The 55459-nt window shown below is 70.7% G+C and carries 51 protein-coding genes and 1 other RNA gene (2 of these 52 cut by a window edge); 29 read left to right on the top strand and 23 right to left on the bottom strand.

The annotated features are described in order from the left end of the window. A protein-coding gene (mch, locus tag V5F49_RS10675; RefSeq protein ID WP_394115819.1) for a methenyltetrahydromethanopterin cyclohydrolase crosses the window boundary here: on the bottom strand, nucleotides 1–847 show its 5' portion. It extends 137 nt beyond the left edge of the window; the window shows 847 of its 984 coding nt (coding positions 1–847); the start codon lies at nucleotides 845–847; its stop codon lies off the left edge, out of view. A gap of 10 nt (nucleotides 848–857) precedes the next feature. Further along, nucleotides 858–1751, bottom strand: coding sequence for an NAD(P)-dependent methylenetetrahydromethanopterin dehydrogenase (locus V5F49_RS10670; protein ID WP_394115820.1), 894 nt, complete (start codon nucleotides 1749–1751; stop codon nucleotides 858–860). A gap of 354 nt (nucleotides 1752–2105) precedes the next feature. On the opposite strand from V5F49_RS10670, the gene V5F49_RS10665 reads away from it, so the two are divergent. From V5F49_RS10665 to V5F49_RS10615, 11 genes are all read left to right on the top strand, one after another. Continuing rightward, nucleotides 2106–3053 carry a DUF6662 family protein gene (locus V5F49_RS10665; RefSeq protein WP_394115821.1) on the top strand — a complete coding sequence of 316 codons (948 nt, stop codon included), beginning with the start codon at nucleotides 2106–2108 and terminating at the stop codon, nucleotides 3051–3053. Between the two features lie 162 nt (nucleotides 3054–3215). Then, nucleotides 3216–4247 (top strand): ABC transporter substrate-binding protein, encoded by a 1032-nt coding sequence (locus V5F49_RS10660; RefSeq protein ID WP_394115822.1) that lies wholly within the window; start codon nucleotides 3216–3218, stop codon nucleotides 4245–4247. After that, a complete protein-coding gene (locus V5F49_RS10655; protein WP_394115823.1) occupies nucleotides 4244–5005 on the top strand; it encodes an ABC transporter permease in 762 nt (253 codons plus the stop codon). The genes V5F49_RS10660 and V5F49_RS10655 overlap by 4 nt, the downstream gene beginning before the upstream one ends. Next, complete coding sequence (locus tag V5F49_RS10650; RefSeq protein WP_394115824.1) at nucleotides 4974–5717, top strand: ABC transporter ATP-binding protein; 744 nt, start codon at nucleotides 4974–4976, stop codon at nucleotides 5715–5717. Before V5F49_RS10655 ends, V5F49_RS10650 begins: the two co-directional genes overlap by 32 nt. A 265-nt stretch (nucleotides 5718–5982) precedes the next feature. Further along, nucleotides 5983–6921, top strand: coding sequence for a quinoprotein relay system zinc metallohydrolase 2 (locus V5F49_RS10645; protein WP_394115825.1), 939 nt, complete (start codon nucleotides 5983–5985; stop codon nucleotides 6919–6921). 336 nt (nucleotides 6922–7257) lie between these two features. Further along, nucleotides 7258–9066 carry a lanthanide-dependent methanol dehydrogenase XoxF5 gene (gene xoxF5 / locus V5F49_RS10640; RefSeq protein WP_394115826.1) on the top strand — a complete coding sequence of 603 codons (1809 nt, stop codon included), beginning with the start codon at nucleotides 7258–7260 and terminating at the stop codon, nucleotides 9064–9066. 229 nt (nucleotides 9067–9295) lie between these two features. After that, nucleotides 9296–9781: a c-type cytochrome, methanol metabolism-related gene (locus V5F49_RS10635; RefSeq protein WP_394115891.1), complete on the top strand. Its 486-nt coding sequence runs from the start codon at nucleotides 9296–9298 to the stop codon at nucleotides 9779–9781. Continuing rightward, the gene (locus V5F49_RS10630) at nucleotides 9753–10664 is read left to right on the top strand and encodes a substrate-binding domain-containing protein (protein WP_394115827.1); all 912 of its coding nucleotides are present in this window, start codon (nucleotides 9753–9755) and stop codon (nucleotides 10662–10664) included. The genes V5F49_RS10635 and V5F49_RS10630 overlap by 29 nt, the downstream gene beginning before the upstream one ends. A 107-nt stretch (nucleotides 10665–10771) precedes the next feature. Beyond that, nucleotides 10772–11359 carry a PQQ-dependent catabolism-associated CXXCW motif protein gene (locus V5F49_RS10625; protein ID WP_394115892.1) on the top strand — a complete coding sequence of 196 codons (588 nt, stop codon included), beginning with the start codon at nucleotides 10772–10774 and terminating at the stop codon, nucleotides 11357–11359. Nucleotides 11360–11437: 78 nt separating this feature from the next. Beyond that, entirely contained in the window at nucleotides 11438–12169 is a 732-nt protein-coding gene (locus V5F49_RS10620) for an SGNH/GDSL hydrolase family protein (RefSeq protein ID WP_394115828.1), read from the top strand. 166 nt (nucleotides 12170–12335) lie between these two features. Beyond that, nucleotides 12336–13208, top strand: coding sequence for a quinoprotein dehydrogenase-associated SoxYZ-like carrier (locus V5F49_RS10615; RefSeq protein WP_394115829.1), 873 nt, complete (start codon nucleotides 12336–12338; stop codon nucleotides 13206–13208). A gap of 15 nt (nucleotides 13209–13223) precedes the next feature. Here V5F49_RS10615 and V5F49_RS10610 read toward each other — a convergent pair whose 3' ends face one another. Both V5F49_RS10610 and V5F49_RS10605 read right to left on the bottom strand, forming a co-directional pair. Beyond that, on the bottom strand, nucleotides 13224–14570 hold the full coding sequence (locus tag V5F49_RS10610) for a sigma-54-dependent transcriptional regulator (protein ID WP_394115830.1): 1347 nt from the start codon (nucleotides 14568–14570) through the stop codon (nucleotides 13224–13226). Further along, nucleotides 14567–16423: a sensor histidine kinase gene (locus V5F49_RS10605; protein ID WP_394115831.1), complete on the bottom strand. Its 1857-nt coding sequence runs from the start codon at nucleotides 16421–16423 to the stop codon at nucleotides 14567–14569. Before V5F49_RS10605 ends, V5F49_RS10610 begins: the two co-directional genes overlap by 4 nt. Before the next feature lie 283 nt (nucleotides 16424–16706). On the opposite strand from V5F49_RS10605, the gene V5F49_RS10600 reads away from it, so the two are divergent. Together V5F49_RS10600 and chrA are read left to right on the top strand one after the other, a co-directional pair. Continuing rightward, nucleotides 16707–18059, top strand: coding sequence for a dicarboxylate/amino acid:cation symporter (locus V5F49_RS10600; protein WP_394115832.1), 1353 nt, complete (start codon nucleotides 16707–16709; stop codon nucleotides 18057–18059). A gap of 177 nt (nucleotides 18060–18236) precedes the next feature. Further along, nucleotides 18237–19481 (top strand): chromate efflux transporter, encoded by a 1245-nt coding sequence (gene chrA, locus V5F49_RS10595; RefSeq protein ID WP_394115833.1) that lies wholly within the window; start codon nucleotides 18237–18239, stop codon nucleotides 19479–19481. 6 nt (nucleotides 19482–19487) lie between these two features. On the opposite strand, the gene V5F49_RS10590 is transcribed toward chrA, so the two are convergent. Beyond that, the gene (locus tag V5F49_RS10590) at nucleotides 19488–19973 is read right to left on the bottom strand and encodes a Crp/Fnr family transcriptional regulator (protein WP_394115834.1); all 486 of its coding nucleotides are present in this window, start codon (nucleotides 19971–19973) and stop codon (nucleotides 19488–19490) included. A gap of 51 nt (nucleotides 19974–20024) precedes the next feature. Next, nucleotides 20025–20711 carry a response regulator transcription factor gene (locus tag V5F49_RS10585; RefSeq protein ID WP_394115835.1) on the bottom strand — a complete coding sequence of 229 codons (687 nt, stop codon included), beginning with the start codon at nucleotides 20709–20711 and terminating at the stop codon, nucleotides 20025–20027. A gap of 149 nt (nucleotides 20712–20860) precedes the next feature. Here V5F49_RS10585 and V5F49_RS10580 point away from each other — a divergent pair, with 149 nt between their 5' ends. From V5F49_RS10580 to V5F49_RS10565, 4 genes are all read left to right on the top strand, one after another. Next, nucleotides 20861–21376, top strand: coding sequence for a L,D-transpeptidase family protein (locus V5F49_RS10580; RefSeq protein WP_509210771.1), 516 nt, complete (start codon nucleotides 20861–20863; stop codon nucleotides 21374–21376). A gap of 103 nt (nucleotides 21377–21479) precedes the next feature. After that, nucleotides 21480–22292, top strand: a complete 813-nt coding sequence (locus V5F49_RS10575; protein ID WP_394115837.1) for a (Fe-S)-binding protein — start codon at nucleotides 21480–21482, stop codon at nucleotides 22290–22292. Next, nucleotides 22289–23758, top strand: a complete 1470-nt coding sequence (locus V5F49_RS10570; protein WP_394115838.1) for a LutB/LldF family L-lactate oxidation iron-sulfur protein — start codon at nucleotides 22289–22291, stop codon at nucleotides 23756–23758. The genes V5F49_RS10575 and V5F49_RS10570 overlap by 4 nt, the downstream gene beginning before the upstream one ends. Further along, on the top strand, nucleotides 23755–24435 hold the full coding sequence (locus V5F49_RS10565; protein ID WP_394115839.1) for a LutC/YkgG family protein: 681 nt from the start codon (nucleotides 23755–23757) through the stop codon (nucleotides 24433–24435). Before V5F49_RS10570 ends, V5F49_RS10565 begins: the two co-directional genes overlap by 4 nt. A gap of 45 nt (nucleotides 24436–24480) precedes the next feature. On the opposite strand, the gene V5F49_RS10560 is transcribed toward V5F49_RS10565, so the two are convergent. Beyond that, the gene (locus V5F49_RS10560) at nucleotides 24481–24792 is read right to left on the bottom strand and encodes a hypothetical protein (RefSeq protein WP_394115840.1); all 312 of its coding nucleotides are present in this window, start codon (nucleotides 24790–24792) and stop codon (nucleotides 24481–24483) included. A 257-nt stretch (nucleotides 24793–25049) separates the two neighbouring features. Here V5F49_RS10560 and V5F49_RS10555 point away from each other — a divergent pair, with 257 nt between their 5' ends. Next, a complete protein-coding gene (locus tag V5F49_RS10555) occupies nucleotides 25050–25745 on the top strand; it encodes a thioesterase domain-containing protein (RefSeq protein ID WP_394115841.1) in 696 nt (231 codons plus the stop codon). Between the two features lie 419 nt (nucleotides 25746–26164). Here the strand turns inward: V5F49_RS10555 and V5F49_RS10550 are convergent, their stop codons facing one another. From V5F49_RS10550 to ligA, 4 genes are all read right to left on the bottom strand, one after another. Continuing rightward, nucleotides 26165–26470 carry a branched-chain amino acid transport AzlD family protein gene (locus V5F49_RS10550; protein WP_394115842.1) on the bottom strand — a complete coding sequence of 102 codons (306 nt, stop codon included), beginning with the start codon at nucleotides 26468–26470 and terminating at the stop codon, nucleotides 26165–26167. Further along, nucleotides 26460–27170 (bottom strand): AzlC family ABC transporter permease, encoded by a 711-nt coding sequence (locus V5F49_RS10545; RefSeq protein WP_394115843.1) that lies wholly within the window; start codon nucleotides 27168–27170, stop codon nucleotides 26460–26462. Before V5F49_RS10545 ends, V5F49_RS10550 begins: the two co-directional genes overlap by 11 nt. Before the next feature lie 120 nt (nucleotides 27171–27290). Then, nucleotides 27291–27672: RNase P RNA component class A (rnpB, locus tag V5F49_RS10540), an RNA gene on the bottom strand. Between the two features lie 67 nt (nucleotides 27673–27739). Next, the gene (gene ligA, locus V5F49_RS10535; protein WP_394115844.1) at nucleotides 27740–29878 is read right to left on the bottom strand and encodes an NAD-dependent DNA ligase LigA; all 2139 of its coding nucleotides are present in this window, start codon (nucleotides 29876–29878) and stop codon (nucleotides 27740–27742) included. A 138-nt stretch (nucleotides 29879–30016) separates the two neighbouring features. On the opposite strand from ligA, the gene V5F49_RS10530 reads away from it, so the two are divergent. Further along, entirely contained in the window at nucleotides 30017–32023 is a 2007-nt protein-coding gene (locus V5F49_RS10530; protein ID WP_394115845.1) for a c-type cytochrome, read from the top strand. Nucleotides 32024–32132: 109 nt separating this feature from the next. Here V5F49_RS10530 and V5F49_RS10525 read toward each other — a convergent pair whose 3' ends face one another. Together V5F49_RS10525 and V5F49_RS10520 are read right to left on the bottom strand one after the other, a co-directional pair. Next, the gene (locus tag V5F49_RS10525; protein ID WP_394115846.1) at nucleotides 32133–32435 is read right to left on the bottom strand and encodes a hypothetical protein; all 303 of its coding nucleotides are present in this window, start codon (nucleotides 32433–32435) and stop codon (nucleotides 32133–32135) included. A 178-nt stretch (nucleotides 32436–32613) separates the two neighbouring features. After that, nucleotides 32614–33351: an arylesterase gene (locus tag V5F49_RS10520; RefSeq protein ID WP_394115847.1), complete on the bottom strand. Its 738-nt coding sequence runs from the start codon at nucleotides 33349–33351 to the stop codon at nucleotides 32614–32616. On the opposite strand from V5F49_RS10520, the gene V5F49_RS10515 reads away from it, so the two are divergent. From V5F49_RS10515 to V5F49_RS10480, 8 genes are all read left to right on the top strand, one after another. Continuing rightward, complete coding sequence (locus tag V5F49_RS10515; RefSeq protein ID WP_394115848.1) at nucleotides 33350–34075, top strand: ABC transporter ATP-binding protein; 726 nt, start codon at nucleotides 33350–33352, stop codon at nucleotides 34073–34075. The two genes, V5F49_RS10520 and V5F49_RS10515, sit on opposite strands and share 2 nt — an antisense overlap. After that, the gene (locus tag V5F49_RS10510) at nucleotides 34075–36651 is read left to right on the top strand and encodes an ABC transporter permease (RefSeq protein ID WP_394115849.1); all 2577 of its coding nucleotides are present in this window, start codon (nucleotides 34075–34077) and stop codon (nucleotides 36649–36651) included. The genes V5F49_RS10515 and V5F49_RS10510 overlap by 1 nt, the downstream gene beginning before the upstream one ends. Nucleotides 36652–36780: 129 nt before the next feature. Further along, complete coding sequence (locus V5F49_RS10505; protein WP_394115850.1) at nucleotides 36781–38124, top strand: DUF3422 family protein; 1344 nt, start codon at nucleotides 36781–36783, stop codon at nucleotides 38122–38124. Nucleotides 38125–38153: 29 nt separating this feature from the next. Continuing rightward, nucleotides 38154–38984 (top strand): alpha/beta hydrolase, encoded by an 831-nt coding sequence (locus tag V5F49_RS10500; protein WP_394115851.1) that lies wholly within the window; start codon nucleotides 38154–38156, stop codon nucleotides 38982–38984. Nucleotides 38985–39114: 130 nt separating this feature from the next. After that, a complete protein-coding gene (locus V5F49_RS10495) occupies nucleotides 39115–39756 on the top strand; it encodes an MBL fold metallo-hydrolase (protein WP_394115852.1) in 642 nt (213 codons plus the stop codon). Between the two features lie 17 nt (nucleotides 39757–39773). Further along, entirely contained in the window at nucleotides 39774–40484 is a 711-nt protein-coding gene (locus V5F49_RS10490; RefSeq protein WP_394115853.1) for a DUF1045 domain-containing protein, read from the top strand. Next, the gene (locus V5F49_RS10485) at nucleotides 40481–41095 is read left to right on the top strand and encodes an LbetaH domain-containing protein (protein ID WP_394115854.1); all 615 of its coding nucleotides are present in this window, start codon (nucleotides 40481–40483) and stop codon (nucleotides 41093–41095) included. Before V5F49_RS10490 ends, V5F49_RS10485 begins: the two co-directional genes overlap by 4 nt. An 81-nt stretch (nucleotides 41096–41176) precedes the next feature. Continuing rightward, the gene (locus V5F49_RS10480) at nucleotides 41177–42190 is read left to right on the top strand and encodes a KpsF/GutQ family sugar-phosphate isomerase (protein ID WP_394115893.1); all 1014 of its coding nucleotides are present in this window, start codon (nucleotides 41177–41179) and stop codon (nucleotides 42188–42190) included. Between the two features lie 12 nt (nucleotides 42191–42202). On the opposite strand, the gene V5F49_RS10475 is transcribed toward V5F49_RS10480, so the two are convergent. The 7 genes from V5F49_RS10475 to V5F49_RS10445 all read right to left on the bottom strand — a co-directional run bounded on the left by V5F49_RS10475 (nucleotide 42203) and on the right by V5F49_RS10445 (nucleotide 46768). Continuing rightward, complete coding sequence (locus tag V5F49_RS10475) at nucleotides 42203–43003, bottom strand: N-acetylmuramoyl-L-alanine amidase (protein WP_394115855.1); 801 nt, start codon at nucleotides 43001–43003, stop codon at nucleotides 42203–42205. Further along, nucleotides 43000–43734 carry a TerB family tellurite resistance protein gene (locus V5F49_RS10470; RefSeq protein ID WP_394115856.1) on the bottom strand — a complete coding sequence of 245 codons (735 nt, stop codon included), beginning with the start codon at nucleotides 43732–43734 and terminating at the stop codon, nucleotides 43000–43002. Before V5F49_RS10470 ends, V5F49_RS10475 begins: the two co-directional genes overlap by 4 nt. Before the next feature lie 54 nt (nucleotides 43735–43788). Then, on the bottom strand, nucleotides 43789–44622 hold the full coding sequence (locus tag V5F49_RS10465; RefSeq protein WP_394115857.1) for a GNAT family N-acetyltransferase: 834 nt from the start codon (nucleotides 44620–44622) through the stop codon (nucleotides 43789–43791). After that, the gene (locus tag V5F49_RS10460) at nucleotides 44619–44804 is read right to left on the bottom strand and encodes a hypothetical protein (protein ID WP_394115858.1); all 186 of its coding nucleotides are present in this window, start codon (nucleotides 44802–44804) and stop codon (nucleotides 44619–44621) included. The genes V5F49_RS10465 and V5F49_RS10460 overlap by 4 nt, the downstream gene beginning before the upstream one ends. Next, the gene (locus V5F49_RS10455; protein WP_394115859.1) at nucleotides 44801–45538 is read right to left on the bottom strand and encodes a pyrimidine 5'-nucleotidase; all 738 of its coding nucleotides are present in this window, start codon (nucleotides 45536–45538) and stop codon (nucleotides 44801–44803) included. The genes V5F49_RS10460 and V5F49_RS10455 overlap by 4 nt, the downstream gene beginning before the upstream one ends. Before the next feature lie 64 nt (nucleotides 45539–45602). Continuing rightward, nucleotides 45603–45962 carry a lysozyme inhibitor LprI family protein gene (locus V5F49_RS10450; RefSeq protein ID WP_394115860.1) on the bottom strand — a complete coding sequence of 120 codons (360 nt, stop codon included), beginning with the start codon at nucleotides 45960–45962 and terminating at the stop codon, nucleotides 45603–45605. A gap of 26 nt (nucleotides 45963–45988) precedes the next feature. After that, nucleotides 45989–46768: an MOSC domain-containing protein gene (locus V5F49_RS10445; RefSeq protein ID WP_394115861.1), complete on the bottom strand. Its 780-nt coding sequence runs from the start codon at nucleotides 46766–46768 to the stop codon at nucleotides 45989–45991. A gap of 296 nt (nucleotides 46769–47064) precedes the next feature. On the opposite strand from V5F49_RS10445, the gene clpB reads away from it, so the two are divergent. Continuing rightward, entirely contained in the window at nucleotides 47065–49710 is a 2646-nt protein-coding gene (gene clpB, locus V5F49_RS10440; protein ID WP_394115862.1) for an ATP-dependent chaperone ClpB, read from the top strand. Nucleotides 49711–50630: 920 nt separating this feature from the next. Next, nucleotides 50631–51482: a lysozyme inhibitor LprI family protein gene (locus V5F49_RS10435; RefSeq protein ID WP_394115863.1), complete on the top strand. Its 852-nt coding sequence runs from the start codon at nucleotides 50631–50633 to the stop codon at nucleotides 51480–51482. 350 nt (nucleotides 51483–51832) lie between these two features. On the opposite strand, the gene V5F49_RS10430 is transcribed toward V5F49_RS10435, so the two are convergent. The 3 genes from V5F49_RS10430 to V5F49_RS10420 all read right to left on the bottom strand — a co-directional run. Further along, the gene (locus tag V5F49_RS10430; protein ID WP_394115864.1) at nucleotides 51833–52762 is read right to left on the bottom strand and encodes a hypothetical protein; all 930 of its coding nucleotides are present in this window, start codon (nucleotides 52760–52762) and stop codon (nucleotides 51833–51835) included. A 106-nt stretch (nucleotides 52763–52868) separates the two neighbouring features. Then, nucleotides 52869–53786, bottom strand: a complete 918-nt coding sequence (locus V5F49_RS10425; RefSeq protein ID WP_394115865.1) for a hypothetical protein — start codon at nucleotides 53784–53786, stop codon at nucleotides 52869–52871. Nucleotides 53787–53957: 171 nt separating this feature from the next. Next, nucleotides 53958–55459: the 3' portion of a M23 family metallopeptidase gene (locus tag V5F49_RS10420; RefSeq protein WP_394115866.1), read on the bottom strand. It continues 478 nt past the right edge of the window; only the last 1502 of its 1980 coding nucleotides appear in the window; its start codon lies beyond the right edge, outside the window; it ends in the stop codon at nucleotides 53958–53960.

Genomic DNA, 55459 nt, shown 5'->3' with positions numbered 1-55459 from the left:
AGCCGCGGAACACTTCGGCGAACGGCCGGCCGTGGTCGCGCGAGGCGCCGGAGGGGAGCTGCGCGGCCAGCGCCTCGGCGGCCTCCGCCGGGCCATGGACGAACAGCTGCACGTCGCCGCCATAGAGGATGGCGTCGTTGGTGCGGCCCATGGCGGTGAGGAAATCCGGCGAGGGTGGCGGCAGGGGCGCGGAGCCGATGCCGTCGGCGATGTGCTCCAGCGGGAAGTGGAGGGCGTGGGCCTTGTGGAGCGCCACCTCCAGCACCCGCGCCACGATCTGGGCCGTGCCGGCGAGCGCGCTGGTGGGGGTGAGAATGAGCGTGATGTCGCGCGGGGCGACGGCGCAGCGCGCGGCGATCTCGTCCACCACCTCGGCGGGAGGGACGATGGCGGTTTCCAGCACCAGCGCGATGCGCGCGCCATGGTCGCGATAGCCCAGCTCGGCGAACAGCGGCTCCACCGCCGCCGTGGCCCGCCCGGGCCCGGAGCCGAGGGCGAAGAAATCGCCGGACGCCAGGCTCCAGCCGGCATACTGGCTGGCGAGGCAGGCGAGCACCGGATCGGTGGTGGAGACGCCGACCAGCGTCTCCCACGGCGAGAAGCGCCCGCCCGGCGTGAGCGTGACGCGTCCGAGCCCGCCGAGGCAGATCTCGGCGATGCGCCGGCCGGCCTCGATGCCGCCGCGCGCGGCGATGCCGGCGTCGACGATCAGGGCGTCGCGCGGGCCGCGGAACACCGAGAGGCGCAGCCGCTCGGCATCCTCGATCAGCGCATCCACCAGCGGCGCGACGCTCGCCGCGAGGCTGAGCCGGGTCTTTGGGATGGAAGCAGGGGCAGGGGCGCTCATGGCCGGCGCCTCACGCATCAAGCTCGCGGGCGAGCGCGAACACCGCCGGCAGATCGATGAACAGCGCCCGGTCGGTCTCGCACATGCGCTTCAGCAGGGTGTGCTGCACCGCGTATTTGAGATTGCCGATGGCCAGCGCGCCGATGCCGATGCCGTGGGGCAGCGCCGCCGCTGCGTCGAACGCCCCGATTCCGGCGATGCCGGCGGGGGGCACCGCGTTCACATCGGCGGCCACCTTCAGGCGCTTCGCGGCTTCCAGATGGGCGGCGCTCAGGATCTCCACCCCCGCCTTGCCGGTGGCGAGGATGACCTCCGCCTCGGGCACGAGCCGCGCCTTGTCGTCGTCGGTCACGGCGGCGGCGCAGTCCGCGTGGAGGCCGAAGCGGGCCTTCATGTCGGCGGCCTTCGCCTCCACCGCCGCGATCTCGCGATGGCTGACGAGGGTGACGTGCGCGCCCGCCTGGGCGGCGATGACGGCGGCGATGGAGCCCACCACGCCGGTGGCGCCGTAGATCTGCACGGCCGCGCCCTTCAGCCCCGCGGGACGGGACTTCACCAGCGCCTGCTCGACCTTGGCGATCATGGCGGCGGCGGTGGTGAAGGAGCCGGCGGGATCGGGAAAGATGGAGATCTCGAACGGCGGGAAGATCGCCGCGCGCGCCGCCTCCGCCATGTCGAGGGCAAGGCCGGCATCCTTGCCGCCGATGAACAGGCCGGTGCGCGGCGCCGCCTGCGGGGCGCGGGAGAACATCATGTCCTGGGTGAGGTCGCGCACCTCGTCGAGGGCGACGCGCGAATAGGGCGCGATGGCGCCGTAGCCTGCGTCCACGGCCATGTTCACGTCGAACGGGCTCACATGGGCGAGCGGGGTGATGATGTGGAGAATGGGGGCGGATTCCGCCATCGGCGCAGCTCCGTGCAGGGGGAAACATTAGCGGGTGGCTTCGCCCCGGAGGCCGGTGCGCCGCGGTTGTTTCCCCGCACGAAAATCACGCGTCATGTTCCATCAACCGCATGGCGGGCGCAAGAGCCGCATGGCCGCCACCGGCTGCGATTCGTCGCTGCGGCGCGGCAGGGCGGGCCGCGCCGTGCCAGGAATTTCACGGCGCGAATACGTAATCGTTGCTATCCGGACACAGGCTTGCACCTTCTGCACCGGTTACGCCACCTTGAATGGATAATAAGAATCCGCCCGATTGACGCTGCGAAGCCCTTCGGTACGCAATTGCGCACAAGAAGAACAGGGGAGCGGGGCGCCATGAACGGGCGGACATACGGGCGGGAGCGGAATTACCTTGCGTCACTGCTGCTGGGCGTGGCGCTGCTGCCCTGCGCCGCCGGCGCTGGCCTGGCCCATTCCGGCGATGACGACGACGACAAGCCGGGCGCCCACGGCGAGGCCGCGGAGGGCATCGAGACCGAGAACATCTTCGGCTTCACGCTGGGCACCGATACCGGCGAGAAGGGCGAGAAGGAGCTCACCTTCACGGTAGACGGCCGGCTCGGCAAGCTCGGCGGGCACTACGGCGCCTATTCGGGCGAGGCGGAGTTCGAATATTCCATCACCGACAACCTGAAGTTCGCAGTCGGCGGCGCGCTGGCGGGCTTCGACATCTCCGGCATTCCCGGCTTCGACAACACCCGCAGCAGCGGGCTCGCTGGCGCCTTCTTCGAGCTGAAATACCGCTTCCTCGATCACCGCACCTCGCCCATCGGCCTGTCGCTGAGCATCGAGCCGGAATGGTCACGGCTGGACGAGCTCACCGGCGAGCAGGGCACCGCCTACGGCATCGAGTTCCGCCTCGCCGCCGATGCGGAGATCGTGTCCAACTTCCTGTTCGCGGCGGTGAACCTCGTCTACCAGCCGGAATGGGAGCGGGAAAACGACAACGGCATCGGCTTGTGGTCGTCCGGGTCGGGGCTGGAGATTTCCGGCGCGCTCACGGCGCAGGTGGCGAAGGACATCTTCCTCGGCGGCGAGGCCCGCTACCTTGCGGCCTATGACGGCGCCACGCTGGGCGACCGGCAGGGCTGGGGCCTGTTCGTCGGCCCCACCCTCTACGCGCAGGTGACGCCGCAGTTCTACGTGAAGGCCGCGTGGTCGTTCCAGATCGCCGGCAGCGCCGACTTCCCGGTGGTCTCCTCGCTCGACCTCGTCAACTTCGAGCGCCAGCAGGGGCGCCTCCAGGTGGGCTTCCAGTTCTGAGCGCGTGTTCCGGGAGCGGCCCGCCCGCTCTTAGGAATCTCTCATAAAGTCGTTATTTTCCAGATCGTTATGGACAGGCCCGCAGGGCCTCGCCACAGTGGCGGGACGAAGGAGGGCGCACGGTCCTCCGCCCGCGCGGCGGGCCCCGACCGGGAGGCAGCGATGCTGACGCGCCGTCGCATGCTCGCACTCGCGGCGGGGCTGCTCGTCGCGCCGGGCGCCGCCCGTGCCACTCCCGCTCGTCCCGCGCAGGGAACCGCCGCCGAGGCTCCGCCGCTGCGGCTCGGCCTGCTGCAGTTCGGCTCCGGCGCGTGGGAGATCGCGGCCATGGAGGCGCTGGGGCTCGCCGCAGCCAGCGGCGTCACCCTCGCCACGACGCGCTTCGCCAGCAACGACGCGGGCCGCATCGCCTTCCAGGCCGGCGCGGTGGACGCCATGCTGGGCGATCTGCTCTGGGCCGCGCGGGTGAAGGCCGAGGGGCGAGACCTGCGCTACCTGCCCTTCTCCTCATCCGAGGGTGCGGTGATGGTGCCGGACGGCTCGCCGGTCCGCAGCGTCGCCGATCTCGCCGGCCGCCGTCTCGGCGTCGCGGGCGGCGCGCTCGACAAGAGCTGGCTGCTGCTGAAGGCCCACGCCCGTGCTTCCGGCCTCGACCTGGAGAGCGCCGCGCAGCCCGTCTTCGCCGCCCCGCCCCTGCTCGCCGCCGAGCTGGAGCAGGGCCGGCTCGATGCCGCGCTGCTCTACTGGACCTTCTGCGCGCGGCTGGAGCCCAAGGGCTTCCGCCGGCTGGTGAGCGTGGCCGATCTGGTGCGCGGGCTCGGCATCGCGCCCGCGCCGACGCTGGTGGGCTACATCTTCGACGGCGCCTTCGCCCGCGCCCATCCCCATGTGGTGGCGGGCTTCGCGACCGCCTCCCGGGCCACCAAGACCGCGCTCGCCTCCTCCGATGCGGCGCTGTCGGGTCCGGCATGGGCAGCGGCGCGACCGCAGATGCAGGCGCCGGACGAAGCCACCTTCGCCGCGCTCCGGCGCGGCTTCATCGCCGGCGTGCCGGACCTGCCCATCGCCGCCGAGCGCAAGGCTGCTGCGGCGCTCTACGAGGTGCTTGCGAAGCTCGGCGGGGCGCAGCTGGTCGGCCCGGCGCCCCGCCTGCCGGAGGGCCTCTATCTCGATCCCGAGCCCGCTGCGCGATGAGGGCCATTCTGCCCGCCGTTGCCGTCCGCGCCGGCTCGCTGCTGGCGCTTCTGGTGCTGTGGCAGGTGGTGGCGACGGCCGCGCCCAGCCGTGCCCTGCCGCCGCCGGAGGCGGTGCTGGCCTTCCTGGTGCGGGAGGCGGGCACCGGCGCGCTCGCCGCCAATCTTGCCGCCACGCTGGCGCGGGTCGTGGTGTCATTCGTCCTCGCCATGGCGGTGGGGGCGGTGATCGGGCTCGCGTTCGGGCGCCTGCGGCGGCTGGACCTCGCGTTCGACACCTGGCTGGTGCTGCTTTTGAACACGCCGGCCCTCGTCATCACCGTGCTCTGCTACATCTGGCTCGGCCTCACCGAGGCGGCGGCGGTGCTGGCGGTGGCGCTCAACAAGATGCCCACGGTGGCGGTGCTGGTGCGCGAGGGGGCCCGCGCGCTCTCCCCCGAGCTCGACGAGATGGGCCGCGCCTTCCGCCTGTCGTTCGTCGACCGGATGCGCCACCTGGTGCTGCCGCAGCTTCAGCCGCATCTTGCCGGGGCGGCGCGCTCCGGCCTGGCGCTGGTGTGGAAGATCGTGCTGGTGGTGGAGCTTTTGGGCCGGCCCAACGGCGTCGGCTATGCCATCTCGGTCTATTTCCAGCTGTTCGATGTGGCCGCCGTGCTGGGCTATGCGCTGGCCTTCATGGCGGTGATGCTGGCGGTGGAATATGGGGTGCTGCAACCCATGGAAGCTCATGCCCGACGCTGGCGCCTCGAAGCTCGTTGAAGCCCGCATCGCGGCCAAGACCTACCGGCGCCCCGGCGGGGAGGCGATGGAGGCCGTGCGCGACCTCACCCTCTCGCTTGCGGGCGGGGAATTCACCTGCCTCATCGGCCCCTCCGGCTGCGGCAAGACCACGACGCTGCGCATCCTCGCAGGCCTCGACCGGGATTTCGAGGGAACGGTGACGCCCGATCCGGCGCGCCTTCCCATCGGCATCGCCTTTCAGGAGCCGCGCCTGTTGCCGTGGCGCACGGTGGAGGAGAACATCCGCCTCGTGCTGCCGAGGGCGCGACGGGGGATGGACCTCGGGCCATTGATCGCCATGTTCGGGCTGGAGGCGCACCGCGCGCGCTATCCGGGAGAATTGTCCCTGGGGCTGGCGCGGCGGGTGTCGCTGGCGCGGGCGCTGGCGGTGGACCCGGACCTGCTGGTGCTGGACGAACCGTTCGTCTCGCTCGATGCTCCGGCGGCAGCCGAGCTGCGTCGCTGCGTGCTGGCGGCGGCCGGCCGGCGGGACATGGCGGTGCTGATGGTGACGCATGATCTGCGCGAGGCGCTGGCGCTGGCCGACCGGCTGGTCCTGCTGGCGCCGCGCCCCACCCGCGTGGTGGAGGAGGTTCGCCTCGCCGTTCCCCGTGCCGGCCGCACGCCCGGCTGGATCGAGGCGGAACGGGCGGCGCTTGTGGCGCGTGTTCCGACGCTGGCCGGGACCTGAGGAGGCGATGATGGGTCGCGCGTGTCGTCATCTTCAGCGGTCGTGCGGTCCACGGCAGCGATGGGAGCGGGACCGCGGTCCGGGGTCGTCCGCCGGCGCCTGTCCGCCGGGCGCGCCCGCGTCCCGTCCGCTCGGACAGGTCCCGCCGCGCCACGCGGCCGGTCCGGGCACTGCCGCTCGTGGCATGGGAAGTCGCGGTTCGATTCGCGCCCGCGCAGCCACGGCGGCGGTCCTGTGCGCGATCATCTGGGCGTCGCCCGGAGCCGTGCGGGCCGAAGCCGATCCGCCCGCGCCGGGCGCGACCGCCCCACCGGCTGCGCCCGTCCAGTCTCCGCCCGCCCGCGCGATCACGCCCCTGCCGGTGACCGAGGTGGCGCAGGGGGTGTTCGTGCATCGCGCGCCCTATGCGCTGGCGCTGCCGGCCAACCTGGGCTTCGTCGGCAATGCCGGCTTCGTGGTGGGGCGCGAGGCGGTGGCGGTGATCGACACCGGCGGCAGCCTCGAGGCCGGCGAGCGGCTGAAGGCCACCATCCGCCGCACCACGCCGCTGCCGGTGCGCTATGTGATCAACACCCACATGCATCCGGACCACGTGCTGGGCAATGCCGCCTTCGCCGGTCCCGGGGTGACCTTCATCGGCCACGCGAACCTGCCCGATGCCCTGCGCGCGCGGGCGGAGAGCTATCTCGATGCCACCCGCCGCCTCGTCGGCCCGGCCGCGGAGGGCACGCGCGTGGTGCTGCCCGACGAGACGGTGGCCACCAGCCGCCGCATCGACATCGGCGAGCGGGTGCTGCTGCTGGAGGCCTGGCCCACCGCCCACACCGCCACCGACCTCACGGTGCTGGACGAGGCCACCCGCACCTGGTTCCTGGGCGATCTGCTGTTCCTCGGCCACGTGCCTGCGCTCGACGGCAAGGCGCTGGGCTGGATCGCCCTCATCGAGGAGCTGAAGCGCCGCCCGGTGGCGCAGGTGGTGCCCGGCCACGGGCCGGCCGCCGTGCCCTGGCCGGTGGCGGCGGAGCCGACCGAGCGCTACCTGCGGCGCCTCGTTGCCGACGTGCGTGCCATGGTGCGCGAGGGCAGGCCCATCGGCGAGGCGGCGTCGACCGCCGGGCGCGGGGAAGAGGGGCGCTGGCAGCTGTTCGACGACTTCAACGCCCGCAACGCCACCTCCGCCTATCATGAGCTGGAGTGGGAATAGCAGCGCTGCGGCCACGTCCGCGTTTCCGCATTGCGGCGGCATGTTACTTCGCAGATGCAGTATAAACTCTGCGTTGTTCGGACCATTGGCGTATTGCTTCCGGCAAAAACATTGCTTACGTTCCTCTCAGCTTCGGCTTCAACAACTCCGTGCGGGGAACGCGGGGTTGGTTCGCAGGCCTGCGGGACGCGCTGTCTCCGCATGGCTTCAGGGCATTCACGCCGGTCGTGACACGCTGCCGAAGTAGATGGAGTCCCCCAAGGCGAAAACAACGCTCAGTGCGTTTCCCGATCCACGTCCGTGGAGGCGGGTCCGCATCCATCGGAGGAAGCCCGGATGAAACGTTTTCTGGTTTGGACCGCCGCGGCGGCGGCCACCGCCTTTTTCGTCGCGCCAGCCGGCGCCAATGACAGTGTGATGAAGCTGACCCAGGACCCCAACCAGTGGGTCCTGCAGACCGGCGACTACGCCAACACGCGCTATTCCAAGCTCAAGCAGATCACCACCGACAACGTGGGCAAGCTGCAGGTTGCCTGGACCTTCTCCACCGGCGTGCTGCGTGGCCACGAAGGCTCGCCGCTGGTGGTGGGCGACGTGATGTACGTCCACACGCCGTTCCCCAACATCGTCTACGCCCTCGACCTGAAGAACGAGGGCCGCATCATCTGGAAGTACGAGCCCAAGCAGGACCCGAACGTCATTCCGGTGATGTGCTGCGACACCGTCAATCGCGGCCTCGCCTATGCCGACGGCAAGGTGTTCCTGCACCAGGCCGACACCAAGGTGGTGGCGCTCGACGCGCAGAACGGCAAGGTGCTGTGGTCGCAGGTCAACGGCGATCCCAAGCGCGGCGAGACCAACACCGCCACCGTCATCCCGGTGAAGGACAAGCTGCTGGTGGGCATTTCCGGCGGCGAGTTCGGCGTGCGCTGCCACATGACCGCCTATGACATGGCCACCGGCAAGCAGGTCTGGCGCGCCTATTCCATGGGCCCGGACAACGAGATCCTGCTCGATCCGGAGAAGACCACGGACCTCGGCAGGCCGGTGGGCAAGGATTCGTCCCTGAAGACCTGGCAGGGCGACCAGTGGAAGACCGGCGGCGGCTGCACCTGGGGCTGGTATTCCTACGATCCGAAGCTGGATCTCGTGTATTACGGCTCCGGCAATCCCTCCACCTGGAACCCGAAGCAGCGCCCGGGCGACAACAAGTGGTCCATGACCATCTTCGCCCGCAACCCGGACACCGGCATGGCGAAGTGGGTCTACCAGATGACCCCCCACGACGAGTGGGACTATGACGGCATCAACGAGATGATCCTCGTCGACCAGCAGATCGGCGGCCAGGAACGCCCGCTGCTGGTCCACTTCGACCGCAACGGCTTCGGCTACACGCTGGATCGCAAGACCGGCGAGCTGCTGGTGGCGGAGAAGTACGACCCGGCGGTGAACTGGGCCACCAAGGTGGACATGGACCGCAACAGCCCCACCTTCGGGCGTCCGCTGGTGGTCCCGCGCTACTCGACCGAGAAGCAGGGCGAGGACGTGAACACCACCGGCATCTGCCCGGCGGCGCTCGGCACCAAGGACCAGCAGCCGGCGGCGTTCTCGCCGGATACGGGCCTGTTCTACGTGCCCACCAACCACGTGTGCATGGATTATGAGCCGTTCCGCGTGAGCTACACCCCCGGCCAGCCCTATGTGGGCGCCACGCTGTCCATGTTCCCGGCGCCGAACAGCCACGGCGGCATGGGCAACTTCATCGCGTGGGATGCCCGCCAGGGCAAGATCGTCTGGTCCAACAAGGAGCAGTTCTCCGTGTGGTCCGGCGCGCTCGCCACCGCCGGCGGCGTGGTCTTCTACGGCACGCTGGAAGGCTACCTGAAGGCCGTGGACGCCAAGACGGGCAAGGAACTCTACAAGTTCAAGACCCCGTCCGGCATCATCGGCAACGTCATGACCTACACCCACCAGGGCAAGCAGTATGTGGCGGTGCTCTCGGGTGTGGGCGGCTGGGCCGGCATCGGCCTCGCGGCGGGCCTCACCGACCCCAACGCCGGCCTCGGCGCGGTGGGCGGCTATGCGGCCCTGAGCAACTACACGGCCCTCGGCGGCCAGCTCACGGTCTTCACCGTCCCGCAATGATGCGGACGGGCTGACCGGCGGCCCACGGGCCGCGGACATCGGGAGCCGGCACGCGCGCACCGCGGTGCCCCGTGCCGGCTCCGCCATCGACAGGCGCTCCACAGGACGTCCGCCGGCGCGAGCCGGAACGACGGCGCGCGCCTCCCTTGTCCCGACGTCTTGGAGAGATCGTGTGGTTTCATCTGTTCATCTGACGCGCGCCGGCGCCCTTGTCCTCGCCGCGCTCTCGCTGCATCTCGCGGGCGCCGCCCGCGCCGCCGAGCCCGAGAAGCCGGGCGATGCCAAGGCGGTGAAGGAAGAGGACGGCAAGTATTTCGACGCCTCCGGCGCGCCCACCTACAATATTCGCCCTGATGGCACCGTGGATTGGTTCACCTATTCCGGCTACCGCCGCTACCACGCCGAATGCCACGTGTGCCACGGGCCGGACGGCTTGGGCTCCACCTATGCCCCGGCGCTGATCGAATCGCTGCAGACCATGAACTACGACCATTTCAACGAGGTGGTGGTGGGCGGCCGGCAGAACGTGGGCGGCGGCAACGAGAAGGTCATGCCCTCGTTCGGCCTGAACAAGAACGTGATGTGCTACCTCGACGACATCTACGTCTACCTACGCGCGCGCTCCGACGGGGCGCTCGGGCGTGTGCGCCCCGCCAAGCGGGACGACAAGACCCCGGGAGCGGCCAATGCGGAAAAGACCTGCCTCGGCGAATAGCGAACGGTTCGCGCCCCTCGTCGCCACGCTGGCGACGGGGGGGCTTGCGGCGATCCTGCTGCTGAGCCCGTCCGGCGGCGCGCGCGGCCAGCAGATCCCGGACCAGGTGTCGGCGGATGCGCTCAGGGTGTGCGCCGATCCGGCCAACATGCCCTATTCCAACGCCGCCGGTCAGGGCTTCGAGAACAGGATTGCCGCCATCGTCGCCGACGAGCTGAAGGTGCCGGTGCGCTACACCTTCCAGCCGCAGGGACCCGGTTTTGTCCGCAACACGCTCGGCGGACGGCTGTGCGACGTCATCATCGGATATGCCGCCGGGGCCGACCCGGTGCTGCATACCAATCCCTATTACCAGTCGGTCTACGTGCTGGTGGTGCGCAAGGGCGGACCGCTCGACGGCGTGGACCGCCTGTCCGATCCGCGCCTGAAGGAGGCCCGCCTCGGCGTGGTGGCGGCGACCCCGCCGGCCGATCATCTGCTGGAGCTGGGGCTGCTGCCGAAGTCGCGCACCTATTCGCTGCTGGTGGACCGGCGCTTCGATTCCCCCGCCGAGGAGATGCTCGACGACGTCGCCGCCGGCCGCATCGACGGCGCGCTGATGTGGGGGCCGACCGCCGGCACGTTCGCGGCGCAGGCCGCCGCGCCGCTATCGGTGGTGCCGCTGCTGCATGAGGCCGAGCGCCCGGCCCTCGCCTATCGCATCACCATGGGCGTGCGGCAGACCGACCACGCGTGGAAGCAGCGGCTCAACGCCATCCTGCGCAAGCGCGCCGCCGACATCGAAGGCGTGCTGCTGGCCTATCACGTGCCGCTGCTGGACGAGGACGGCGCGCTCATCGCTCCGGCGCCGGACGGTGCCGTGGCGGGGAGGCCGGGACAGTGACCCCGCCCGCCGCCGGCTCGTCCGCCCCGCGCCCGCCGCGGGATGCGCCCCAGGGGCGCCAGCGTCGCGCGGGCGTGCATGGAGCGGGGAGCCGGCCGGCACAGGCGATGGTGATCCTTGCCCTGCTCGCGCTCCCGGCGGGGCCGACACGCGCCGCCGAGGCGCCGCCCGAGCCCGACGGCTACCGCATGGATGCCTACCGCGCGCCGACCCCGGAAACCCTCGCCGGCGCCCGCGTGCTCGACACGGCGCAGGCGGCCGAGCTGTGGCGCGCCAAGGGCGCCGCCTTCGTGGACGTGCTGCCCCGTCCGCCCCGTCCGGCCGCGCTGCCGGAGGGCACCGTCTGGCGCGATGCCCCTCACGCCAGCATCCCGGGCGCCCTGTGGCTGCCCAACACCGGCTTCGGCGCGCTCACGCCGGAGGCCGAGGCCTATTTCCGCGCCGGTCTCGCGCAGGCGACCGGGGGCGACCGGACCGCCCCGCTGGTGCTGTTCTGCCAGCGGCAGTGCTGGATGTCGTGGAATGCCGCCCGCCGCGCGCTGGCGGATGGCTATCGCGCCGTCGCCTGGTACCCCGACGGTGTGGACGGCTGGGCGCTGGCGGGCCTGCCCGTCGAGCCGGCGGAACCGATGGCGCCGCCCGTGCCGGCCCTCGATGCGGCAGGCGGGCGCATGCCGCGCCCGGCCGAACGATGAGACAGTTCCCGCCTCGCGCCCCGATCCGGCTTGCGGAGCGCGCGTGCGTGCGCCGGCCGGGGAGCGACGGAAGGGGACATGGCGGGGCAACACCTGGGGCGTGCGTGTGCGGGGCGGGCACCGGCGCGCCTTCTGCTGGCGCTGGCGCTGCTCGTCGCCGCCATCTCACCCGCCCGCGCGGCGGCGGCCTGCCGGGCGGACCAGATTCCCGTTCCCCCCGGCGGCACCGTCACCTTCGAGGGCGACAGCCTGACGTACGGCTTCGACCGTACCGAGACCCACGGCCTGCCGCCCATCAACGCCTATCCCATGTCGCGCAGCCGTCTGCCGTTTCCAGAGGAGGTGGGCCGGCTGCTGGGGGGCGGGGTGGCGGTGGTGAACCACGGCTATCCCGGCGACCGCAGCGCGGAGGGGCTGGCGCGCTGGCGCGATGCGCCCACCACAGCGCTCACCGTCATCCTGTTCGGCACCAACGATTTCGGCAATTACGGGCGGCTGCCCGAGGGCCCGCTCGATCCGGCTGCGTTCCGGAAGGGGCTGGATGCGCTGGTGGACCGCCGCCTTGCGCAGGGCGGGCGGGTGCTGCTTCTGACACCGCCGCCCCTCGGCAATGCCGAGGCCGACATGCGGCTGGAAACCTATCGCGCCGTGGTGCGGCAGGTGGCGCAGGCGCGCGGCCTGCCGCTTCTCGATACCGGCGCGGCGATGCGGGGCGTCGATCCGGCCTGGACCGACCGCCTGCACCTGTCGCAGCCGGCGAACGCCGCAATTGCCGCCGCGGTCGTGCAGCTGATCTGCCTCGCCCGCTGACGCGCCGGCGGCCACGCTGGCCGCAAACGGCGCACAGTCGTAAAATGCAGGAAAAGGCCGCCCCCGCGCGGCACGGCGCGGTCGAATCCGCCCCGTCCCCGCGCGTCCGGACGAGCCATACGGCCGCCGCGCCGCCCCGCGCCCGGCCCCGGGATGGAGATGCGCCATGATCCTTTGCTCCACCCTTTGCTCCGCGCCCCACCGCCGGGCGCCCGCCGCAGCCAAGCGGCACGCTCCCGGCCTGTCCGCGCTGGTGCTTGCGCTCGCGCTCGCCTGCGGCGCTGGGCCGGCGCTGGCGCAGGCCAACGCGCCGGAGAAGGAAGGCACGTGGATTTCCATCCGGCCCGATCTCTTCCCCTCCGCCGAGGTGGGCGACGCCGACGGCATCGTGACGCTGGAGGCGCCGGGGCGGGCGGAGGATGCGGCGCTGGTGCCGCTCACCATCGCCCTCGCGCTGCCGCCGGGCGATCCGCGGACATTGAAGGCGGTGACGCTGGTGGTGGACGAGAACCCCGCGCCCATGGCCGGCCGCTTCAGCTTCGGCGCTGACGTGCGGGATTTCTCGCTCTCGCTCAGGGTGCGGGTGAATTCCTATTCCTTCGTGCGCGCCGTGGTGGAGACCAGCGACGGCACCCTGCACATGGCGAAGAGCTTCGTGAAGGCGGCGGGGGGCTGCTCCGCCCCCGCCACCAAGGACACGGCGGATTCCATCGCCCGGCTCGGCGAGATGCGGTTCCGCGTGTTTCCCGCCAGCGCGTCGGGCGGACGGACCGAGGCGCAGGTGCAGATCCGCCATCCCAACTTCTCGGGGCTCCAGCTCGATCCGACGACGCGCGGCTATACCCCGGCCTGGTTCGTGCGGGCGGTGGAGGTGCGGCAGGGCGAGCGGCTCATCTTCGCCATGGAGGGCGGCATCTCCATCAGCGAGGACCCCACCTTCCGCTTCAGCTTCACCCCCTCCGCCGAGCCGGTGACGGTGAAGGCCGAGGACACCGAGGGCAAGCTGTTCGCCCGCACCTTTCCCGGCAACGCGGGCTGAGGGGGCGTCGCCGGCTCACGCGCGCTGGCGGCCGGAGCGGTAGGCCGCCTGGTCGATGCCGTGGCGGCGCAGCTTGTCGTAGAAGGTCTTGCGCGGGATGCCGAGGGCCGCGACGGTGGCCTGCACGTCCCCCTGGTTGGCCTCCAGCGCGGCGCGGATCTCGCCGGCCTCGAAGCGGTCCACCCGCTCGGGCAGGGTCTCGCCGCCGGCCTCGTCCGCGGCGGGCGCCGGGGTCGGCTCCATCAGGCCGAGGGCGACGCGCTCGGCGTAATGAACCAGCTCGCGCACGTTTCCCGGCCAGTCGTGCTCGGCGAGATGGCGGCGCACGTCCGCGTCCAGATCCGGCGGCGGGCGGTTGAAGCGCTCCGCCGCGCGGGCGAGGAAATGGCCGAACAGCAAAGGCACGTCCGCCCGCCGCTCGCGCAGGGGCGGGATGCGCACGGCCGCCACGTGCAGGCGGTAATACAGGTCCTCGCGGAAGCTGCCCGCGCGCACCAGCGCCGGCAGGTCCACCTTGGAGGCGGCGACGACGCGGATGTCCACCCGGCGCGTCTCGTTGGTGCCGAGGGGGGCGATCTCGCGGGCTTCCAGCACCCGCAGCAGCTTCACCTGCAGGGCCGGCGACATGGCTTCGATCTCGTCGAGGAACAGCGTGCCGCCGTGGGCGTGCTCGATGCGCCCCACGCGCTTCTTCAGCGCGCCGGTGAAGGCGCCGGCCTCGTAGCCGAACAATTCGCTCTCGATCACCGTCTCCGGCAGGGCGCCGCAATTCACCGCCACCAGCGGGCGGGCGGCGCGGCGGCTCCAGCGGTGGATCGCATGGGCCACCACTTCCTTGCCGGAGCCGGTCTCGCCCTCCACCAGCACGTCCACGTCGGCGTCGGCGATCTGGCGCAGCATCTGGCGCATGCGCTCCATCACCGGGGTGGAGCCGAGCAGGGGCAGGTCGGCGCGCGCGGCCTCCACGCTGCGCTTCAGCTCCCGGTTCTCCAGAGCCAGCCGCCGGCGGTCGAGGGCGTGGCGCACCGAGGTGACGAGCCGGTCCACCGGATAGGGCTTGGCGAGGAAGTCGTAGGCACCCTCGCGCATGGCCTCCACCGCCATGGCGATGTCGCCGTGGCCGGTGACGAGGATGACCGGCAGGTCAGGGTCCATGCGCCTGAGGCGGCGGAACAGCTCCAGCCCGTCCATGCCGGGCATGCGCACGTCGGTGACGACGATGCCGGGGAAATCCGCGTCGATGGCGGCGAGCGCCGAGGCGGCGGAGGGATGGCCGTCGGCGGTCAGCCCCGCCAGCATCAGCGCCTGCACGTTGGCGGCGCGCAGCGCCTCGTCGTCGTCGATGAAGGCGACATCGCTCATTGGGCCCTCGGCAGCGTGATGGTGAAGACGGCGCCGTCGCGGTTCTCGACCGTCAGCGAGCCGCCGCATTCGGCGATGATGTCCTTGGAGATCACCAGCCCCAGCCCCAGCCCCTGCGGCTTGGTGGTGGTGAAGGGCAGGAACAGGGTCTCCAGCACCTGCGGCGGCAGGCCGGGGCCGTTGTCGGCCACCGTCACCGCCACCGTGTCGGCCCCGGTGACGGAGGCGATGCGGATGGCGGCGCCCGGCCGCTCTCCCAGCGCCTCGGTGGCGTTCTGGATGAGGTTGACGAACACCTGCTCCAGCCGCACCCGGTCGCCCAGCACCTGCGCCTGCGGCAGGTCGAGCGCGACGGTGAGGTCGATGGCGTTCTGCAGCAGGCGGTAGCGCAGCAGCAGCAACGCGCCGTCCACCACCGTGCCGATCTCCACCGGCTCCAGCCGCGGCGCGGACTTGCGGGCGAAGGCGCGCAATTCGCCGGTGATGGCGCCGATGCGCTCGGTGAGGCCGGCGATGGTCGAGAGATTCTGCGCGGCCGGCGCCGGCTCGCCGCGATCGAGGAAGGCGCGGGCGTTGTCGGCGAAGGTGCGGATGGCGGCCACCGGCTGGTTCACCTCGTGGGCGAGGCCGGCGGCGATCTGGCCCAGCACGGCGAGCTTGCTCGCCTGCACCAGTTCGTCCTGCAAGGCATCGATGGCGAGGCGGGCGCGACGGCGCTCCTCCATCTCGGTGCGCAATTGAGCGTTGGCGGCGCTGAGCTCGGCGGTGCGGTCCTCCACCCGCGCCTCCAGCTCGCGCCGCGCCTCCGCCGCCTGCGCCTCCGCCCGGGCGCGCCGGCGACGGCGGGTGCGCCACAGGCCGGCCGAGCCGAGGCCGATGACGCCGATGAGCGCCGCCGAGGTGCGCGCGGCGGTTCCGGCAAGGTTCTCCGTGGCGGCGGTGGGGGCGAGCACGGAGAGGGTCCAGTCGGTGGTGGGAACGGCCAGCGAGGCCTCCACGAAGGTCTCGCGCCGGCTCGTGCCGGGCAGCCGCACGCGGCGCACCTGCAGATCGCCGGCTCCCCCGGCCGCCTCCGGGGTGGGGCCGAGGTCGAGCCGGTCGAGCGGGGCGTCGCCGAACTGGAGGCTGGCGCGGATGGCGGTGCGCTCGGCGGCATCGAGCGGCACGGTGGTGCGGAAGCGGAAGGCGGGCTCGCTGGCGATCAGCACGATGTGCCGGCTGTCGGTGACGAAGGTGGGCTCGGCGAAGCGGCGCCACTCCTCCTCCAGCGGGTCGAACTCGGCCTTGAGCACCAGCACCCCCAGCGGCACCCCGTCGCCTTCCACCCGCTGCGCCAGATAGAGGCCGGGCCGGTGGCTGACGGTGCCGAAGGCGAAATGCTCCGCCCGCCCGTCCGCCAGCGCCAGGCGGAAGTAGGGGCGGAAGCTGTAGTCGCTGCCGAGGAAGCTCTCCGGAGTGCGGAAATTGCTCGCCGCCACCGTCTCGCCCTCGGCGTCGATGAGATAGATGACGCCCGTGCGCGCGCCTGCGGCCAGGGCCTCGAACCGCCGGCTGAGGGCTGCGAAGCGGGCCGGCGTGCCGGTCTCCAGCGCGCGCCGCACGTCCGGGTCCTGGGCGAGGACCACCGGCAGGGAGCGCTGCTTCTCGATCTCCGCGCGCAGCACCGCGACGCGCAGGGCGGCGGCGGTGTCGGCGGCCGTCTCAACCTGGGCGATGGCCCAGCGGCGCGCGGCGTAGTCGGCGATCCGGTCGAGGCCGACCAGCAGCGCGGCCGCAGCCAGCGCCGCGCCGGCGATGGCGGCAACGCGCCGCCGCCGGGCCGTCTCCGGTTCGCTGCTTTCCTCGCTCGCCACCTGCCGCCCGTCCGTGCCCGCCCCAGGAATGCTGTGCGATTTTCCGCACAACGTTGCGGGCGAGAGTGCGCCCATCCGCACAGCCTGTCGAGCCCGATCTGACCCGGGGAATCAGAACGCATTGAATAACAATGGATTAATGAAGGCGTGCGTGCCGCGCGGGACTGGCATGCGGCTTGCGCTTGTATTCGGCGTACCCGGCGCCATGCGCCGACCCGTCACCGCAGCATCCGGCGCCAGACGTGCCCGACAGAGGCATCCCGGCGTCACGGAGGAACCTTCCATGGCCCACGCGATACCCGCCGCGCCCGCGCACGCCCATCCGCGCAAATTCTATCATCACCTGTACTTCCAGGTGCTGGTCGCCATCGCCGCCGGCATCCTGCTGGGCCATTTCTATCCCGACTTCGCCGCCAGCCTGAAGCCGCTGGGCGATGCCTTCATCAAGCTGGTGAAGATGGTGATCGCGCCGGTCATCTTCCTCACCGTGGTCACCGGCATCGCCGGCATGAGCGACCTCGGCAAGGTGGGGCGCGTGGCCGGCAAGGCCATGATCTACTTCCTCACCTTCTCCACCCTCGCGCTCATCATCGGCCTCATCGTCGCCAACGTGGTGCAGCCGGGCGCGGGCTTCAACATCGACCCGAAGACCCTCGACCCGAAGGCGGTGGCGACCTACACCGCCAAGGCCCATGACGCCTCCATCGTCAACTTCCTAATGGACATCATCCCCGCCACCCCGGTCTCGGCGCTGGCGGCGGGCGACATCCTGCAGGTGCTGTTCTTCTCGGTGCTGTTCGGCATCGCCCTCGGCGGCGTCGGCGAGTACGGCAAGCCGTTCCTGGAGGTGCTGAACTCGGCCGCGAGCGCCATGTTCCGGCTGGTCGCCATCGTCATGAAGGCGGCGCCCATCGGCGCGTTCGGCGCCATGGCCTTCACCATCGGCAAGTACGGCATCGGCTCGGTGGCGAACCTCGCGCTGCTGATCCTCACCTTCTACATCACCGCGGCGCTGTTCGTGTTCGTCGTGCTCGGCCTCGTGGCGCGCTACAACGGCTTCTCGCTCTGGAAGCTGCTCAAGTACATCCGCGAGGAGCTGCTGCTGGTGCTCGGCACCTCCTCCTCGGAAGCCGCCCTGCCGGGCCTGATGATGAAGATGGAGAAAGCCGGCTGCGCCAAGCCCGTGGTGGGCCTCGTGATCCCCACCGGCTATTCCTTCAACCTCGACGGCACCAACATCTACATGACGCTGGCTGCCCTGTTCATCGCCCAGGCGACCGGCATCCACCTGTCGCTGGAGGAGCAGGTGCTGCTGCTGCTGGTGGCCATGCTGTCGTCCAAGGGCGCGGCCGGCATCACCGGCGCGGGCTTCATCACGCTGGCGGCGACGCTCTCGGTGGTGCCCTCGGTGCCGGTGGCGGGCCTTGCCCTCATCCTCGGCATCGACCGCTTCATGTCCGAGTGCCGGGCCATCACCAACTTCATCGGCAATGCGGTGGCGACCATCGTGGTGGCGCGCTGGGAGGGCGAGCTGGACACCGTCAAGCTCAACCGCGCCCTCAACGGCGAGCACTATTCCATCGAGGACGAGCTGGAGGAGCCGGAGACCGTTCCGGCCCCCGCCGCGGCCGCCTGAGGCGCGAGCCACCCGGCGCCGCCCGCCGATGCGGGGCGGCGGAGCGCCGGGCCCGCCGCTCCCTTGAGCCTGCGGCTCCCGGGGAGTGGCGGGCGGTTTGACGCGGCCGGCCGAGGGCGCTTGACGCTCGGCCGGCCGCGATGACATCACAGCGCCGGTTCACCGGGGCTGGACACCATGAGCGATCAGGACGCGCCGCGCGCACAGCCCTTGCCCGCCGGTGTCGCGCAAGGGACGCCCGGGGAGGTGTTCGCTGCCTTCCTCAAGCTGGGCCTCACCTCGTTCGGCGGCCCCATCGCCCACCTCGGCTATTTCCGCGACGAGCTGGTGCTGCGCCGGCGCTGGATCGACGAGGCCGGCTATGCCGATCTCGTCGCCCTCTGCCAGTTCCTGCCCGGCCCGGCCTCCAGCCAGCTCGGCTTCACCCTCGGCCTGATGCGTGGCGGCGGGCTTCTTGGCGGGCTGGCCGCCTGGGCCGGCTTCACCCTGCCCTCGGCCCTCGTGCTGGTGGCCTGCGCCCTCGCCGCCGCCGACCTCTCGGGCAGCGGCGCTGCAGGTGTGCTGCACGGGCTGAAGCTGGTGGCGGTGGCGGTGGTGGCGCAGGCGGTGTGGGGCATGGCCCGCAGCCTCGCACCCGATCGCCCCCGCGCCGGAATTGCCCTCGCCGCGCTGGCGCTCGTGGTGCTCGCCGGCTCCGCCCTCGGGCAGGTGGCTGCCATCGCCGGCGGCGCGCTGGCCGGCCTCCTGCTGTGCCGCGCGTCCGCGGAAGCCGCGCCGCCGGTGACGGCCGGCGCGCTGCCCGTGCCCCTCTCGCGCCGGACCGGCGTCGTCCTGCTCGCCCTGTTCGCGGCGCTGCTGCTGCTGCCGCCCGCGCTGGCGGCGGCGACGGGCGCGCAGGCCATCGCCCTGTTCGATGCCTTCTACCGGTCCGGCGCGCTGGTGTTCGGCGGCGGGCACGTGGTGCTGCCGCTGCTGCAGGCCGAGGTGGTGACCACCGGCTGGGTGACGCCGGAGACCTTCCTCTCAGGCTACGGACTGGCGCAGGCGGTGCCCGGGCCGCTGTTCACCTTCGCGGCCTTTCTGGGCGCGGCCGCCGGCCCGTCGCCCAACGGCGTCGCCGGGGCCGCCATCGCCCTCGTGGCCGTGTTCCTGCCGGGACTGCTGCTGGTGACGGGGATGCTGCCGTTCTGGGACGGGCTGCGGCGCCGGGCGCCGGCGCAGGCGGCCATGCGGGGCGCCAATGCCGCGGTGGTGGGGCTGCTGGGGTCGGCGCTCTACAGCCCGGTGTTCACCGGGGCGGTGTTCGATGCGCCGGATTTCGCGGCGGCGACGGCCGGCTTCCTGCTGCTGACCGTGTGGCGCGCCCCGCCCCTGCTGGTGGTGGCGCTGCTGGCGGCGGCAGGGCCGCTGCTCGCGGCCTGAGATCGCTCAGCGGCGCCGGCGCTGGCGGGGCCGCTGGTCCTCGAGCTTGATGCGGACCGTGTCGAGCGCCCGCAACGTATCCTCCAGCCGCTTGGCGATGGCGCGGCGGAGCTTGGCGGTGAGCTCGGGGAAACGCTCCAGCACCGGCAGGAAGGCGGCGCGGCTGAGCACCAGCAGCTCGGTGTCTGCGGCCGCGATGGCCGTGACGGGGCGCGGAGTCGGCACGATCAGCGCGGTCTCGCCGATGAGCGTGCCGGTGCCGACCTCCTTCAGCACGCGCGGGGCATCGGCCCGGCGATCGTCCACCAGTCGCACCAGCCCCGACGCCACCACGAAGGCGCAGTCGGCGGTCTCGCCATGGCGGAACAGCGTCTCGCCCGCGGCGATGCGGCGCTGTGTGCCGGTGGCGGCGATCTCGCGCAGGGCGTCGCCGCCGAGCATGTCGAAGGTGGCGACCCCGCGGAGCAGCGCGATGTCCTTCTCGATGCTCACGGACGATGCTTCCTCGACTGGCTGCGGGTGGGACGGGAACGGGACGGCAGGTCAGGGCACCAGCTTGTAGCCGCCGGCCTGGGTGGCGAGCAAAGTGGGGTTGGAGGGGTCCGGCTCGATCTTCTGGCGCAGGCGGTAGATGTGGGTTTCCAGCGTATGGGTGGTGACGCCGGAGTTGTAGCCCCACACTTCCTGCAGCAGGGTCTCGCGCGGCACCGGCGTTTTGCCGGCGCGGTAGAGATAGCGCAGGATCGCGGTCTCCTTCTCCGTCAGGCGGATCTTGGAGCCGCGCTCGGTCAGCAGCAGCTTCGCGCCGGGCCGGAACGAATACGGGCCGATGGCGAACACCGCGTCCTCGCTCGCCTCGTGGGAGCGCATCTGCGCGCGCAGGCGCGCCAGCAGCACGGCGAAGCGGAACGGCTTGATGATGTAGTCGTTGGCCCCGGCCTCCAGCCCCATGATGGTGTCGCTGTCGGTGTCGTGGCCGGTGAGCATCAGGATCGGCGCCTTGAAGCCGTTGCGGCGCATCTGGCGCACCGCCTCGCGCCCGTCCATGTCGGGCAGGCCCACGTCCATGATGACGAGATCCACCGCGCCGTTCTTCGCCTGTTCCAGCGCCTGGCCGGCGGTCTCGGCCGGCACCGGCTCGAACTCATCCTGGAGCGCGAGCTGCTCGATCAGGGCGTCGCGCAGCTCCGGGTCGTCTTCGACCACCAGGATTTTCCACGCATTGGCCATCAATTCCTCCTGCGCCCTTGCGGGCGAGCGAATCGCGCAAGTACAGCATGTCCATGGATCGGCGCAAATTTCCATCCATCGGGCTGCGTCGCGAGGTACTAAACTAGGTCATGACGGCTGCATATCCTGTGGGCATCTCAAAAATCAGCGTGCGGCGCCGTCCGGGCGCGTCGCACCGCGGGCTGCTGGTGGCGGGCGGCCTTGCGATGCCGGTGGCGCTGGGGCGCGCGGGGCCTGCCTGCGACAAGCGCGAGGGGGATGGCCGCACCCCCGCCGGGCGCTGGCGCATCGAGCGCCTGCTGTATCGGCCCGACCACGGTCCGCGCCCGGTGACGCGCCTGCCCGCCCGGCCCCTGAAGCCCTCCGACGGCTGGTGCGACGAGCCCTCCGACCGGCGCTACAATCGCCCGGTGACGCTGCCCCTCGCCGGCCCGCGGAAGGTCTCGCACGAGCGCATGTGGCGCGACGACGACCTCTACGACATGGTGCTGGTGCTCGACCATAACCAGCGGCCGCGAATCGCCCGCCGCGGATCGGCGGTGTTCATCCACCTGGCGCGGCCGGGCTTCAGGCCCACCGAAGGCTGCGTGGCGCTGCGCCGGGCCGACATGCGGCGCCTGCTCGCGCGGCTCGCTCCGGGCGCCCGGCTGGTGGTGGCGGTATAACGCGGCCCGGCCATTCCCGCCCGGTGCGGGGGGTGATATGTAATCGTTTCAAAATGCGGCAATCGCCCTGGCGCCCCGCCGCGACAAGCAGGCATCACGGTTCATGACCCATCAGCCTCCGCACGACGCGGCCCATCCGCCGCGGGTCGCCCTGTTCTGCACCTGCCTCGTGGATACCATCCGGCCCTCGGTGGGGTTCGCGGCGGCGCAGCTTCTGGAGGACGCCGGCTGCACGGTGGACGTGCCGCCGCAGACCTGCTGCGGCCAGCCGGCCTTCAATTCCGGCGACCGCGCCACCACCCGCGCGCTGGCCGAGCAGGTGATCCGCGCGTTCGAGAACTTCGATTACGTGGTGGCGCCCTCCGGCTCGTGCGCCGGCATGATCAAGACCCATTATCCCGAGCTGTTCACCGGCGAGCCGGACTGGACGGCGCGGGTGGACCGCTTCTGCGCCAAGGTGTTCGAGCTGGTGTCCTTCCTCGTGGACGTGCGCGGCGTCACCGGCGTCGCGGCGCGCTATGAGGGCACCGTCACCTATCATGACAGCTGCTCGGGCCTGCGCGAGCTGGGGGTGAAGGCGCAGCCGCGCGCGCTCCTCGCCTCGGTGGAGGGGCTGAAGCTGGTGGAGATGGCCGATTCGGACACCTGCTGCGGCTTCGGCGGCACCTTCTGCGTGAAATATCCGGACGTCTCCAACGCCATCGTGGAGAAGAAGGCCGCCAACATCGCCGCCTCGGGGGCCGACACCCTGCTGGCCGGCGATCTCGGCTGCCTCATGAACATGGCCGGCAAGCTCCAGCGCGAGGGCCACCCGGTGGTGGCGCGGCATGTGGCGGAAGTGCTGGCCGGCATGGGCGCCGAGCCGGCCATCGGCGAGCCGGCCCCGGCGGGCCTCGCGAAGGAGGGCCGGCGATGAGCGTCGAGATCACCTCTCCCCGCTTCAAGGACAATGCGCGCGAGGCGCTGGCCGACGCCCCGCTGCAGCAGGCGCTGTCGAAAGTCGGGCCCGGCTTCATCGGCAAGCGCGCGGCGGCGGCGGAAAAGCTGCCCGAGTTCGAGGCCCTGCGCGACTCCGCGCGGGACATCAAGAACCACACGCTGGCCCATCTCGACCTCTACCTCGAGCGGTTCGAGGCCAAGGTGACGGAAGCCGGCGGCCACGTGCATTTCGCCGTGGACGCGGCCGAGGCGCGGGAGATCATCACCGACATCTGCAAGCGGCTGGGCGCGCGCACGGCGACCAAGGGCAAGAGCATGATCTCCGAGGAGATCGGCCTCAACGACCACCTTGCCGCCGCCGGGATCGAGCCGGTGGAGACCGACCTCGGCGAGTACCTGATCCAGATCCGCGGGGAATCGCCCTCCCACATCATCGCGCCCGCCATCCACCTCAACAAGGAGCAGGTGGAGGAGGACTTCCGCCGCGTCCACGCCCACCTGCCGCCGGAGCGCGACCTGTCGGAGCCCACGGCGCTGCTGGCGGAGGCGCGCGGCGAGCTGCGCCAGAAGTTCCTGGCGGCCGACGTGGGCATCACCGGCGCCAACTTCCTGGTGGCGGAGACCGGAACCTCCATCATCGTCACCAACGAGGGCAACGGCGACCTTACCCAGACCCTGCCGAAGGCCCATGTCGTGCTCGCCTCGCTGGAGAAGCTGGTGCCGACGCTGGAGGACGTGAGCCAGCTGCTGCGCGTGCTCGCCCGCTCGGCCACCGGTCAGGAGATGAGCGTCTACACCACCTTCTCCACCGGCCCGCGCCGCTCCGGCGACCCGGACGGGCCCGGCGAGTATCATGTGGTGATCCTCGACAACGGCCGCTCCGGCATGCTCGGCGGCCAGCTGCGCGAGATGCTCCGCTGCATCCGCTGCGGCGCCTGCATGAACCATTGCCCGGTCTATCACGCGGTGGGCGGGCACGCTTACGGCTGGGTCTATCCCGGCCCCATGGGCTCGGTGCTGACCCCCTCGCTGATCGGCATCGAGAAGGCGGCCAACCTGCCCAACGCCTCCACCTTCTGCGGCCGCTGCGAGGAGGTGTGCCCGGTGCGCATCCCGCTGCCGAAGCTCATGCGGCACTGGCGCGAGAAGGAGTTCGAGCGCCACCTGACCCCGGCGCCGCAGCGCTTCGGGCTCGGCGTGTGGGGCTTCTTCGCCCGGCGCGGCTGGCTCTACCGGCCGGCGACGCGCCTCGCCATGGGCGCGCTGGCGCTGATGGGGCGCGCCAGGGGCCGGTTCGCCTCCCTGCCGCTTGCCGGCGGCTGGACCCGGCATCGCGATTTCCCCGCCCCGCAGGGCGGCACCTTCCAGGCCCAGTGGTGGGCGAGGGAGCAGGAGCGGCGCGAGGCTGCGGCCCGCACCGGCGGCACGGGAGCCTCGGCATGACATCCTCGCGCGAAACCGTCTTCGCCTCGGTGCGCCGGGCGCTCGGCGTCACCTCCCGCGAGGCGCCGCGCCGGCAGGAGGTGGAGGCCCGCCTTGCCGGTCATCCCGCCGGCCTCGTGCCCGCCCGCGCGCAGATGCCCCTCGAGGCGCGCCTCGCCCTGTTCCGCGACATGGTGCTCGCGGCCGCGGCCACCATCGATCATCTGCCGTCCGCCGATGCGGTGCCCGGCGCCATCGCCGCCTACCTGCGCGGGCGAAACCTGCCGCCCAGCATCCTGCGCGGCACCGATCCCCGGCTTGCCGCCCTGCCGTGGGCGCGCGAGCCCAACCTCGACGTGTGGATCGGACCCTCCGATGGACGCCAGCTCGCCGGCCTGTCCCATGCCTTCGCCGGCGTCGCCGAATCAGGGTCGCTGGTGATGCTGTCCGGCCCCGACAACCCGAGCACGCTCAACCTGCTGCCCGACCATCATCTGGTGGTTGTGGACGCGGCCGACGTGGCGGCGGACTACGAGAGCGTGTGGGGCCGCATCCGCGAGCGGTTCGGGCCGGGGGTGATGCCGCGCACGGTGAACTGGATCACCGGTCCGTCGCGGTCGGCGGACATCGAGCAGACCCTGCTGCTGGGAGCGCATGGACCGCGCAGCCTGCATGTGCTGCTGGTGGGCGGGGCCTGAGGCGCCCCGCTGAAAAATCCTGTCAGAACAGGGTTCTGCCCGGCCTTATCGGCCGAGGCCGCCGATCCACATGCCGACGGCGAGGCCCACCGCAAGGCTCAGCACCACCGCCGCGGCGAGGGTGAGGTAGCCGGCGAACACCATCCCCATGATCGCGCCGGACACCGCCGAGAGCGCCGCCACCACCAGCACTCCGCCGGGCGGGCGCGCATCGGGGGCCTGCGGCCTGCGCGGCCGTCCCGCCGTGTGGATGGCCTCCTCGTCCGTGTCGAGCTGCAGGTTGCAAAGCACCTGCGCACCGGATGCCAATGCGCTGGCCTTCCGCAACGGGATCGAGCCATGAAGAGGTGCGCTCACGTTCCACCCTCGCCTGCGACGTTATCTGCGTCCCTTGTCGACATTGTGCAACTTAAATGCGTGGCGGCGCGATGCAAGGTGCGGTGGTATCAAACTTCCGGAACGGCAATCAGACACGTCCGCGTGATGCAGGCAGGACACGGCCGCGGGAAAAAGCTGCGTGTCACCGCCGCGTCATGCGCTCCGGCGGCCACTCGCCAGTTGAAGGCATGGCCGTTTGGCGGCAGAACTCGCCTCATCATCAGGAACGGTGACTCATGAAGACTGGCCCGCGCTTCGTCCTGGCGCTGATCGCAGCGTTCGTCATGCTCTGTGCCGCCCTGCCGGCGTCAGCCCAGCAGTCCCGCGGCCATGTCTATCTGTTGCGCGGCCTCGCCAACGTGTTCTCGCTGGGCATGGACGACCTGGCCGCCAAGCTGAACGCGCGCGGCATCCCCGCCACGGTGCACGAATACGGCCAGTGGCAGCAGCTTGCCTCCGCCGCCTCGTCGGAGAGCCGGGCCAACGGCAACGCGCCGATCATCATCGTCGGCCATTCGCTCGGCGCCGATGCCGCGGTGGAGATGGCGCAGCGCCTCACCGCCCTCGGCACCCCGCCCAAGCTGGTGGTGACCTTCGACCCGGTGGGCGTCACCGAGATCGGCCCCTCGCTGGGCTATTTCGTGAACTACTACCAGTCCAACAACGGCTACGGTAAGCGCCTCGGCGGCGGCCCCGGCTTCCGCGGCAACCTGGTGAACCGCAACCTCAACGCCATCGGCAACATCGACCACTTCAACATCGAGAAGTCGCCCCGGCTGCACGACGAGGTGATCGCCCAGGTGCGCTCCATCACCGCGCCCAAGCCGAAGCCGAAGCCCAAGCCCGCGGAACCGGCGGCCCCGTCCTCCACCCCGGCCGCCGTGCCCGCGCCCGGCACCCAGGCCGCCGCCAGGCCCGGCCAGCCGGGCTGACGCCGGCACGGCGCTCCGGCCTCCTGCCTTCGGGCCGGCGGACGATGAGAGTGGTCGCGGGGCCGGTCCGACGGGGCTGGACGTAACTTGCCCGTCGCTGCCGGCGACGCATCGGCTCCCTGCCGCAGCAGGGCGCGAACGGTGGTTCGTCTCGCGTTGTTCTATGTCCCCGGAAGGATTGCCCGGCGCCGGCGCGCCCGCCCGGCCCTGGTCTGACGCGGGCGACGGCCCCACAGCCTCAATCTTCATCCGGACAAGTCGCCGCCGAGCGTGGCGCCGGCGCAGTTCCCCGGCACAGACCCACCGCCGGGCGTGGCCGGCGGTGCGGCAGCGAGGGGTCGCCCTGGTCCTTGCGGGCCGGCCTCCGGGCGTCCCGCCGGCCTCGGCCGGCGCCCCCCGGTGCCAAGCATCCCGGCGTCCTAGACCCCCAGCGCCCGCAGGCCGGCCGCCACCGCCATGGCGGCGACCACGGCGGCGAGATCGCTGCCGGTCAGCTTGGTGGCGACGAAGGCGGCCGCCAGACCCGCCAGCATGGCCTTGTCGCCATGGGCTGCGCCCGGCGCCAGCAGCGCCACCAGCACGGCGCCCGGAAGGCAATCGAGGATGCGCCGCACCCGCGGCGTCACCGGGATGAGCCGCATCGCCAGATAGCCCGCCGAGCGGTTGAAGGCGGTGGCCAGGGCCATCACCAGGATGGCGGCGAGGGTGCCGGGATCAACGTGCATCGTCGGTAAACCCGCCCGCGATGGCGCCGGCCATGGCGCCGATGACGATGAACCACCAGCCCGGCAGCACGAACGACACCGCCACCGAGACGGCGGCGGCGACCCCCCAGCCCACCGCCTCGCGCCGGCCCTTCCAGTTGGGCAGCAGCATGGCGACGAAGAAGGCCGGGACCACGAGATCTATGCCCACCGCCTTGGGGTCCGGAATGCCGCCGCCGATGGCATGGCCCGCCACCGTCGCGATCACCCAGATCACCCAGGTGATGAGGCCGGAGCCGACGAAATAGCCGGCATCGTTGCCGCCTTCCTGGTGGTAGCGCATGGCGCCGGCCCAGTTGTTGTCGGCCAGCAGCATCAGCGCCGGATAGACCTGCCACGCCGGCAACGGTGCCAGCCAGGGCCGCAGCGAGGCCGCCATCAGCACATGCCGCATGTTGACGGCGAGGGTGAGCAGGCCGAGCGCCAGCAGCGTCGCCGGGGTCCAGCGGTCGGTCCAGCCTTCCAGCGCCACCATCTGGGCGAGGCCGGCGAACACCAGGGCGCTGGAGAGGGTGGCCTCCGCCAGGGAGAAGCCCTTCTGCACGGAGGCGGCGCCGAACGCCATGCCGAAGGCGGCGATGCCCGGCATCAGCGGCAGCATGGAGCGGGCACCCGCGCGGGCGCCGTCGAGGGTGAGGGGAACGGGCGGGAGCTTGGTCATGGCGGGCGGGGCATATCCACGGCAGAACGCGGGACAATCCGCCTTATGCCGGTGACGCAGCGCCACGCCAACCCGTTTTCACGCATGGCGCGTGCGGATGATCCGCGCCCGACGCGGGAGAGCACCAGCCGGCCTGTAAGCCGGGTTCTGTACGGCGGGCTTGCGCCCGCGCGGCGGCCATTCCTCTGGGACGCCGGTTGCCCGGCGCCTCTAGCAGTCAACCCGGACGGCGCCCCGTAGACAGGGGTGGTTGCCCGTGCCGTCCCTATTCGACTTTGCTCCCGGTGGGGTTTGCCGTGCCGCTCCCGTTGCCGGTCGCGCGGTGGGCTCTTACCCCACCGTTTCACCCTGGCCCGCGCGGGCCCGGAGGCGGTGCGCGGGTGGTCTGATTTCTGTGGCACTTTCCCTAGGGTCGCCCCCGCCGGACGTTATCCGGCACCGTGTCTGCGTGGAGCCCGGACTTTCCTCGACACCGAAATGCCGCGGCCGCCCGGCCGGCTGGTGCGGGAGGAATGGGGGTTTCCCGCCGGGGCGTCAAGGGGCGCGACCCGATGGGGCGGCGCCGGGGATCACCCCACCAGCTCGAACCACTCGTCCTCGATGATGACCTTCACGCCCAGCGCCTGCGCCTTCTCCAGCTTCGAGCCGGCGCCCGGGCCGGCCACCACCAGGTCGGTCTTGGCCGAGACCGAGCCCGCCACCTTCGCCCCCAGCCGCTCGGCCATGGCTTTCGCCTCGTCGCGGGTCATCTTCTCCAGCGATCCGGTGAAGACGACGGTCTTGCCGGCGACGGGGCTCTCGGCGGCCACCTGCTCCATGGGCGCGGGCGCGACCTCGGCGAGCAGGGCCGCGACCACCTCGCGGTTGCGCGGCTCGTGAAAGAATTCGATCACCGCCTCGGCCACCACGTCGCCGATGCCGTCGATGGCGAGCATCTCCTGCCAGGCTTCGTTGCCCTTGGGGTGCGCTTCGCCGGGAATGGCGGCGGCGAGCGCGCCGGCCTCCAGCGCCTCGACGGTGCCATAGTGGCGCATGAGGCGCTTGGCGTTGGTCTCGCCCACGTGGCGGATGCCCAGCGCGAAGACGAAGCGGTCCACCGCCACCGTGCGGCGGGACTCTATGGCCGCGAACAGGTTGGCGGCGGAGGTCTTGCCCCAGCCGTCCCGGTTCTCCAGCCGCTGGAGCGAGCGGGCGTTGCGCGCCTCCAGGGTGAAGATGTCGGCGGGGGAGGCGATCAGCCCCCAGTCGTAGAAGGCCCGCACCTGCTTCTCGCCGAGGCCCTCGATGTCGAAGGCGTTGCGCGACACGAAATGGCGCAGCCGCTCCACCATCTGCGCCGGGCAGATGAGGCCGCCGGTGCAGCGGCGCACCGCATCCACCTTGCCGGACTTGGTATCCACCTCGCGCACGGCGTGCGATCCGCAGGCCGGGCACAGGTGGGGGAATTCATACGGCTTCGCATCCGCCGGCCGCTTCTCGGGAATGACGCGCACCACCTGCGGGATCACGTCGCCGGCGCGCTGCACCACCACGGTGTCGCCGACGCGGATGTCCTTGCGGGCGATCTCGTCCTCGTTGTGCAGGGTGGCGTTGGCCACCACCACGCCGCCCACGGTGACAGGGGTGAGCTTGGCCACCGGGGTGAGGGCGCCGGTGCGGCCCACCTGGATGTCGATGGCTTCCAGCACGGTGGTGGCCTGCTCGGCCGGGAACTTGTGGGCGATGGCCCAGCGCGGCGAGCGCGAGACGAAGCCGAGGCGGCGCTGCAGGTCGAGCCGGTCCACCTTGTAGACGACGCCGTCGATGTCATAGGGCAGGCTCGCCCGCTGCGCCTCGATGGAGCGGTAATGGGCGATCAACTCGGCGGCGCTCATGGCCCGCACCATCAGCGGGTTGGTGGCAAAGCCCCAGCGGGCGAACGCCTCCACCATGCCGAACTGGGTCTCGGCCGGCAGGGTGCTCGCCTCGCCCCAGGCATAGGCGAAGAATTTCAGCGGCCGGGATGCGGTGATGGCCGGGTCCAGCTGGCGCAGGGAGCCGGCGGCGGCGTTGCGGGGATTGGCGAAGATCTTGTCGTCCGCCTCCGCCTGCCGCGCGTTCAGCGCCGCGAAATCGGCCTTGGCCATGTAGATCTCGCCCCGCACGTCGATGATGTCCGGCACGTCGGGGCCGGCGAGGCGCTCCGGGATCTCGGCGATCGTGCGCACGTTGGCGGTGACGTCCTCGCCCTCGGATCCATCGCCGCGGGTGGCGGCCACCTCGAGCCGGCCGCGCACGTAGCGCAGCGAGCAGGACAGGCCATCGATCTTCGGCTCGGAGGTGAAGACGACTTCTTCCTCCGCCCCGAGGCCGAGGAAGCGCTTCACCCGCGCCACGAACTCCTCCACCTCGTCGTCGGCGAAGGCGTTGGAGAGCGACAGCATGGGCACGCCGTGCACCACCTTGCCGAACTTCTCGGACGGCGCCGTGCCCACCTTCTCGCTCAGGCTGTCCTCGCCCCTCAGGCCCGGGAAGCGCGCCTCGATGGCCTCGTAGCGCCGGCGCAGGGCGTCATACTCCGCGTCCGAGACGACGGGCGCGTCCTCCCGGTAATAGGCGGCGTCATGGCCTGCGATCTCGGCGGCGAGGGCGGCGTGCTCGCTCGCGGCCTCGGCGGGGGAGAGGTCGTCCACCTTCAGGGTGCGGAACGGCTGTGCGGCAGCGGTCATGGGAGGGCCCCTCGGAACGCCCCCGCCGGGCGTCGGCGGCTCCGGCTTATCGCGGGGCTGGCGTACGGATCAATGTCTCCTGTTTGAAAAATGTCTAAGCTAGAGCAACACAGCAGAATCAATTTGCAGGGGGGTTGCATGGTGAGGGTGTCGCGCAAATCCCGCGGGCTGGCGGCTGTGGCCGCGGCCGGCTTCCTCTCGGTCGCGGCGCCGGCGATGGCGCAGCAGCAGGCTGACCCCGCCCTCGTGGCGCGGGGCGAGTACATCGCCAAGGCGGCGGACTGCATGCCCTGCCATACGGGCGACAAGTCGAAGCCCTTCGCCGGCGGCCTCGCGCTGAACACGCCGTTCGGCGCGATCTATTCACCCAACATCACCTCGGACCGCTCCACCGGCATCGGCCTGTGGACCTACGACCAGTTCGTGAACGCGGTGCGCAACGGCATCCGCAAGGACGGCGCCTACCTCTACCCGGCCATGCCGTTCGACGCCTACACCGAGATTTCCGACGACGACATGAAGGCGCTGTGGGCCTATGTGCGGTCCATCCCGCCCATCCCCAACACGCCGCCGGCCAACGCGCTGGAATTCCCCTTCAACATCCGCCTCGGCATGCTGGCCTGGCGCGAGCTGTTCTTCGATCCGGGCCGCTTCCAGCCCACCGCCGGCAAGAGCGAGGCGTGGAACCGCGGCGCCTACCTCGTCAACGCGCTCGGCCATTGCGGCGATTGCCACACCCCGCGCAACGTGATGGGCGCCACCAAGGCCAAGGCGCATTTCCTCGGCGCCGACGTGGACGGCTTCTGGGCCCCGGACATCGCTTCCGCCGCGCTGGTGAAGAACGGCTGGACGCCCGACACCCTCACCACCTTCTTCAAGACCGGCTCGGTGCCGGGCAAGACCTCCGCCTTCGGCCCGATGGCCGAGGTGGTGCACGATTCCCTCGGCTTCCTCACCGACGCGGACCGCGCCGCCCTCGTCACCTATCTGTTCGATGCCCCGCCGCCGAAGGACGTGCCCGCGCCGCAGGCCGCCTCGCCGCTGGCGCCCGAGGTCTACACCCGCGCCGCCGGGCTCTACGTGGACAATTGCGCCGTCTGCCACATGGACAAGGGCGCCGGCCGCGGCGACACCGTGCCCGCCCTCGTCGGCAATCCGGCCGTGGTGGCGGCCGAGCCCTACAATGTGGTGATGGCCGTGCTCGGCGGCCTGCCGCCGGGTGGCACCTATGGCGCCATGCCCTCCTTCGCCGGCCGCCTCAGCGACCAGCAGGTGGCGGACATCGCCAATTACGTGCGCACCTCCTGGGGCAACAGCGCGGCGCCGAACGTCACCGCCTCCATGGTGGCGGCGTGGCGTTCCACCGCGCCGGCGCCGGACTACGGCACCCAGGCCGCCTCCGCCTTCTCCTGCCCGGACGTGGGCGGCGCGCCCGGCTCCGACGGGCCGGACCCGAAGGCGGTGGCCGCGCTCTCTGCCATGATGGCGGGGGGCCAGCGCTCCATTCCCATGATGGTGGACGCCTACAACGCCGCCTCGGGCAACGCCGCCACCGGCACGGTGGTCGACGCGCTGACCGCCGCCTATTGCCCGGTGGTGGCCAAGAGCAACGCCCCCGACTGGCAGAAGACCGCCGAGCTGCGCCGCTTCACCCTGCAGGCGGCGCTGGAGGTGTCGCGCCGCACGGTGAGCGGCCCGGTGGACAGCCAGTCCATCGCCTGGGCGCTGCCGGTGGGCAACGGGCTGGTGCTGAAGGAGCCGCGCGAGCTCACCGCCGCGCTGGCCTGTCCGGCGGACGACGGCAAGGCGGTGCCGGCCGATCTCTCGGCGGCCGCCACCAAGCTCCTCGCCGGCCAGACCGGAACCCTCGGCGGCGACGCGGCGGCGACCCTCGCCACCACGCTCTACCAGCAGAACCCGAAGGCCCGCGCCTCGGACGTGGCCAATGCGCTGATCGCCGCCTATTGCCGGGTCGTGGCCCTGCAGCGCACCACCGTCGCCGCGCAGAACGCGACGCTGAACGGCTTCGCCGGCCAGGTGGTGCAGACGCTGCAGCTGCTGCCGCCGCGCAAGATCGTGGTGGAGGCCCCGGCGAAGCCGACCGCCCCCGCTCCGGCCGCGCCGGCGCCGCAGAAGAAGAAGTGACGCGCGGCCCTGCCGACGTGCCGGCAGGGTTTCGTTAACCCTGTTTCACATGAAACAGCCGCCCCGGGGTGCCGGGGCGGCTGTTGTCATTTCAGGGGGGGCGAACGGATCAGTCGTGTTTCTGCAGGCCGTTGTGGACCTCGAACACCACCTTGCCCTCGCGCCAGGCGAACGGCGCCTCGGGGTTCTGCACGCGGATCTCGCTCTGGGGGATCAGCTGGTCGCAGAGCATCACCAGGATGTCCTCGATGGGGGCGCTGGTGTCGTTCTCTTCCGTCATCCGGTCGATGGAAATCTCCGCGCCCTCCACGCCTTCGTCCTCCATATGGACGATGAAGATCTCTTCGTGGCCGTGGATGCCGTGGGCGGTGACGCGGAACGTCTCTCCCTTGTATTCAAATTCGCGAACCATTTTCGTTCTCACATGCGATCAATGAAAGCCGATACGCAGACGCAACACGAACGCGGACACTGAAATGCCGATGCGGGGGTCGGCCCCGCTGAAAAGTGGCGGAATTTAGATTCCTGGCTACGTATTGGTCAAGCGCCCGCAGGTGGGCGGGGCGGGGATTAAAAATGCGTCAGAGCGCTCAATTCGGCTTCGCCTGCGCCTTTCCCGCTGCGGACGATCGTGCTTCCGCCACTAGCGCTTCCGCCTTGGGCAGGATGCCGGTGACGATCCGCGCCACGCCCTGCGGGTTGGGATGCAGCCCGTCCGACTGGATCAGCGACGGTTCGCCCGCCACCCCGTCGAGAAAGAAGGGATAGAGCAGCACGCCCTCGGCGGTCGCGAGCTCCGGGAAGATGCGGTCGTAGGCCTCCTGATAGGGCCTGCCGAGATTGGGCGCGGCACGCATGCCGGCCAGCAGCACGGCGATGCCCCGCTGCTTCAGACGCTGGACGATGCCGGTGAGGGCGGCGCGCGTGGTGGCGGGGTCGAGCCCGCGCAGCATGTCGTTGGCGCCCAGCTCGACGATCACCGCGTCGGTGCCGTCGGGGATGGACCAGTCGAGCCGGGCAAGCCCCTGCGGCGCGGTCTCGCCGGAGACGCCGGCATTCTCGACTCGCACGTCGTGCCCCTTCGCCCGCAGCGCCGCTTCCAGCCGCGTGGGGAACGCATCGGCCTGCGGCACGCCATAGCCGGCGGTCAGGCTGTCGCCGAACGCGACGATGCGCACCGGCTCCGCCAGCGCCGCTGACGCGAACGTGAACAGCGCCAGCGCCGCCGTCAGCCCCGCCAGCGCCTTAAATGCCGGGTCCCATGGTTTGCGCCGCCGGCTGGTGGCATCGGTTCTTCCCGCTCTCGCACGCACGGCCTTCTCACGCATGGATGATCGTTCCTCCCGGCTTTCCGGCATCTCGCTCTCGCACGTGGACCTCTCGCTCGGCGCGGGACCGGCCCGTGTCCATGTCCTGAAGGACATCTCTGTCGAGATCGGGGCGGGAGAGGCGGTCGGCCTCGTGGGGCCGTCCGGCTCGGGCAAGTCGACGCTGCTGATGGTGATGGCGGGCCTCGAGCGGGTGGATCGCGGCGCCGTGCGCGTCGCCGGCACCGATCTCGCCGGCCTCGGCGAGGATGCGCTCGCGCGCTTCCGCGGCTTGCACATCGGCATCGTGTTCCAGTCCTTCCACCTCATCCCCACCATGACCGCGCTGGAGAACGTGGCGGTGCCGCTGGAGCTCGCCGGCCGCGCCGACGCCTTCGCCCGCGCCGCGCAGGAGCTCACGGCGGTGGGCCTCGCCGAGCGTGCGCACCATTATCCCGCCCAGCTCTCCGGCGGCGAGCAGCAGCGCGTGGCGCTCGCCCGCGCGCTGGCGCCGGAGCCGCCGATCCTGGTGGCCGACGAGCCCACCGGCAATCTCGACACCGCCACCGGGCGGCACATCATGGACCTTATCTTCGCCGTGCACCGCGCGCGCGGCACCACATTGGTGCTGGTGACGCACGATCCCGAGCTCGCCCGGCGCTGCGACCGGGTGGTGCGGCTCGGCTCCGGCCGGATCGCGCCGGAAGAGGCCGCCCGTCCCCGCGTCGATGCGCCGGTGGCGTGATGACGCTTGCCTCCATCACCTCCACCCCCGCCGTGTCCCGTCGCCCGCGCGGCCCGCGGGCGCTGCGCTTTGCCCTGCGCGAGTTGCGCGGCGCGCGGCGCGGCTTCGGCGTGTTCCTCGCCTGCCTGGTGCTGGGCGTCATGGCCATCGCCGGCATCGGCTCGTTCGCCGGCGCGCTGACGCAGGGGCTGGAGCGCGAGGGCCGGTCCATCCTCGGCGGCGATGCCGCCTTCACGCTGGTGCAGCGGCAGGCGACGCCCGACGAGCGGGCGGATCTTTCCGCGCGCGGCACGCTCGGCACCGTCGCGCTCCTGCGCGCCATGGCCCGCACGCAGGGCGGCGAGGCGGCGCTGGCCGAGGTGAAGGCGGTGGACGGCACCTGGCCGCTGGCCGGCGCCGTCACCTTCTCCCCGCCCTTGCCGGTGGCCGGGGCGCTGGGTCTGAAGGATGGCGTCTACGGCGCCGCCGCCGATCCGGTGCTGCTCGGCCGGCTGGGGCTGAAGGTGGGCGACCGCCTGCTGCTCGGCGACGCGACGCTGGAGGTGCGCGCGGTGCTGGAGAGCGAGCCGGATCGCCTGTCGTCCGGCGTCGGCCTCGGCGCGCGGCTGCTCGTCTCGGCCGATGCGCTGGCCTCGACCGCCCTGATCCAGCCGGGCAGCCTCGTGCGCTGGAGCTATCGCCTGCGCCTTGCCGACGAGAGCCCGGCGGCGCTCGCTGCCGTCATGGCCGCGCTGCGCGGTCCGTTCGGGGAGGCCGGCTTCGAGGTGCGGACCCGCGACGGGGCAACCCCGCAGATCGCCCGCAACGTGACCCGCATCAGCCAGTTCCTGACGCTGGTGGCGCTCACCGCGCTGCTGGTGGGCGGGGTGGGTGTCGCCAATGCGGTGTCCGGCCATCTCGCCGGCAAGCGCGAGGTGATCGCCACCCTCAAGGCGGTGGGGGCGACGCGGCGCGACATCTTCCTGATCTACGGCATCGAGATCGGCCTGATCGCCCTTCTCGGCATCGCCATCGGCCTCGCGCTGGGGGCGGTGCTGCCGTTCGTGGCCGCCGCCGCCATCGGCGCGCTGGTGCCGTTCCCGCTGGAGCCGCGCATCGACGCCATGGCGCTGGCGCTCGCCGCCCTTTATGGCGCGCTGGTCGCCGCCCTGTTCTGCCTCGTGCCGCTGGCGCGTGCGCAGGCGGCCCGTGTCTCCGCCCTGTTCCGGGACGGCATCGGCGAGCCGACCGCGCGCGCCGGGGCCGGAGTGATGGCGGCGGTGGGCGTCACCGGCCTCGCGCTCGCCGGGCTGGCGCTCGCCACCTCGGATGATCGCCGCGCCGCCGGCATCTTCCTCGTGGCCGCTGCCGGCGCCTTCGTGCTGTTGCGCGGGGTGGCGGCCGGGCTGATGGTCCTCGCCCGCCGTGCGCCGCGCCCGCGCAACGCCATGGTGCGGCTCGCCCTCGGCAACATCCACCGGCCCGGCGCGCTCACGCCGTCCGTGGTGCTGTCGCTCGGGCTCGGGCTGACGCTGATGGTGGCCATTGCCCTCATCGACACGAGCCTGAACCGCGAGCTTGCCGGCCCCATGCGGCAGGAGGCGCCCAGCTTCTTCTTCGTGGACGTGCCGAGCGGCGAGGAGGCAGCCTTCCGCGCTTTCCTCGCCGAGACCGCGCCCGGCTCGGCGGTGAAGGCCGTGCCCATGCTGCGCGGGCGCATCACCGCGGTGAAGGGGGTGCCGGCCGAGCAGGTGAAGCCGCGCGCCGATGCTGCATGGGTGCTGCAGAGCGACCGCGGCATCTCCTCTTCCGCCGCCGTGCCGGAAGGATCGCGCGTGGTGGCCGGCCAGTGGTGGACCGGCGCGGAGCGCGAGCCGCTGGTCTCGTTCGACGCGGAGATGGCCTCCGGCCTCGGCATCGGGGTGGGCGACACGGTGACGGTGAGCGTGCTCGGGCGCAGCATCACCGCCCGCGTCGCCAACCTGCGCGAGGTGAAGTGGGAGCGGCTCGGCATCAATTTCGTCATGGTGTTCTCGCCCGCGACCTTCGCCGGCGCGCCCCACACCGTGCTCGCCACCCTCGCCTTCCCGGATGGCGGCGACACGGCGCGGGAAGTCGCCTTGCTGAAGGCCGCCGCCGCCCGCTTCCCGGCGGTGACCACCGTGCGGGTCAAGGAGACGCTGGAGGAGGCTCAGCGGATGCTGGACAATCTCTCCCTCGGCATCCGCGCGGCCAGCCTCGTCACCCTCCTCACCTCGGTGCTGGTGCTGGCGGGGGCGTTGGCGGCGGGGCGCGAGGGGCGGATCTATGATGCCGTCATCCTGAAGACGCTCGGGGCGACGCGGGCCCGGCTCGCCCTCGCCTACGGCCTCGAATATGCCGGCCTCGGCCTCGCCACCGCCGTGTTCGCCGTCGCCGCCGGCAGCCTCGCCGCCTATGTGGTGGTGGTGGAGGTGATGGAGATCGCCTTCACCTTCTCGCCGCTCGCCTGCCTTGCGGCCACCGGCGGTGCCCTCGTCATCACGGTGGGGATCGGCCTCGCCGGCACGCTCCGGGCGCTTTCCGCCCCGCCGGCACGGGTGCTGCGCCACCTCTGAGGCGTCCCAGCGCGGCGCCCCGGTCCTTTCGCCGCGCCCGCCCGTGCGCTCCGGCGGCGAACTGCGCCTTGATCGCGCGGGCGCGGCGTGCAAGCACGGAAAAAAGACACGGGCGAGGAGACCAGCGCGATGGACAAGGGCGGGGCCGATCTCGTCATCGGCGACGGGCGGGCGCTGGAGGCCCATCCCCTGCGCGCGGCAGTGCTCCGCGAGCTGCACGCCCGGCCGTTCGCGCCGGCCGAGGCGCCGCGCCGGATGCTCCATGCCGCCTTCCTGCAGGATGCGGCCGGCGCCCAGGCCGACCGCGCCGCCGTGGCCCGCCTGTGCACCGCGCGCGGCCTGCCGGGCCCTGCGCCGGGCGCCAAATACCACCATGTCTCCTTTGGCGGCGCCGACCTGCGCTGGGAGAGCCACGCCGAGTTCTGCACCTATACGTGGGACCTGCCCTCGCCCGGCATCCAGCCCGGCGGCATGCCGTTCCAGCCGCCGGCGGCGACGCTGGCGAGCCCGTTCGGCGAGGTGCCCCAGCCCGGCCCCCTCCTGGTGGCGGTGGACCTGCACCTCGTGCCCGACACGGCGGAGGACCTGTTCCTGGAGCAGGTGTTCGACCGCTCCAGCCTCGCCCGCGCCGACGTGAACGACGGTTTCGCCGAGATCGCCACCGACTTCATGGCCGATCCCTCCGGCTTCGTGCGCATCCTGGTGCGCAACCGGGGGTTGGGCGCCGATGCCGCCGGCGCGCTGGTGCAGCGCCTGCTGGAGATCGAGACCTATCGCACCTTGGCCCTGCTCGGCCTGCCGGAGGCGCAGCGCCTGTCGCCGGAGATCGCGCGGATCGAGGCGCGCCTCGCCGTCGCCGCGGGCGAGATGACCTGCGCCGAAGGTCTCTCCGACAACAACAAGCTTCTCGACGAGCTGGTGGCGCTGGCGGCCGAGCTGGAGGCGGGGGCGGCGGGGTCGCTGTTCCGCTTCGGCGCCAGCCGCGCCTACATGGAGATCGTGCGGCTGCGGCTCGCCACCATCCGCGAGGTGGCGGTGCCGGGCTTTCCCACCTGGCAGCAGTTCCTCGACCGCCGCATGGCGCCGGCCATGCGCACCTGCTTCGCGGTGGAGGAGCGGCAGGACAAGATCGCCCAGAAGCTCGCCAACACCGCCGATCTGCTGCGCACCCGCGTGGACGTGGAGCTGGAGCAGCAGAACCGCGACCTGCTCACCTCCATGAACGAGCGCACCCGCCTGCAGCTGCGCCTGCAGCGCACGGTGGAAGGGCTCTCGGTGGCAGCCATCTCCTATTACGTCGTCAGCCTGGTGCACCACCTCGCCGAAGGCATCCACGAGAGCGGGCTCGACGTGAAGACGCTGGGCATCCACCTCGACGTGGGGCTGGTGACGGCGGCGGCGGTGCCTCTGGCCATCTTCGGGGTATGGTCGGTGGTGCGGCGCATTCGCAGCGCCCACGGCGATTCGGACTGAGGACTGTTCGGGCAAAGGGTCAGGCCGCCATGGATCTCGACGTCGAATACGACAATCGCGCCCGGGTGCCGGAGCACCCGGCCATCTTCGAGCGGTGGCAGGCGGCCTCGGCGGCGCTGCGCGGCACGGCGGAGGCGGCCGATCTCGGCGTGCCCTATGGCCCCGGCCCACGCCAGATCCTCGACATCGTCTGGCCCGAGACCGACCGGCGCGCGCCCGTCGTGCTGTTCCTGCACGGCGGCTACTGGCGTTCCCTGCACCCGCGCGACCACACCTTCGCGGCCCGCGGCTGCCTCGCCCACGGGGTCGCCATGGCGTTCGCCGGATATGATCTCGCGCCGCTGGTCACCATCGGCACCATCATGGCGCAGGCGCGGGCGGCGGCGGTCACGCTGTACCGGCTGGTGGGGCGGCCGATCGTGGTGTGCGGCCACTCGGCGGGCGGGCACCTCGCCGCCGTGCTCACCGCCACCGACTGGCGCGCCCTGGACGTGGACACGCCCGCCGAGGCCATCGCCGGCGGCCTCGGCATCTCCGGCGTCTACGACCTTGCGCCGCTGCGCCAGACCCGGCTGAACGAGACCCTCAAGCTCGGCGCGGACGAGGCGCGGGACTGGTCGCCGGCCCTGTGGCGCGTGCCGGCCGGGCGCAGCTTCGACGCCTTCGTCGGCGGCGCGGAAAGCAGCGAGTTCCTGCGCCAGTCGCGCGATCTCACCGCCGCCTGGAGCGCGGCCGGCGTCGCGGCCCGCTGCGTCGAGGTGGAGGGCGCGAACCACTTCACGGTGGTGGATGCCCTTGCCGATCCCCGGTCCCCCATGGTGCTGCGCCTCGTGGAGCTGGCGCGCGCCGCACTGCGCTGAGACGGCGGGCGCCCGCCCGTCGCACGTCCTGTCCCCGTGCGAGCGGGCGATTCTCCCCCGGATCGCGCGCTCGCCGTTCCCAGCCGGAGCCGGGCCCCGCCCGCGACCCGGCCGCCCGAGCGGAGCCGCCATGCAGCCGATCCAGATCGCCGTCGTCCCCGTCACCCCCTTCGCGCAGAACTGCTCGATCCTGTGGTGCACCAGCACCATGAAGGCCGCCGTGATCGACCCGGGCGGCGACCTGGACAAGATCCGCGCCGCGCTCGCGGAGACCGGCGCGACGGTAGAGAAGATCATCCTGACCCACGGCCACGTGGACCACGCCGCCGGCGCCGCCGAGCTCGCCGAAAGCCTCGGCGTGCCGGTGGAGGGGCCGCACGCGGCCGACCAGTTCCTGCTGGACGAGATCCCCGCCTCGGCCGCCCGCTTCGGCATCGAGGGCGCGCGACCGGTGACGCCGGACCGCTATTTCGAGGAGGGGGAGACCGTCTCGGTGGGGGATGTCTCCCTCGACATCCTGCATGTGCCGGGGCACACGCCCGGCCATCTCGTGTTCGTCTACCGCCCGCTCGGCCTCGCCATCGTCGGCGACACCCTGTTCCGCGGCTCGGTGGGGCGCACGGATTTCCCCTACGGCAATCCGGACCAGCTGATCTCCGGCATCGTCGAGAAGCTGCTGCCGCTGGGCGACAATGTCGTGTGCCTGCCGGGACACGGCCCCGTCACCAGCATCGGCGACGAGCGGGCCCACAACCCGTTCCTGCCGCGCTGACCGGCGTGGCCGCGGCCATGGCGACCTCAGGTCCCCGCTACGCGATCTATCTCGCGCCCCGGGCCGACAGCGCCCTGTGGCGCTTCGGCAGCGCCATTCTCGGCTATGACGCGCAGACGGGCGAGGAGCCCGCCGCGCCCGATCTCGCCGGCTTCGACGCGGAGACCTGGCATGCCGCCACCGCCGAGCCGCGCCGCTACGGCTTTCATGGCACGTTGAAGGCGCCGTTCCGCCTCGCCGAGGGCCGCAGCGCCGACGACCTCGCCGCCGCGGTCGCGGTCTGCGCGGCCGGGCATCATCCGTTCGAGATGCCGCCGCTGGAGGTGCGGGCGCTGGGGCCGTTCATCGCGCTGGTGCCGCAGGTGCCGGCGCCCAAGCTCGCCGACCTCGCCGCCGCCTGCGCGCTGGAGCTGGATGCCTTCCGGGCGCCGCTGACGCCCGAGGACCTCGCCCGTCGCCGGCCGGAGCGGCTTTCCGCCCGTCAGGCGGGGTATCTGGAGGCCTATGGCTACCCCTATGTGCTGGAGGAGTTCCGCTTCCACATGACCCTCACCGGCCCGCTGCGCGAGGCGGATCGCGGCCATGCCCTCAATGCGCTCGGCGATGTGTTCCACGCCAGCGGCGCCGAGGTGCCGGGCATGGTGAGCGACCTCGCCCTGTATGTGCAGGAGGCGCCGGGCGCGCGCTTCCGCATCGCCGGCCGCTTTCCGTTCGGGGCCGCGTCATGAAGGTGCTGGGCGAGACGCCGCTCATCGATCCCACCGCGCAGGTGCGGGCCTCCACCCTCGGCCGCTATACCGAGGTGGGCGCCCGCACCAAGCTGCTGGAAGTGGAGATGGGCGATTACTCCTACGTGGTGAACGACGCCGACATCGCCTATGCGCGCATCGGCAGGTTCTGCTCCATCGCCGCCATGACGCGGCTGAACCCGGGCAACCACCCCACCTGGCGCGCCTCGCAGGCGCATTTCACCTATCGCGCCTCCGCCTATTTCCCGGGCGAGGACGACGAGGCGGAGTTCTTCCAGTGGCGGCGCGACCAGCAATTGACGCTGGGCCACGACGTATGGATCGGCCACGGGGCGGTGGTGCTCGCCGGTCGCACGGTGGGCACCGGCGCGGTGGTGGCGGCGGGCGCGGTGGTGCCGAAGGACGTGCCGGCCTATGCCATCGTCGCCGGTGTGCCCGCCCGCATCGTCAAGTGGCGCTTTCCGCCGGAGATCGCGGAAAGGTTGCAGGCCCTCGCCTGGTGGGACTGGAGCCACGACAAGCTGCGCGCCGCTTTGCCGGACTTCCGCGTGCTGCCCATCGAGGCCTTCCTGGAGAAGCACGGCGGCTGAGGCCGCCCGGCCGGGCGCGCGGCCCCTGTCCCTGCGGCCCCGCTCCCCTTCGCGGGCGATCGGTGCTATCCATCGCCCATGATGCGTTCTCCGGCAAATAAAGTCCCGACCGACGACGGGCAGCACGTGCATCCCGCCTCGGTGGTCTCCGCGCTCGCGACGCTGGATGCGGAACAGGCGGGTCTTGCGGCGCTGGCCGAGGCCATGGCAGGCCCGCTCGGCGCCGCGTTCGACGTGGCGGTGGCCACCATCCAGAATTCCCGCGGGCGGGTGATCGTCACCGGCATGGGCAAGAGCGGGCACGTGGCGCGCAAGATCGCCGCGACGCTCGCCTCCACCGGCACCCCCGCGCACTATGTGCATCCGGCCGAGGCCAGCCACGGCGACCTCGGCATGGTCACCACCGACGACGTGATCGTCGCCCTCTCCTGGTCCGGCGAGACGGTGGAGCTGCGCGACCTCGTGGATTATTCGCGGCGCTTCGACGTGCCGCTGATCGCCTTTACCTCCAATGCCGAGAGCGCGCTCGCCTCCAGCGCCAGCGTGGTGCTGACCCTGCCGGTGGCGCAGGAGGCCTGCCCGCACGGGCTTGCCCCCACCACCTCCACGGTGATGCAGCTGGCCCTCGGCGATGCGCTGGCGGTGGCGCTGCTGCAGAGCCGGGGCTTCACCGCGCTCGATTTCCGCCAGCTGCATCCCGGCGGCAAGCTGGGCGCCAGCCTGCGCTTCGTGCGCGACGTGATGCGCAAGGGCGACCAGGTGCCGGTGGTGGCCTCCGGCAGCCTCATGGGCGCCGCGCTGGTGGAGATGAGCGCCAAGGGGCTCGGCTGCGTCGGCGTGGTGGATGAGGCGGGCGCCCTCGCCGGCATCATCACCGACGGCGACCTGCGCCGACACATGGCCAACGACCTGCCCGCCCGCCGCGTGGACGAGATCATGACATCCTCGCCCCGCACCGTGCGGCCGGACCAGCTGGCCGCCGAGGCGCTGAACATCCTCAATTCCCGGCAGATCACCGCGCTGATGGTGGTGGACGGCCGCGCGCCCGTGGGCGTGCTGCACATCCACGACCTGCTGCGCACCGGCGTCGCCTGAGGCCGGCGCCCGTCAGGCCACCGCCGGGGCATCTCCCGGCCGGGTGGCGATCAGCTCGCGCAGGGTGAGGATGGTGGAGGCGTCGGTCACCCCATCCACCCGCGAGGGGCGGAAATGGCGCTGGAAGGCGGCCACCACGTCGGCGGTCGCCGCGTCATAGGCATCGTCGAGGGCGATGCCATAGCCGTAGAGCGCCAGCATCGCCTTCAGCGCCGCCACCGGCTCGCCGCTGTCTCCCAGCATGAAGAACCGCCCGCCCTCGGCCCTGGATTCCGGCACGAGGTGGCCGACCCCCGCCGCATGGAGCGCCGCCCACGGGAAATGCTCGCCGGGATCGCGCTTGCGGCCCGGGGCCACGTCCGAATGGGCGAGCACCCGGTCGGCGCGGATGGCGTGGCGGGTCACGATGTCCCGCGACAAAGCGATGACCGCAGCCACCTGCTCGGGCGGGAAGGGCGGCAGGCCGAAATCGTGGCCGCCGTTCACCACCTCGATGCCGATGGAGCGGGAATTGGTGTCGGCGATGCCCTCCCAGCCGGAGACGCCGGCGTGCCAGGCGCGCGCGGCTTCCGCCACCATCTGCACCACGCTGCCATCCTCGCGCACCACATAATGGCACGAGACTTCGGACGCGGGCGTGCGCAGCAGCTCGATGGCCGCGTCCGCGCTCGCCATGCCGGTATAATGCAGCACCAGCATGTCCACGCCGGCGCGCCGCGCGCCGAAATTGGGCGAGGGCACGAGCGTTCCGACGCAGGCGCTGTCGGCGGCGAGGAGGGCCGGGGGACTCAGGTCTTGGTCGGCTGCGCTCATGTCGCTTCCTGCTGCGCCGGCACCAGTCCACGTTGGGCGGCAATGCGCCGGTAGGCGGCATTGAGCGCCGCCACCCGGTCGTTGGCGAGGCGGATGGCCGCCGGCGGCAGGCCGCGCGCCACAAGGCGGTCGGGGTGATGGGTGGAGACGAGCGCCCGCCAGCGCGCCTTCACCTCGGCGTCAGAGGCTTCCGGGCCAAGGTCGAGCACCGCATAGGGATCGTCCGGCCGGCGCACGTGCCGGGCCTCGATGCGCTCGTAGGCGACGCCGGTGAAGCCGAGGATGACCGCCACCTTAGCGAGGAAGGCGAGCTCCTTCTCGTGCAGGGCATGGTCGGCCTTGGCCACATGGAACAGGGCGTCCAGCAGGTCCTCGCGGGTGTCCGGCGCGTCGGCGAACATCTGCGCCACCTGCCGGGCATAGGACTGGTAGCCGGCCGTATCCTGCTTGGCGAGATTGTAGAGGCGCGCCACCGCGTCGAGATCCTCGGGCGGGATGTCGAACACCTCGCGGAAGGCTTCCACCTCCGCCTCCACTACCACGCCGTCGGCCTTGGCCATCTTGGCGGAGAGGGCGATGAGCGCGACGGAAAAGGCGGCGGGCTCCGGCGCGGGGGCGAGCAGCAGGCGGTCCAGCGCATGCCCCGCCAGCGCGCCGAGAAGCGCGCCCAAGGGTCCGCCCAGCGCGAAACCCACGCCCGCCCCGCCGATCAGACCGTATGCCACCACCATCTCCTTCGTTGACGGCTTGCTGCTAAGGCCCCGGTGCGGCCGCAGCAAGGCCAATCAGCCAAGCTCGAAGGTGGTGATGCCGAAGATGCGCGGGAGCGGCAGCTGAGGCGCCGGGCCGCGATACATGCGCGCGGTCTCGAACACGGGGGAAAGACCGGCCGCCTCCGCCAGCGCGCGGGCGGCAGCGTTGGGCTCGAGCACGTCGAGGAACACCGGCCCGTCCCCCGCCGCGGCGGCCAGCGCTCCGAACAGGGCCGTGGCGACGGCGGCATCGTCGGCGAACAGCGGGCCGATCTTGAAGCCCTCCCGGCAGGGACGGACGACGCCATAGCCGCGCACCGCGCCGTCGTCCACGAACGCCAGCGCCCGGCCGCCGGGCGGGGCGAGCCAGCGGGCAAGGAAATCCGGCCGGGCGAAGCCGAAGGCAGCCCGGTCGAGCGCCTCCACCGCCGGGCGCAGGCGGGCGTCGATGGGCACGACGCGCGGGTCATCCGCGCCGGCCGGGCGCCCGCCGTAGCGGATGTTGCGATGGGCGAGGGCGAAGCCGGAGCGGGCATAATTGGCCTGCTGCGCCACCACGCCGTCGAGCCCGACCGTGCCGTCGAGCCCGGCGAAGGTTTCCTGCCACAGGGCGAAGCCCAGCCCCCGGCCGCGCAGGTCCGGCCGGCAGATGTAGAAGCCGACGAAGGCGAAGCCGCCGGCATAGCGGGCGGCGGAGAGGGTGACGGCCAGCGCGCCGTCGTGGAACAGGCCGCGGAAGGTGCCGGCATCCTGGGCGAGGAAGGCGCCGAGATCGGCAAGGCCGGGGTTCCAGCCTTCGCGCGCGGCCCATTCCACGGCCTCGGCGGCCTCGACCGGGGTGAGGGTGCGGATGACGGGCGGGCTCACAGCAGGTCCAACACGCGGCCGGCATCGTCCACCGCCCGCACCCGGCAGCCGGGATGGGCCCGCGCCGCGCTGTCCATGCCGATGCGGATGTTGGGCGCAAGGTTCTGGACCCGCATCACCGTGGTCCAGTTGCCGGTCCGGTCCTGGTACTGGATGCTCACCTGCTCCATGCCTTCGCTCATGCCGCTCCGGCTTCCCCCGTCGTCCCGGGCACGACGATCAGGTGCTCGAGGAAGCCGGCGAGATCCTCTGTCACGTGATCCACGTAGGCGTCCTCGCGCCCCTCGAATTCCCAGCTTTCGCGGGTCAGCAGCACGTCGCCCGGCGGCACCACCAGCACGGTGCGCATGCCGAGGCGGTGCGGCACCTCGAGGTTGCGGGCGAGATCCTCGAACATGGCGGCGCGGCTCGGGTCCACGCCGTGGGTGCCGAGGAAGCGCAGATAGGCCTCCTCGGTGGGCTTGGGGTGGAATTCAGCGGCGACGATGTCGTGCACCGCGCTGAAATGCTCATCCATGCCGAGGCGCGCCAGGACGTTGCGGGCGTGGCGCTCGGAACCGTTGGTGTAGACCAGCTTCACCCCCGGCAGCGCCTCGATGGCGGCGGCCAGGCGCGGAGCGGCATCGAGGCCGGAGAGGTCCACGTCGTGCACGTGGGCCAGGAAGGCATCCGGCTCCACCCCGTGCTCCATCATGAGCCCGCGCAGGGAGGTGCCGTAGCGCTTGTAATACTCTTTCTGGAGGCGGAACGCCTCGTCCGGCGGCATGCCGAGCAGCTCCGAGATGTAGCCCTTCATGCGGGCGTCGATCTGGGACCAGAGGGCGTGTTCGGCCGGATAAAGGGTATTGTCGAGATCGAACACCCAGGTATCGACCGACAGGAACCGATCGGCTGGGCTGGTGGGGAGGTGCGTCATGAAGGGACCCGGGGCATCGGGGGAGCGGACCCCCGCCGGTCCGCCAGACGCGCAGGAGGATGCCTCAGAAGGGACCGCGCGAATAGATGCCCTCAAGCCCCTTTTCCAGCAAATTGATACGGTTGCGGTACGCCTGTACGAGACAGGCGGAATCGGCGCCGCATGCGGCCCGCTGGCGCAGCCATTCGGCCTGCGCATCGCGGATCGCGCCGCGCTCGCCCATGCCCACCAGATGGGTGAGGACGCCGTAGAGCGTGGCCATCTTCACGTCCAGCTGGGCCAGATCGCAATTGCCGCAGACCGCGGCCTCGTCCGGCGCGCGGGCGGTGGCGCAATCGAAGCTCGCCGCTCCCGCCGGCGTGTGCGCGAGAAGGCCGGCCGCGAGGGCGAGGGGCAGCAGCAAGTTGCGCGGGGACAGACGCATGGTGGTATCTCCTTCCGGCGCTCGGTTCAGCCGAGGGTGATGGGATCGCCGATGCGGACCGTGCCGCCGCGCACCACCTTGGCATAAACGCCGCAGTCGGTGTGGCCGTACGCCACCATCAGGCCCTTCACCAGATTCATGTCGCGCTGGGCGGTGAGCGGGTTCACGTTCACCGCCGCGCAGCGCTCGGTGCGCTTGAGGATGGCGATTTCCGCCTCTCCCACCTGAAGCCGTTGCCCCGCCAGATCGAGTTCGACACCGGCCGGCCAGCCGTCCAGATGCAGGTTCATGCGGAAGCGCCGCGCGTCGACGGGGCCTGCCGCCACGCGGGCTTCCAGATCCTTCACGCTCGCAAGGCTGAGCAGCGAGAGGAAGCCGGAGCGGAGCGAGTCCGTGAAGCGGAAGCCCTCCGGCGCGGCGAGCACCTTCAAGGGTCCGCGCGCCTCCTCCCCCATGTAGAAGGAGAGGAAGCCTTCCAGCTCGGCCCGGCCTTCCGGCGTGGAGAGGTCGGCGCGCGCCACCTCGTGCCCCTCCAGCACCAGGGTGAGGGTTGTGGTGGCGTCGTCCCAGCGGGACGAGAGCGCGGCGAGGCGGGCGTCGCGCATCAGCATCAGGAAGGCGGTCTTCTGCCGGTACTCGGGCGCCGCCGCATCGAATCCGCTCGGACCGTTCTCCACCGCATAGAGCCGGTCGCCGGGGAAGAAGGCGCCGGCGGTGAGGGTGACGCTCTCCAGCGGCTCGGGGCTGAGGCCCTTCACCGGGTGGCGATAGAGGGCGGCGACGGTGGCGGGGGGCAAAGCGTCCATGGCGTCTTCCTTGCGGCCGGCGCTGTGGAACCGGCCTCACGCGGGGGCCTCCCATGCCGCTGCGGCGCGGTCAACCCGGGCACCGGCATGCCGAAGGCGTGGCGGACCCGGGCCTGCTCCGGCTGGGCCTGAATTTCCGCCGGCACCCCCTTCCGATGCCGCCGGGATGCACCCACATGAGGCACGGCACAGGTTTGTTCACACCTGCGCGACGGTAGCCGGGGATGCCGGGACCGTGTCCCGACGCGTCGGCTGCGCTTCTTGAGAAGGCACCGGGCGCGAGAAGGAGGAGAGACATGAATTTTGAGATCTACACCGAGCGCGCGCGCGGCTTCGTCCAGTCCGCCCAGTCGCTGGCGGTGCGGGAAGGAAACCAGCAGTTCACGCCCGAGCACCTTCTGAAGGTGCTGATGGACGACCCCGAGGGACTTTGCTCCGGCCTCATCCAGCGCGCGGGCGGCAATCCCACGCTGGTGCGCGCCGACGTGGAGGCAGCGCTCGGCAAGCTGCCGAAGGTTTCGGGCGGCTCGGGCCAGGTCTATCTGAGCCAGCAGCTGGCGAAGGTGTTCGAGATCGCCGAGCAGGCGGCGAAGAAGGCCGGCGACGGATACGTCACGGTCGAGCGGATGCTGCTCGCCCTCGCCATCGAGAAGGACAGCGAGGCCGGCAAGATCCTGTCCAAGGCCGGCGTGACGCCGCAGACCCTGAACGCCGCCATCGAGGCGCTGCGCAAGGGCCGCACCGCGGACACCGCCACCGCCGAGAACGCCTATGACGCGCTGAAGAAGTACGCCCGCGACCTCACCCAGGCCGTGCGGGACGGCAAGCTCGACCCGGTCATCGGCCGCGACGAGGAGATCCGCCGCACCATCCAGGTGCTGGCGCGCCGCACCAAGAACAATCCCGTGCTCATCGGCGAGCCCGGCGTCGGCAAGACCGCCATCGTGGAGGGACTCGCCCGCCGCATCGTGGACGGCGACGTGCCCGAGAGCCTGAAGAACAAGTCCCTGCTCGCCCTCGACATGGGCTCCCTGATCGCCGGCGCGAAATATCGCGGCGAGTTCGAGGAGCGCCTGAAGAGCGTGCTGGGCGAGGTCGAGGCGGCCGAGGGCGGCATCATCCTGTTCATCGACGAGATGCACACCCTGGTCGGCGCCGGCAAGACCGACGGCGCCATGGATGCCTCCAACCTGCTGAAGCCCGCCCTTGCCCGCGGCGAGCTGCATTGCGTCGGCGCGACCACGCTGGACGAATACCGCAAGCACGTGGAGAAGGACGCGGCGCTCGCCCGCCGCTTCCAGCCCGTCTTCGTCTCCGAGCCCACGGTGGAGGATACCGTCTCCATCCTGCGCGGCCTGAAGGAGAAGTACGAGCTGCACCACGGCGTGCGCATCACCGATAGCGCGCTGGTGTCGGCGGCGGTCCTCTCCAACCGCTACATCACCGACCGCTTCCTGCCCGACAAGGCCATCGATCTCGTCGACGAGGCGGCTTCGCGGCTGCGCATGCAGGTGGATTCCAAGCCCGAGGAGCTGGACAATCTCGACCGCGAGATCGTCCGCCTGCGCATCGAGCAGGAAGCCCTGAAGAAGGAGACCGACACCGCCTCCAAGGACCGCCTGAAGAAGCTCGAGAAGGAGCTGGCGGATCTGGAGGAGAAGGCCTCCGTCCTCACCTCCAAGTGGAAGGCCGAGAAGGAGAAGCTGGGCGAGGCGACGACCGTCAAGGCCAAGCTCGATCAGGCGCGGGCGGACCTTGCCACCGCGCAGCGGCAGGGCGAGTACCAGAAGGCCGGCGAGCTCACCTATTCGGTGATCCCGGAGCTGGAGAAGAAGCTTGCCGAGATCGAGAAGGCGGGCGGGTCCGGCGGCATGGTGGAGGAGGCGGTGACGCCCGACCACATCGCCGGGGTCGTCTCCCGCTGGACCGGCGTGCCCGTGGACAAGATGCTGGAAGGCGAGCGCGAGAAGCTGCTGCGCATGGAGCTGGAGCTGGCGAAGCGCGTGGTCGGCCAGGCGGAGGCCGTGGCCGCCGTCTCCACCGCCGTGCGCCGGGCCCGCGCCGGGCTGCAGGACCCGAACCGGCCCATCGGCTCGTTCCTGTTCCTCGGCCCCACCGGCGTCGGCAAGACCGAGCTGACCAAGGCGCTCGCCGAGTTCCTGTTCGACGACGAGACCGCCATGGTGCGCATCGACATGTCGGAATACATGGAGAAGCACTCCGTGAGCCGACTGATCGGCGCCCCTCCCGGCTACGTGGGCTATGACGAGGGCGGCGCCCTCACCGAAGCCGTGCGGCGCCGGCCCTATCAGGTGGTGCTGTTCGACGAGGTGGAGAAGGCGCATCCGGACGTGTTCAACGTCCTCCTGCAGGTGCTCGACGACGGGCGGCTGACGGACGGGCAGGGCCGCACGGTGGACTTCCGCAACGTGCTCATCGTCATGACCTCCAACCTCGGCGCGGAATATCTGGCGGACCCGCGCCAGCCCATGGGCTTCAAGGTGCCGGGCCACGACGGCGAGCAGGTGGTGTCCGACGAGGAGGCCTACGACATGGTGATGGGCGCGGTGCGGCGTCATTTCCGCCCGGAGTTCATCAACCGGATCGACGAGATCGTCATGTTCCACCGCCTGAAGCGGGACCAGATGGACCACATCGTGGACATCCAGATGGGCCGGCTGAGGAAGCTCCTGGAGGATCGCAAGATCACCCTCGAGCTCTCCCCCGAGGCGCGCGGCTTCCTCGCCGAGAAGGGCTACGACCCGGCCTATGGCGCGCGCCCCCTGAAGCGCACCATCCAGAAGCTGGTGCAGGACCCGCTGGCCGAGAAGATCCTCGGCGGCGAGATCCTCGACGGCGCCAAGGTGAAGATCGGCCTGGACGGCGGGCACCTCACCTTCACCGGCGAGGCGGCGCCGGTGGATCGCGATCAGGCGGCGTGAGGATGGATCAGGCCGGGGCGGGTGCTCCGGCTGAGAAAATGACCCCCGGCGCAGGTGCTGCGCCGGGGGTTTTTTGTTGGGGGGGAGGTGGCCTCAGGTGCGCCAGTAGGGGACTCTCATCTTGGCGCCAATATCAGACCCTGTGTTAAGGCCATGGTGGGCCAGGAATGTCTTCTTGCGGCGATCCTCAACGAGGCATAACCACTTCAATTCAATACCCTCGATAATATATCGCCCCTTCTCAGGTGGCGGTAGGCGCTCGATGCCCTCGTCGTTGATCTGGGCATGTAGGCCGATGGTCGTAAATTATTGAATTCTATGAGATGGATCCGGCCAATTAGTCAATTTCAAAGGCCGATATTCCCGATCGGTACGCAGAAATTACACGCCGATCCGTCCTCGGCGGCGCAGTCTTCGATACCGAAACAGAATTGCGCGACATCCCCCAAATGGGGGAAGTGGACCATGTTTTTCGCATGTCACTGTAGGAAAGGGATTGATGGGAGGCGATATCACGATGCGGCTGATCCACCTCTTCTTACTCATTGCACTGTGTTTGGTGTCAGGCATGAGCTATGCCAACGACTATGGCTATGTCTGCGCGGCCGACAGCAGATGTAGCAGATGCTCCAGCGAAGCATATGAGGCCTGGAATAATCAAAGGCGTTCATGCACCACGTCGAGTTGCTACCGTAGTATGGATGATTGGCTGAAGCGTGCTCAAGATTCCTGTAAAACTCAAGTGCAGCAGAGTGCGTGCTCGGAATGCGATAGCTTGGGCGGCAATATGGATGGCATGTTTCCATGTAACAGACAGGATACTCAAGATAAAAAAATATCATGCGTTCGAAGCTGCAACGTTTGTAAGCGAGGTTTTAGCAATTATTAACTATCAATAAATGTGTTGATGGAGGGGCGATATGCAGACAATACATAGATGTATCATTTTATGTGCAGTGACGTATTTAACGGGAATAATAGCGGCCAATTCGGCCAGCTTTGATTGTTCGAAAGCTCCAAGCTCCGCAGCTAAACTTATTTGCAACGATGAAAAGCTTTCTGCTCTGGATAGTGCCTTAGGCGATGTCTATCGGGAAAAGGTGGCGAAGTTCCCCGAACTTCGGTCCCAGCAACGCGAGTGGATCTCTGCCCGAGACAAGTATTGCAATCTGCCCGAAAACGTCGATGATGTTGATGAATTAAGGCCGCATTCACCATGCCTTGCCGCAACAATCACAAAGCGCACCCGCGAGCTCCGATCTGCGAGCGTCGAGACGCCAAGCGGGTTCGTTCTACCCCCGCTCCCGGAAGAGGTCCGTAATCCCACCGGAGTGGACAGCACACCTGCGCCGGCCGCCGAGCAGCCGAGGCCGTCGCGCTCCCGGGAGAGCACGCCTCGTCCGAGTGTTGAGACCAACTCCTTGGTCGGCTCGTCATGCGACACCAATATATGGGTTAGCGATGGCAGAACTGGGCGAAACTTCAGGAGAGACATGGGTTCGTTTTTTTCGTCGCACAACGCATTTGCACTAAATCGTGCTTACGACGAATTTTCTGCGTGCGTTAAACGCCATATGAACACCCGAAAAGAGCCTGGCTTTTGCACTTGTCCATTTGACACTCAAACCAAAGGAGACTGGCTCGTCAGCTATTTCGAAGTGAGATACGGAAATTGTGCGGCTAGCGATCAAGAGCACATTTACGACAGCCAGCTCGATGTCACGTTCTCTGCTTTAACCTGCCTCAAGAACAACGGCTGGCAAAGGCGTTAGTCTGCCGCCGAGGCGCTGCAACTTGTCATTGCCACCCCTCGGGCCGGTCAGCGCCGTCGGATCAGATGCGGCTGTTCGTCTTCCCGGATTCTCGGAGTGCCGGGCGGGCAGACTGATCAGGGTAGATCGGTCGAGCTTCCAGTATTGGCGTGCCGTGGATAGTGATGCCGCGAAAGGCAAAAAGGCGGGCAAGCCTTTCAAGGGGAAGTGGGCTTAGCCTGAAAGTCCGCATGTCGGGCCGCAGCGAGTCCTACCTCTGCGGCAGCGCTCTGACGTAAAAGAAGTGCTGCTTGAAGAGGTAAGGTCGACAAGCAGACCTTCCCAACCGCTGCTTCGGGTCAACGCCCCCCTCACTTCCCCCCGCCCCGCATCACCCCCAGGAGCCCCTCCGCCGTCTTCACCGCGTCCGTCAGCGCCGGCTTGCCGGCGACTTCCTTCGCGAAACAGGCGCGGAAGGCGGAGGCGGCCTGGTCGTGGAGCTTGTAGCTTTCGTCCACGCGCGGGTCCTCGGCCTTGCCGTCCTTGCGGGCGGCTTCCATGAGGGCTTCGGCCTTGGCGGTGCCGTCCTTGAAGGCGGCGGCGCAGGCGGGCATGGGGGGCAGCTTCAGCGTCACCTGCGTCGCGCCCACGCTCACCCGCCCGTCCGCCACCCGCAGCACCACCACGCTGTCGGGCGGGGCATCGGCGGGGTCATCCTGCGTGAACAGGCCGAGGATGGCTTGGCTCTCCTCGCCGGCGGTCGCGGCCACCGGCAGCGGGGCGTAGGTGGTGAAGGCGGCGTCGCGGCTCACGGTGAGGGTATAGAAGAAGTCATCCTTCGCGGCCGCCAGGATGCCGGCCTTGAACGCCGCCGGCGCGCCTTCGTCCGAGGAGCGCGCCTTCAGCCAGTCGGCGAAGACCGGCTCGGGCGAGACGAGGATCCGCGTCGCGCCGTCGGCATCGGAGAAGACGAGGCCGTCGGGGGAATCGGTGCCGAGGTCGCCGGGAATGAGCGTGTCGGGCGAGAACGCCGGCTTGGCCGCCAGCCCCTTGAAGCGCAAGGGGCCGAGCAGCCCGCCCATGCGCTTCTCCAGATCCTTGCGCGCGGTGCGGTCCGCCTTGTCGATCTGGGGCAGGGGCCGGTTCGCCTTCACCGCATCGGCAATGGAGGCCGCCGCCTTGTTGCGGGCGGCGATGTAGTCCTCCGCCGGCCCCGCCGCCACCGGCAGCGCGGCGGCAAGGAGGGCGCAGGCGGCGCCGAGCCAGGGCGCGAGGCGAAGTGCGGGGCGGGCAAGGGTCATCACCGGTCATCCTTGGGGGAGGGCGCGCGTGCGGACGTGCGCCGGGTCGCATGATTGCGTGCGTCGCGACGGGAGAGGCGCCGCGCGGGCGCCCCTCCGGCGCATGTCACTGGCCGCGGGTGGTGGCGAGGAAGGCCTCCGCCTTCTTCACCGCGGCGGCGAAGAACGGCTGGGCGGGCGCTTCCTTCGCGAAGCAGGCGCGATAGGCGACGGAGCCCTCGTCCTGGATCTTGGTGATCTCTTCCCAGCGCGGGTCCTCGTTCTTGTTGTCCTTCTCCACCTGCTTCTGCAGGGCATCCGCCTTGGCCTTGAACGGCTTCCACACCGCGTCGCAGGCCGGGATGGGCTTGATGGCCAGCTTTGCCCCGGTGACGCCCGCGATGGCCTTGCCATCGGCAATGCGGACGATGAACAGCTCGTTGGGCGCGCTGTTGCCGGACACGTCGTCCAGCTGCTGCCCAAGGACCGCGAAGGCGGTCTCGCCGGGCGGGGCGGTCACCGGCAGGTCGATGTAGGGCTGGAAGTAGCCGTTCTCGAACCCGAGCGCGTCGCCGTAGAATTCGCTGGTGGTCATGGCGGGCTTCACCCCGCCGGCCAGGGCGGCCGGCGCCTCGGGATCCTTGGCGCGGGCGGCGAGCCAGGCCTGGAACTGGCTTTCCGGCGCGACCACGAGGCGGGTCGAGTAATCCTTGCTGGCGAACGCCAGCCCGTCGAGCTGACGTGTGGGCGCGCTCTCGTCGTAGATGAAGAGCTGGAGCGAATATTCCGGCCCGCCCAGGCCCTTGAACTTCAGCGGCCCGAGGGCGGCGGCGAGCTTCTTGGCGAGATCCTTGCGGGCCGCCTCCTCGCGCTTGATCACGGCATCATCGCCGCTCTTCTGCGCCTTGGCCGCAGCGATGGAATCGGCGATGGCCTTGTCGCGGGCGGCGACATAATCCTCCTGCGGCCCGGCGACCGCGGAAGCGAACGGAAGCGTGGCCGCGAACAGGGCGGCGCAGAGGATGCGATTGGCAATCCGGGTCATGGGGGCTCGATGATGCTTGGCCTGGGCCGTTGACGAGGCCCGCATTCTTGCCTGCTTCCGCGAGGGGAGGGAATAGCCCCCGGCGTGTTCTCCGCATCCGCCGCGCAGGGGTTGGCGGCGGATGCGAAAGAGGACGCCCCGGAGAACGATGCCGTCCCGGAGCAGGTCGCCTCAGTTGCTGGCGGCCTTGGTCTTTCCGCCGCCGGCGGCGACCCCGGCCACCTTGGGCGGGACGGGGGCGTGGTTCAGCAGCGCGTCGATGCGCTCGCGCTCGCGCTTGAACTCGGTCAGGAACCGCCCGTCGAGGGCGCGGCCGCGCGGCAGGCGGATGCGCATGGGGTCCACGAAGTTGCCGTTGATCTTCACCTCGTAATGGAGGTGCGGACCGGTGGAGAGGCCGGTGGTGCCGATATAGCCGATCAGCTGGCCCTGGCGGACCGTGACGCCTTCCCGGATGCCGCGCGCGAAGCCCGACTGGTGGGAATAGGTGGTCACGTAGCCGTTGGCGTGCTGGATCTCGGTGTGCTTTCCGTAGCCCGATTTCCAGGTGGCGTAGATGATGGTGCCGTTGCCGGCGGCGTAGATGGGCGTGCCGATGGCATCGGCCCAGTCCACGCCGGTATGCAGCTTGGAATAGCCGAGGATCGGATGGCGGCGGTAGCCGAACGGGGAGCGCATGACGCCGCCGGCCATCGGCTTTCTGACCAGGAACTTCTTCGCGCTCTTTCCGTCCTCGTCGTAATAGTCGACGACGCTGTCGTCCGAGGTCTGGAAGCGGTAGTAGCGCCGCGTCTCCTTGTTCACGGTGAGGGCGGCGAACAGCACCTCGTTGGAGGCGCCGGGATCGTCCGAGAACAGCACCTCGAAATTGTCGCCCGGGCGGACGCGGCGCTGGAAGTCCACGTCGAACGAATAGACGCGGATGATGTCGGCGATCACGTTGCGCGGCACGTCGTTGCGCAGCGCGGTCTCATAGATGCTCTCGTAGAGCCGGATGCCCGGCCCGCTGTCGTCGTCGGTATCCTCGGAGACGCCGGCAATCTCGGTCTCGGACGGCTCGGGCACGTTGACGAACTCGTCCTTGTCGGAGAGCGCGACAGTGCCCTCGTGGCCGAGGTCGCTGAACAGCGAGACGCGGAGCGGCCGCACCTTCTTGTTCTCCTCCTGCAGAAGCAGGCGCATGCGCAGGCCGTCCTTCACCGTGCCCTCGCGGCCGCGCCCGAAGGCGGCGGCGACGGCACGGGCGTCTTCCTTCGAGACGCCGTTGTCCACCAGGATGGAGACGATGGTGTCGCCCTTCTTCACCACCACGGTGGAATCCGACCAGTCGTTGCCGCCGGAGGTCTCGTCCGAGGTCTTGGGCACGAAGCTGATGTTGTCCGGCGCGGTCGGCGCGGGCAGCGCATGGCCGGCGGGCAGGGCGCTCGCCGGCAGGGCCTGGGTGCCTGCGGTGTCGCCGACGCTGGCATAGGAAAGGTAGGGGCCGGACGCGGAGGGGGTGAAGCCGGCGGCCCCGGTGATGGCCGCGGGCAGGCCGTGCACCGCCTGCCCGGCGACCGGCTGGCCGGGCTGCGCGCGGCTGAGCTCAGCCACCTCGCGCACCTTCACCAGCACATTCTCCATGGGGGTGGCGGCGCCGATACGGGCGCTCTGCGGCAGGCTGGAGAGATCGC

The organism is Xanthobacter lutulentifluminis (genome assembly GCF_043194675.2).
GTDB lineage: Bacteria > Pseudomonadota > Alphaproteobacteria > Rhizobiales > Xanthobacteraceae > Xanthobacter.
Note: the sequence above shows the minus strand (reverse complement) of the source record. Positions and strands in the feature narration are given on the sequence as shown.

Bases quoted from the DNA above. Each gene is read 5' to 3' on its own strand.
- V5F49_RS10670 (WP_394115820.1), bottom strand. From the start codon at position 1,751: ATGGCGGAATCCGCCCCCATTCTCCACATCATCACCCCGCTCGCCCAT.
- V5F49_RS10665 (WP_394115821.1), top strand. From the start codon at position 2,106: ATGAACGGGCGGACATACGGGCGGGAGCGGAATTACCTTGCGTCACTG.
- V5F49_RS10660 (WP_394115822.1), top strand. From the start codon at position 3,216: ATGCTGACGCGCCGTCGCATGCTCGCACTCGCGGCGGGGCTGCTCGTC.
- V5F49_RS10655 (WP_394115823.1), top strand. From the start codon at position 4,244: ATGAGGGCCATTCTGCCCGCCGTTGCCGTCCGCGCCGGCTCGCTGCTG.
- V5F49_RS10650 (WP_394115824.1), top strand. From the start codon at position 4,974: ATGCCCGACGCTGGCGCCTCGAAGCTCGTTGAAGCCCGCATCGCGGCC.
- xoxF5 (WP_394115826.1), top strand. From the start codon at position 7,258: ATGAAACGTTTTCTGGTTTGGACCGCCGCGGCGGCGGCCACCGCCTTT.
- V5F49_RS10630 (WP_394115827.1), top strand. From the start codon at position 9,753: ATGCGGAAAAGACCTGCCTCGGCGAATAGCGAACGGTTCGCGCCCCTC.
- V5F49_RS10625 (WP_394115892.1), top strand. From the start codon at position 10,772: ATGGTGATCCTTGCCCTGCTCGCGCTCCCGGCGGGGCCGACACGCGCC.
- V5F49_RS10620 (WP_394115828.1), top strand. From the start codon at position 11,438: ATGGCGGGGCAACACCTGGGGCGTGCGTGTGCGGGGCGGGCACCGGCG.
- V5F49_RS10615 (WP_394115829.1), top strand. From the start codon at position 12,336: ATGATCCTTTGCTCCACCCTTTGCTCCGCGCCCCACCGCCGGGCGCCC.
- V5F49_RS10610 (WP_394115830.1), bottom strand. From the start codon at position 14,570: ATGAGCGATGTCGCCTTCATCGACGACGACGAGGCGCTGCGCGCCGCC.
- V5F49_RS10600 (WP_394115832.1), top strand. From the start codon at position 16,707: ATGGCCCACGCGATACCCGCCGCGCCCGCGCACGCCCATCCGCGCAAA.
- chrA (WP_394115833.1), top strand. From the start codon at position 18,237: ATGAGCGATCAGGACGCGCCGCGCGCACAGCCCTTGCCCGCCGGTGTC.
- V5F49_RS10585 (WP_394115835.1), bottom strand. From the start codon at position 20,711: ATGGCCAATGCGTGGAAAATCCTGGTGGTCGAAGACGACCCGGAGCTG.
- V5F49_RS10575 (WP_394115837.1), top strand. From the start codon at position 21,480: ATGACCCATCAGCCTCCGCACGACGCGGCCCATCCGCCGCGGGTCGCC.
- V5F49_RS10570 (WP_394115838.1), top strand. From the start codon at position 22,289: ATGAGCGTCGAGATCACCTCTCCCCGCTTCAAGGACAATGCGCGCGAG.
- V5F49_RS10565 (WP_394115839.1), top strand. From the start codon at position 23,755: ATGACATCCTCGCGCGAAACCGTCTTCGCCTCGGTGCGCCGGGCGCTC.
- V5F49_RS10555 (WP_394115841.1), top strand. From the start codon at position 25,050: ATGAAGACTGGCCCGCGCTTCGTCCTGGCGCTGATCGCAGCGTTCGTC.
- V5F49_RS10550 (WP_394115842.1), bottom strand. From the start codon at position 26,470: ATGCACGTTGATCCCGGCACCCTCGCCGCCATCCTGGTGATGGCCCTG.
- V5F49_RS10545 (WP_394115843.1), bottom strand. From the start codon at position 27,170: ATGACCAAGCTCCCGCCCGTTCCCCTCACCCTCGACGGCGCCCGCGCG.
- ligA (WP_394115844.1), bottom strand. From the start codon at position 29,878: ATGACCGCTGCCGCACAGCCGTTCCGCACCCTGAAGGTGGACGACCTC.
- V5F49_RS10530 (WP_394115845.1), top strand. From the start codon at position 30,017: ATGGTGAGGGTGTCGCGCAAATCCCGCGGGCTGGCGGCTGTGGCCGCG.
- V5F49_RS10525 (WP_394115846.1), bottom strand. From the start codon at position 32,435: ATGGTTCGCGAATTTGAATACAAGGGAGAGACGTTCCGCGTCACCGCC.
- V5F49_RS10515 (WP_394115848.1), top strand. From the start codon at position 33,350: ATGGATGATCGTTCCTCCCGGCTTTCCGGCATCTCGCTCTCGCACGTG.
- V5F49_RS10520 (WP_394115847.1), bottom strand. From the start codon at position 33,351: ATGCGTGAGAAGGCCGTGCGTGCGAGAGCGGGAAGAACCGATGCCACC.
- V5F49_RS10510 (WP_394115849.1), top strand. From the start codon at position 34,075: ATGACGCTTGCCTCCATCACCTCCACCCCCGCCGTGTCCCGTCGCCCG.
- V5F49_RS10505 (WP_394115850.1), top strand. From the start codon at position 36,781: ATGGACAAGGGCGGGGCCGATCTCGTCATCGGCGACGGGCGGGCGCTG.
- V5F49_RS10500 (WP_394115851.1), top strand. From the start codon at position 38,154: ATGGATCTCGACGTCGAATACGACAATCGCGCCCGGGTGCCGGAGCAC.
- V5F49_RS10495 (WP_394115852.1), top strand. From the start codon at position 39,115: ATGCAGCCGATCCAGATCGCCGTCGTCCCCGTCACCCCCTTCGCGCAG.
- V5F49_RS10490 (WP_394115853.1), top strand. From the start codon at position 39,774: ATGGCGACCTCAGGTCCCCGCTACGCGATCTATCTCGCGCCCCGGGCC.
- V5F49_RS10485 (WP_394115854.1), top strand. From the start codon at position 40,481: ATGAAGGTGCTGGGCGAGACGCCGCTCATCGATCCCACCGCGCAGGTG.
- V5F49_RS10480 (WP_394115893.1), top strand. From the start codon at position 41,177: ATGCGTTCTCCGGCAAATAAAGTCCCGACCGACGACGGGCAGCACGTG.
- V5F49_RS10475 (WP_394115855.1), bottom strand. From the start codon at position 43,003: ATGAGCGCAGCCGACCAAGACCTGAGTCCCCCGGCCCTCCTCGCCGCC.
- V5F49_RS10470 (WP_394115856.1), bottom strand. From the start codon at position 43,734: ATGGTGGTGGCATACGGTCTGATCGGCGGGGCGGGCGTGGGTTTCGCG.
- V5F49_RS10460 (WP_394115858.1), bottom strand. From the start codon at position 44,804: ATGAGCGAAGGCATGGAGCAGGTGAGCATCCAGTACCAGGACCGGACC.
- V5F49_RS10455 (WP_394115859.1), bottom strand. From the start codon at position 45,538: ATGACGCACCTCCCCACCAGCCCAGCCGATCGGTTCCTGTCGGTCGAT.
- V5F49_RS10450 (WP_394115860.1), bottom strand. From the start codon at position 45,962: ATGCGTCTGTCCCCGCGCAACTTGCTGCTGCCCCTCGCCCTCGCGGCC.
- V5F49_RS10445 (WP_394115861.1), bottom strand. From the start codon at position 46,768: ATGGACGCTTTGCCCCCCGCCACCGTCGCCGCCCTCTATCGCCACCCG.
- clpB (WP_394115862.1), top strand. From the start codon at position 47,065: ATGAATTTTGAGATCTACACCGAGCGCGCGCGCGGCTTCGTCCAGTCC.
- V5F49_RS10435 (WP_394115863.1), top strand. From the start codon at position 50,631: ATGCAGACAATACATAGATGTATCATTTTATGTGCAGTGACGTATTTA.
- V5F49_RS10430 (WP_394115864.1), bottom strand. From the start codon at position 52,762: ATGACCCTTGCCCGCCCCGCACTTCGCCTCGCGCCCTGGCTCGGCGCC.
- V5F49_RS10425 (WP_394115865.1), bottom strand. From the start codon at position 53,786: ATGACCCGGATTGCCAATCGCATCCTCTGCGCCGCCCTGTTCGCGGCC.